Annotated in this window: 53 protein-coding genes, 3 tRNA genes and 5 pseudogenes (1 of these 61 cut by a window edge); 33 read left to right on the top strand and 28 right to left on the bottom strand. The window is 63.5% G+C overall.

Annotation, left to right across the window (positions count from 1 at the left end; genetic code table 11):
- From D6C00_RS00285 to D6C00_RS00275, 3 genes are all read right to left on the bottom strand, one after another.
- On the bottom strand, positions 1-2,134 hold the 5' portion of the coding sequence (locus tag D6C00_RS00285; RefSeq protein WP_125179786.1) for an acyl-CoA dehydrogenase. Its footprint begins 215 nt before the window's first position; the window shows 2,134 of its 2,349 coding nt (coding positions 1-2,134); it begins with the start codon at positions 2,132-2,134; its stop codon lies beyond the left edge, outside the window.
- 32 nt (positions 2,135-2,166) lie between these two features.
- Positions 2,167-3,090, bottom strand: a complete 924-nt coding sequence (locus D6C00_RS00280; protein ID WP_125179785.1) for a YiiX/YebB-like N1pC/P60 family cysteine hydrolase — start codon at positions 3,088-3,090, stop codon at positions 2,167-2,169.
- 179 nt (positions 3,091-3,269) lie between these two features.
- Positions 3,270-4,394 (bottom strand): aminotransferase class V-fold PLP-dependent enzyme, encoded by a 1,125-nt coding sequence (locus tag D6C00_RS00275; RefSeq protein ID WP_125179784.1) that lies wholly within the window; start codon positions 4,392-4,394, stop codon positions 3,270-3,272.
- A 224-nt stretch (positions 4,395-4,618) separates the two neighbouring features.
- On the opposite strand from D6C00_RS00275, the gene D6C00_RS00270 reads away from it, so the two are divergent.
- The 9 genes from D6C00_RS00270 to D6C00_RS00230 all read left to right on the top strand — a co-directional run bounded on the left by D6C00_RS00270 (position 4,619) and on the right by D6C00_RS00230 (position 12,722).
- A complete protein-coding gene (locus D6C00_RS00270) occupies positions 4,619-5,293 on the top strand; it encodes a response regulator transcription factor (protein WP_125179783.1) in 675 nt (224 codons plus the stop codon).
- The gene (locus D6C00_RS00265) at positions 5,293-6,588 is read left to right on the top strand and encodes a sensor histidine kinase (RefSeq protein ID WP_125179782.1); all 1,296 of its coding nucleotides are present in this window, start codon (positions 5,293-5,295) and stop codon (positions 6,586-6,588) included. The genes D6C00_RS00270 and D6C00_RS00265 overlap by 1 nt, the downstream gene beginning before the upstream one ends.
- A gap of 462 nt (positions 6,589-7,050) precedes the next feature.
- Positions 7,051-8,889: a SulP family inorganic anion transporter gene (locus D6C00_RS00260; RefSeq protein WP_125179781.1), complete on the top strand. Its 1,839-nt coding sequence runs from the start codon at positions 7,051-7,053 to the stop codon at positions 8,887-8,889.
- Positions 8,890-8,896: 7 nt separating this feature from the next.
- On the top strand, positions 8,897-9,376 hold the full coding sequence (locus D6C00_RS00255; protein WP_125179780.1) for a universal stress protein: 480 nt from the start codon (positions 8,897-8,899) through the stop codon (positions 9,374-9,376).
- A gap of 43 nt (positions 9,377-9,419) precedes the next feature.
- Entirely contained in the window at positions 9,420-10,835 is a 1,416-nt protein-coding gene (gene nhaD / locus D6C00_RS00250) for a sodium:proton antiporter NhaD (protein WP_177433188.1), read from the top strand.
- 586 nt (positions 10,836-11,421) lie between these two features.
- Entirely contained in the window at positions 11,422-11,637 is a 216-nt protein-coding gene (locus D6C00_RS00245; protein WP_125182297.1) for a glycine zipper 2TM domain-containing protein, read from the top strand.
- Positions 11,638-11,701: 64 nt separating this feature from the next.
- Complete coding sequence (locus D6C00_RS00240; protein ID WP_125179779.1) at positions 11,702-11,848, top strand: lmo0937 family membrane protein; 147 nt, start codon at positions 11,702-11,704, stop codon at positions 11,846-11,848.
- A 76-nt stretch (positions 11,849-11,924) separates the two neighbouring features.
- Entirely contained in the window at positions 11,925-12,485 is a 561-nt protein-coding gene (locus D6C00_RS00235) for a lipid-binding SYLF domain-containing protein (RefSeq protein WP_125179778.1), read from the top strand.
- Positions 12,486-12,575: 90 nt separating this feature from the next.
- Positions 12,576-12,722, top strand: coding sequence for a lmo0937 family membrane protein (locus D6C00_RS00230; RefSeq protein WP_125179777.1), 147 nt, complete (start codon positions 12,576-12,578; stop codon positions 12,720-12,722).
- A gap of 28 nt (positions 12,723-12,750) precedes the next feature.
- Here D6C00_RS00230 and D6C00_RS00225 read toward each other — a convergent pair whose 3' ends face one another.
- Both D6C00_RS00225 and D6C00_RS00220 read right to left on the bottom strand, forming a co-directional pair.
- The gene (locus D6C00_RS00225) at positions 12,751-13,287 is read right to left on the bottom strand and encodes a macro domain-containing protein (RefSeq protein WP_125179776.1); all 537 of its coding nucleotides are present in this window, start codon (positions 13,285-13,287) and stop codon (positions 12,751-12,753) included.
- A 57-nt stretch (positions 13,288-13,344) separates the two neighbouring features.
- Positions 13,345-14,094 carry an SDR family NAD(P)-dependent oxidoreductase gene (locus tag D6C00_RS00220; protein WP_125179775.1) on the bottom strand — a complete coding sequence of 250 codons (750 nt, stop codon included), beginning with the start codon at positions 14,092-14,094 and terminating at the stop codon, positions 13,345-13,347.
- Positions 14,095-14,277: 183 nt separating this feature from the next.
- Between D6C00_RS00220 and D6C00_RS00215 the strand changes: the two genes are divergently transcribed.
- The 8 genes and pseudogenes from D6C00_RS00215 to D6C00_RS15345 all read left to right on the top strand — a co-directional run bounded on the left by D6C00_RS00215 (position 14,278) and on the right by D6C00_RS15345 (position 19,689).
- A complete protein-coding gene (locus D6C00_RS00215) occupies positions 14,278-14,829 on the top strand; it encodes a cytochrome b (protein ID WP_125179774.1) in 552 nt (183 codons plus the stop codon).
- Between the two features lie 38 nt (positions 14,830-14,867).
- On the top strand, positions 14,868-15,449 hold the full coding sequence (locus tag D6C00_RS00210; protein WP_125179773.1) for a YceI family protein: 582 nt from the start codon (positions 14,868-14,870) through the stop codon (positions 15,447-15,449).
- A gap of 127 nt (positions 15,450-15,576) precedes the next feature.
- Positions 15,577-16,056, top strand: coding sequence for an ATP-dependent zinc protease family protein (locus tag D6C00_RS00205; RefSeq protein WP_125179772.1), 480 nt, complete (start codon positions 15,577-15,579; stop codon positions 16,054-16,056).
- Complete coding sequence (rimK, locus tag D6C00_RS00200; protein ID WP_125179771.1) at positions 16,053-16,958, top strand: 30S ribosomal protein S6--L-glutamate ligase; 906 nt, start codon at positions 16,053-16,055, stop codon at positions 16,956-16,958. The genes D6C00_RS00205 and rimK overlap by 4 nt, the downstream gene beginning before the upstream one ends.
- A gap of 17 nt (positions 16,959-16,975) precedes the next feature.
- A complete protein-coding gene (locus tag D6C00_RS00195) occupies positions 16,976-18,052 on the top strand; it encodes a succinylglutamate desuccinylase/aspartoacylase family protein (RefSeq protein ID WP_125179770.1) in 1,077 nt (358 codons plus the stop codon).
- Positions 18,053-18,060: 8 nt separating this feature from the next.
- Positions 18,061-18,792 (top strand): protein kinase domain-containing protein, encoded by a 732-nt coding sequence (locus tag D6C00_RS00190; RefSeq protein WP_125179769.1) that lies wholly within the window; start codon positions 18,061-18,063, stop codon positions 18,790-18,792.
- Between the two features lie 14 nt (positions 18,793-18,806).
- Positions 18,807-19,235, top strand: a pseudogene (locus tag D6C00_RS16650) (PP2C family protein-serine/threonine phosphatase); the annotation flags it as partial.
- Between the two features lie 40 nt (positions 19,236-19,275).
- Positions 19,276-19,689, top strand: coding sequence for a PP2C family protein-serine/threonine phosphatase (locus D6C00_RS15345; RefSeq protein WP_241546754.1), 414 nt, complete (start codon positions 19,276-19,278; stop codon positions 19,687-19,689).
- A 191-nt stretch (positions 19,690-19,880) separates the two neighbouring features.
- On the opposite strand, the gene sat is transcribed toward D6C00_RS15345, so the two are convergent.
- Positions 19,881-21,071, bottom strand: coding sequence for a sulfate adenylyltransferase (gene sat, locus D6C00_RS00180; protein WP_125179767.1), 1,191 nt, complete (start codon positions 21,069-21,071; stop codon positions 19,881-19,883).
- 215 nt (positions 21,072-21,286) lie between these two features.
- Positions 21,287-22,144 (bottom strand): class I SAM-dependent methyltransferase, encoded by an 858-nt coding sequence (locus D6C00_RS00175; RefSeq protein WP_241546753.1) that lies wholly within the window; start codon positions 22,142-22,144, stop codon positions 21,287-21,289.
- 125 nt (positions 22,145-22,269) lie between these two features.
- Between D6C00_RS00175 and D6C00_RS00170 the strand changes: the two genes are divergently transcribed.
- On the top strand, positions 22,270-23,523 hold the full coding sequence (locus tag D6C00_RS00170) for an MgtC/SapB family protein (RefSeq protein ID WP_125179766.1): 1,254 nt from the start codon (positions 22,270-22,272) through the stop codon (positions 23,521-23,523).
- Between the two features lie 161 nt (positions 23,524-23,684).
- On the opposite strand, the gene lpdA is transcribed toward D6C00_RS00170, so the two are convergent.
- Genes lpdA through D6C00_RS00155 form a run of 3 tightly spaced genes read right to left on the bottom strand, consistent with a single transcriptional unit; the run spans position 23,685 to position 29,266 of the window.
- A complete protein-coding gene (gene lpdA / locus D6C00_RS00165) occupies positions 23,685-25,124 on the bottom strand; it encodes a dihydrolipoyl dehydrogenase (RefSeq protein ID WP_125179765.1) in 1,440 nt (479 codons plus the stop codon).
- Between the two features lie 12 nt (positions 25,125-25,136).
- Positions 25,137-26,408 (bottom strand): 2-oxoglutarate dehydrogenase complex dihydrolipoyllysine-residue succinyltransferase, encoded by a 1,272-nt coding sequence (gene odhB / locus D6C00_RS00160; RefSeq protein WP_125179764.1) that lies wholly within the window; start codon positions 26,406-26,408, stop codon positions 25,137-25,139.
- 35 nt (positions 26,409-26,443) lie between these two features.
- Positions 26,444-29,266 carry a 2-oxoglutarate dehydrogenase E1 component gene (locus D6C00_RS00155; protein WP_125179763.1) on the bottom strand — a complete coding sequence of 941 codons (2,823 nt, stop codon included), beginning with the start codon at positions 29,264-29,266 and terminating at the stop codon, positions 26,444-26,446.
- 303 nt (positions 29,267-29,569) lie between these two features.
- On the opposite strand from D6C00_RS00155, the gene D6C00_RS00150 reads away from it, so the two are divergent.
- Positions 29,570-30,505, top strand: a complete 936-nt coding sequence (locus D6C00_RS00150) for a mechanosensitive ion channel family protein (protein WP_125179762.1) — start codon at positions 29,570-29,572, stop codon at positions 30,503-30,505.
- A gap of 77 nt (positions 30,506-30,582) precedes the next feature.
- Here D6C00_RS00150 and D6C00_RS00145 read toward each other — a convergent pair whose 3' ends face one another.
- Positions 30,583-31,017 carry a hypothetical protein gene (locus D6C00_RS00145; RefSeq protein WP_177433187.1) on the bottom strand — a complete coding sequence of 145 codons (435 nt, stop codon included), beginning with the start codon at positions 31,015-31,017 and terminating at the stop codon, positions 30,583-30,585.
- 294 nt (positions 31,018-31,311) lie between these two features.
- Here D6C00_RS00145 and nadA point away from each other — a divergent pair, with 294 nt between their 5' ends.
- The 3 genes from nadA to D6C00_RS00130 all read left to right on the top strand — a co-directional run bounded on the left by nadA (position 31,312) and on the right by D6C00_RS00130 (position 34,433).
- Positions 31,312-32,376, top strand: coding sequence for a quinolinate synthase NadA (gene nadA / locus D6C00_RS00140; RefSeq protein WP_125179761.1), 1,065 nt, complete (start codon positions 31,312-31,314; stop codon positions 32,374-32,376).
- 73 nt (positions 32,377-32,449) lie between these two features.
- On the top strand, positions 32,450-33,511 hold the full coding sequence (locus D6C00_RS00135; RefSeq protein WP_125179760.1) for an alpha/beta fold hydrolase: 1,062 nt from the start codon (positions 32,450-32,452) through the stop codon (positions 33,509-33,511).
- Between the two features lie 148 nt (positions 33,512-33,659).
- Positions 33,660-34,433: a methyltransferase family protein gene (locus D6C00_RS00130; RefSeq protein ID WP_158675227.1), complete on the top strand. Its 774-nt coding sequence runs from the start codon at positions 33,660-33,662 to the stop codon at positions 34,431-34,433.
- Here the strand turns inward: D6C00_RS00130 and D6C00_RS00125 are convergent.
- The 4 genes and pseudogenes from D6C00_RS00125 to D6C00_RS00110 all read right to left on the bottom strand — a co-directional run bounded on the left by D6C00_RS00125 (position 34,430) and on the right by D6C00_RS00110 (position 38,255).
- On the bottom strand, positions 34,430-35,194 hold the full coding sequence (locus D6C00_RS00125) for a slipin family protein (RefSeq protein WP_125179758.1): 765 nt from the start codon (positions 35,192-35,194) through the stop codon (positions 34,430-34,432). The genes D6C00_RS00130 and D6C00_RS00125 overlap by 4 nt on opposite strands.
- Before the next feature lie 31 nt (positions 35,195-35,225).
- Positions 35,226-36,617, bottom strand: a pseudogene (locus tag D6C00_RS16645) (NfeD family protein).
- A gap of 28 nt (positions 36,618-36,645) precedes the next feature.
- Positions 36,646-37,311, bottom strand: coding sequence for an FAD-binding oxidoreductase (locus D6C00_RS00115; RefSeq protein WP_125179757.1), 666 nt, complete (start codon positions 37,309-37,311; stop codon positions 36,646-36,648).
- Between the two features lie 272 nt (positions 37,312-37,583).
- Positions 37,584-38,255, bottom strand: a complete 672-nt coding sequence (locus D6C00_RS00110; RefSeq protein ID WP_125179756.1) for a VPLPA-CTERM sorting domain-containing protein — start codon at positions 38,253-38,255, stop codon at positions 37,584-37,586.
- A gap of 632 nt (positions 38,256-38,887) precedes the next feature.
- Between D6C00_RS00110 and D6C00_RS00105 the strand changes: the two genes are divergently transcribed.
- A complete protein-coding gene (locus tag D6C00_RS00105; protein WP_125179755.1) occupies positions 38,888-39,922 on the top strand; it encodes a class I fructose-bisphosphate aldolase in 1,035 nt (344 codons plus the stop codon).
- Positions 39,923-40,005: 83 nt separating this feature from the next.
- Here D6C00_RS00105 and D6C00_RS00100 read toward each other — a convergent pair whose 3' ends face one another.
- From D6C00_RS00100 to uvrY, 8 genes and pseudogenes are all read right to left on the bottom strand, one after another.
- Positions 40,006-40,521, bottom strand: a complete 516-nt coding sequence (locus D6C00_RS00100; RefSeq protein ID WP_125179754.1) for a DsrE family protein — start codon at positions 40,519-40,521, stop codon at positions 40,006-40,008.
- Positions 40,522-40,562: 41 nt separating this feature from the next.
- A tRNA-Leu gene (locus D6C00_RS00095) sits at positions 40,563-40,649 on the bottom strand.
- Positions 40,650-40,706: 57 nt separating this feature from the next.
- Positions 40,707-40,780, bottom strand: a tRNA-Cys gene (locus tag D6C00_RS00090).
- Between the two features lie 76 nt (positions 40,781-40,856).
- Positions 40,857-40,932 (bottom strand) — tRNA-Gly (locus tag D6C00_RS00085).
- Positions 40,933-40,992: 60 nt separating this feature from the next.
- Positions 40,993-41,583 (bottom strand): CDP-diacylglycerol--glycerol-3-phosphate 3-phosphatidyltransferase, encoded by a 591-nt coding sequence (gene pgsA / locus D6C00_RS00080; RefSeq protein ID WP_125179753.1) that lies wholly within the window; start codon positions 41,581-41,583, stop codon positions 40,993-40,995.
- Between the two features lie 247 nt (positions 41,584-41,830).
- A pseudogene (gene uvrC / locus D6C00_RS00075) lies at positions 41,831-43,665 on the bottom strand (excinuclease ABC subunit UvrC).
- A gap of 6 nt (positions 43,666-43,671) precedes the next feature.
- Positions 43,672-44,348: pseudogene (locus tag D6C00_RS00070) on the bottom strand (uracil-DNA glycosylase).
- A gap of 134 nt (positions 44,349-44,482) precedes the next feature.
- Positions 44,483-45,109, bottom strand: a pseudogene (gene uvrY / locus D6C00_RS00065) (UvrY/SirA/GacA family response regulator transcription factor); the annotation flags it as partial.
- Positions 45,110-45,472: 363 nt separating this feature from the next.
- Between uvrY and D6C00_RS00060 the strand changes: the two are divergent.
- The 6 genes from D6C00_RS00060 (at position 45,473) to D6C00_RS00035 (ending at position 49,619) form a co-directional block, all read left to right on the top strand.
- Positions 45,473-46,588 (top strand): hypothetical protein, encoded by a 1,116-nt coding sequence (locus tag D6C00_RS00060; protein WP_125179751.1) that lies wholly within the window; start codon positions 45,473-45,475, stop codon positions 46,586-46,588.
- 74 nt (positions 46,589-46,662) lie between these two features.
- A complete protein-coding gene (locus tag D6C00_RS00055; protein WP_125179750.1) occupies positions 46,663-46,947 on the top strand; it encodes a hypothetical protein in 285 nt (94 codons plus the stop codon).
- Positions 46,859-47,800, top strand: coding sequence for a hypothetical protein (locus D6C00_RS16435; RefSeq protein WP_158675226.1), 942 nt, complete (start codon positions 46,859-46,861; stop codon positions 47,798-47,800). The genes D6C00_RS00055 and D6C00_RS16435 overlap by 89 nt, the downstream gene beginning before the upstream one ends.
- A 132-nt stretch (positions 47,801-47,932) precedes the next feature.
- Positions 47,933-48,283, top strand: coding sequence for a hypothetical protein (locus D6C00_RS00045; protein WP_125179748.1), 351 nt, complete (start codon positions 47,933-47,935; stop codon positions 48,281-48,283).
- A gap of 11 nt (positions 48,284-48,294) precedes the next feature.
- A complete protein-coding gene (locus D6C00_RS00040) occupies positions 48,295-49,008 on the top strand; it encodes a C39 family peptidase (RefSeq protein WP_125179747.1) in 714 nt (237 codons plus the stop codon).
- A gap of 11 nt (positions 49,009-49,019) precedes the next feature.
- Positions 49,020-49,619 carry a hypothetical protein gene (locus D6C00_RS00035; protein WP_125179746.1) on the top strand — a complete coding sequence of 200 codons (600 nt, stop codon included), beginning with the start codon at positions 49,020-49,022 and terminating at the stop codon, positions 49,617-49,619.
- A 4-nt stretch (positions 49,620-49,623) separates the two neighbouring features.
- Here D6C00_RS00035 and D6C00_RS00030 read toward each other — a convergent pair whose 3' ends face one another.
- The 5 genes from D6C00_RS00030 to D6C00_RS00020 all read right to left on the bottom strand — a co-directional run bounded on the left by D6C00_RS00030 (position 49,624) and on the right by D6C00_RS00020 (position 53,154).
- Positions 49,624-50,367, bottom strand: a complete 744-nt coding sequence (locus tag D6C00_RS00030) for a transporter (protein ID WP_206609475.1) — start codon at positions 50,365-50,367, stop codon at positions 49,624-49,626.
- Positions 50,319-50,879 (bottom strand): hypothetical protein, encoded by a 561-nt coding sequence (locus D6C00_RS15680; RefSeq protein WP_206609474.1) that lies wholly within the window; start codon positions 50,877-50,879, stop codon positions 50,319-50,321. Before D6C00_RS15680 ends, D6C00_RS00030 begins: the two co-directional genes overlap by 49 nt.
- Positions 50,858-51,490 (bottom strand): sigma 54-interacting transcriptional regulator, encoded by a 633-nt coding sequence (locus tag D6C00_RS15860; RefSeq protein ID WP_241546750.1) that lies wholly within the window; start codon positions 51,488-51,490, stop codon positions 50,858-50,860. The genes D6C00_RS15680 and D6C00_RS15860 overlap by 22 nt, the downstream gene beginning before the upstream one ends.
- Positions 51,433-52,317, bottom strand: a complete 885-nt coding sequence (locus D6C00_RS15855; protein ID WP_241546749.1) for a sigma-54-dependent transcriptional regulator — start codon at positions 52,315-52,317, stop codon at positions 51,433-51,435. Before D6C00_RS15855 ends, D6C00_RS15860 begins: the two co-directional genes overlap by 58 nt.
- 450 nt (positions 52,318-52,767) lie before the next feature.
- Complete coding sequence (locus tag D6C00_RS00020; protein ID WP_125179745.1) at positions 52,768-53,154, bottom strand: hypothetical protein; 387 nt, start codon at positions 53,152-53,154, stop codon at positions 52,768-52,770.
- 233 nt (positions 53,155-53,387) lie between these two features.
- On the opposite strand from D6C00_RS00020, the gene D6C00_RS00015 reads away from it, so the two are divergent.
- The 4 genes from D6C00_RS00015 to D6C00_RS15675 all read left to right on the top strand — a co-directional run.
- On the top strand, positions 53,388-54,623 hold the full coding sequence (locus D6C00_RS00015; RefSeq protein ID WP_170165436.1) for a tyrosine-type recombinase/integrase: 1,236 nt from the start codon (positions 53,388-53,390) through the stop codon (positions 54,621-54,623).
- Positions 54,620-55,075: a hypothetical protein gene (locus tag D6C00_RS00010; protein WP_125179744.1), complete on the top strand. Its 456-nt coding sequence runs from the start codon at positions 54,620-54,622 to the stop codon at positions 55,073-55,075. The genes D6C00_RS00015 and D6C00_RS00010 overlap by 4 nt, the downstream gene beginning before the upstream one ends.
- A gap of 72 nt (positions 55,076-55,147) precedes the next feature.
- Entirely contained in the window at positions 55,148-55,330 is a 183-nt protein-coding gene (locus D6C00_RS00005; RefSeq protein WP_125179743.1) for a helix-turn-helix transcriptional regulator, read from the top strand.
- Between the two features lie 1,009 nt (positions 55,331-56,339).
- On the top strand, positions 56,340-56,530 hold a 191-nt coding region (locus tag D6C00_RS15675), incomplete at its 3' end, for a hypothetical protein (RefSeq protein WP_206609473.1).

Here is a 56,530-nt window from a genome sequence, read left to right as displayed (position 1 = left end):
CGCGAATACGCCACAGCACCGGCTCGGCCCGCACGCCCTTGGCCAGCGCATCCTCCAGCCGACCGAGGGCATCGCCCGTGCCGTCCGGGATGAACAGTCCCCGGGTGAGTCGGTCGCGGGCCGGACCGGGCTGCAGCAGCAGCTCCACCACCCGGTCGCACAGGGCATCCGGGGGCGGCGCGAAACTGCGACCCAGCGGGAACACCCAGAACCGCAGCAGCCGGCCCAGCCAGCGGTTGGGAAAGTTGTCGCACAGGGCCAGCAGTGCCTCCTGGGCGCGGTGGGCGCATTCCTGCCAGACCCATTCAACCAACGGCCGGTCTTCGATCGGGCAGCCCTGATCGTGAAAGCGCTTGAGCGCAGCACTGCCCAGATAGAGATGGCTGAGCACATCGCCCAGCCGGGCCGACAGGCGTTCGCGGCGCTTGAGGCTGCCGCCCAGGCTGAACATGGCCACATCCGCACACAGGGCAAAGGCCGTGCTCAGGCGGGTGAACCGGCGGTAAGCGGCCACCGGCTCACCGCCGGGGCGAAACCCGACCGGGATCAGCCTGGCACCGGTCAGACCATACCAGAAGGTGCGCACGGCGTTGCCAAGGCCCCAGCGCAGGTGCGCGGTCAGGGCGCGATCGAAGGTCCGCAGACCGGACTCCGGGTCCGGGTCCTGTACCGCCTGCAGCTCGCGCAGCACATAGGGGTGACTGCGCAATGCGCCCTGACCGAAGATGATCATGCTGCGGGTGAGGATGTTGGCGCCTTCCACCGTGATGCTGATGGGCACAGCCTGGTAGACCCGGCCCAGATAGTTGCGCGGGCCCAGGCAGATGCCGCTGCCGCCCTGGATGTCCATGGCATGATTGACCGTCTCGCGCATGCGTTCGGTCAGGTGGTACTTGACGATGGCCGAGACCACCGAGGGCGTCTCGCCATTGTCCAGTGCGCTGCAGGTGAGCTCGCGCGCGGCGTCCATCAGGTAGGCATTGCCGCCGATGCGCGCCAGCGCCTCCCGCACACCCTCGAAGCGGCCGATGGGCAGCTTGAACTGCTTGCGCACGGCGGCGTAGGCACCGGTGGCGCGCGAACAGAGCTTGCCGGCACCGGTGGCCAGCGCCGGCAGGGAGATGGAGCGGCCATCGGCCAGACATTGCATCAGCATGCGCCAGCCCTGGCCCAGGCCGTCGCGGCCACCGATGACCTTGTCCAATGGGATGAAGACATCGCGGCCGCGGTTGGGACCGTTCTGGAAGGCGACATTGAGTGGATAGTGGCGCTGCCCGATCTCGATGCCGGGCATGTCGGTGGGGATGAGCGCCAGGGTGATGCCGACGTCCGGTTCGCTGCCCAGCAGGCCGTCGGGGTCGTGGAGATGAAAGGCCAGTCCCAGCAGGGTGGCGACCGGTCCCAGGGTGATGTAGCGCTTGTCCCAGTTCAGCCGGATCCCCAGCACCCGCTCGCCTTCGTACTCACCGAAACAGACGATTCCCGTATCCGGAATGGACGCGGCATCCGAACCGGCCTCGGGGCCGGTCAGGGCGAAGCAGGGCACTTCTTCGCCGCGGGCGAGACGCGGCAGGTGATAGTCCTTCTGTTCAGGGGTGCCATAGTGCAGCAGCAGCTTGGCCGGACCCAGCGAGTTGGGCACCATGACGGTCACCGCCGCGGTCAGGCTGCGGCTGGCGAGCTTCATCACCACCTCGGAGTGGGCCCGGGCGCTGAAATCCAGCCCGCCGTAGCGGCGGGGAATGATCATGCCGAAGAAGCCCTGCTGCTTGATGAAGTCCCAGACCTCGGGTGAAAGATCAGCGTCCTCATGGGTGATGCGCCAGTCGTCGAGACGTCGGCACAGATCCTCGACCGGGCCGTCGAGGAAGGCCTGCTCCTCATTGCTCAACTGCGAAGCGGGGTAACGGTGCAGGGCATTCCAGTCGGGCCGGCCGCTGAACAGTTCGCCGTCCCAGCCCACGGTACCGGCCTCCAGTGCCTCGCGCTCGGTCTGCGACAGCGGCGGCAGTATCCGCTTGAAGGTTCGAAACAGGGGTCGGATCAGGACGCGGCGGCGCCAGTCCGCCACCCCTGCCAACAGTACCAGCGCGGCCAGAAAGAGCAGCAGGATCCACAGGATTGTCTCCGGCATAACATCTCTCCCGTGCGCAGGAGTACAGACAGTCAGCCGCGATGATCGGCGGCGTCCAGGGAAACTTCGTCATCCGTCCTCACCTGTGGTGCGGATGACGTTGCGCCCGGATACTGTTTTGTCTCGTCAAGATCGAGCAGTCTGACCAGGCGGTCACGTCCGTCCTGGCAGATATATTCCTCTTCCCAGGGGAGATCACGGTACAGGGCCCGGTCCTTCAGCCCCGGATAGGGATACTTGATGATCTCGAAATAGGGCGAGTAGTCGAAGTCGCGCGGCGTGTAGAGACGCGCATTACGCTTGTACAACCGCAGCGCGCCATCCTCGCGTTTCTGCACTACCGGAAGGACGGGAAAGCGCACATGATCGAAGGCCGCGGCCAGCATGGAGGAACAGACCGTACGGGTGGGGATGCCGGCATTGTGCCCGAACAGCGAGGAGCGCCACTGCCGCGGCAGAATACCGTAGGGGAACAGGAAGCGCGCCAGGTCCAGCAGCTGGCGGATATCATAATCGCAGCCCAGATGATTGACGGCATAACGGATGACTTCCTGGGCATCGCTGCGTGACAGGTCCGTGGGCCGGCAGATCCGCAGGTGATCATGGCGATACTTGTGCAGGGGATTGACGATGGTGCCCTGGCCCAGCAGGGCCTCGATCACCAGCTGGTCGTTGGGATCGCCGTCGAACAGGTAGGAGACATGCTCGCGCACGTTGGGATCGTCGATATCGGCCAGGCGACCGATGTAGAGCGCGGAATGGGTCCAGGGACTCTGGGTGATGTTCTTGATGACATTGCTGACGCGGGCCCGGCCCTCGACCAGCAGCACGTCGGCGGGGCGGATCTCGTAGCTGAGGCGTTCGAAGTCACACAGCGGCGTCTGCTCGGCGGACGACTCGGTCGTCAGCCAGCGGGTGATTCGTGTGGCGATCCAGGCCTTGAGTCCTCGCGCCATGCGCTGCTCCCGCCGTGTGTCCTGCCTCTCTGGTTTGACTCCCCGGACTACTGAAGGTTGCCTTACTTCAAGTATAGCGGCCTGGCGCGCCGAAACTGAGCGCCCGGGAATTCAATACGTAATTATAGTGTTATGTCCATCACATTGCTCAGCCCGGGCTGCAAATCTGCTGCAGCTCCTTACAGCAACTCCAGGAAGCGCCTGATGACGCTCAAGGGCGTGTAGGCATGCGGTGAGACCCGGATACCACCGGCACGCTGGGCGCACTGCACCCCGGCCGCGCGCAGACGCTGGAACAGGTCGTCCACAGGCTCCTGCAGCGGCCGGAAGGTGACAATGCCGGCCAGGCGTTCCGGCTGGGTACGGGTGATCAGCTCATAATGATCGAAGCGCGTCCGCACCCCCTCGACAATCCGCTGCGAACGATGCAGCACCGCCTCGCCGATCCGGTCCATGCCGATCTCTTCCAGCAGCGACAGACTGGCCTCCAGGGCGTATGTCCCCAGCATGTTGGGACTGCCGCATTCGAACCGGCGGGCATCGGCGGCCACCTGCCAGTCAGGATTGTCGAAATTGCCCGGATCGGCCAGCATGTGCCAGCCGTATTCCAGCGGCTGCAGTTTCTGCAGCAGTTCCCGCCGGCAGTAGAACAGCGCCAGTCCCTCCGGCGCCAGCATCCATTTATGCCCATCGGCGACCACGAAGTCCGCCCGCGCCTCGCGCACATCAAAGGGCAGGGCGCCGATCTGCTGAATGGCATCGACGCAGAACAGCACCTCGGCATCCTCGCAGTGCCGCCCGATACGCCGCAGATCCAGCCGCAGGCCGGTGCCGTACTGCACTGCGCTGAGCGCCACCAGGCGGGTGCGATCATCGACCCGATCGATCACCGCCTGTTCCGGATCCTCAACCGAGACATCGGCATAACGGACCTCCACGCCACGCGGCCTGAGCGATTCCCAGACCACCCGGTTGGAGGGAAACTCCTGGTTGGTGATCACGACATTGTCGCCGGAGTGCCAGTCCAGTCCGGCGGCGACGAAGGACAGGCCTTCCGAGGTGTTCTTCAGCAGCGCTATCTCATCCACACCACGCGCCCCGATCAGCCGCTGCAGCCGTTCGCGCAGCCGCTGTTCGGTCTGCTGCCATTGCAGATAATGGCGCGAGCCCTCGTGCAGATTTTCCTCGGCGAAGGCCCTGACAGCAGCTGCGGTACGCCTTGGCCACGGCGAAACAGCCGCATGGTTCAGATAGATCAGGTCCGAGGCGAGTTCGAACTCGTGCTCCAGCGCTTCGATTTGCATGATTTTTTCCGGCAGTCTCAGCAGAAGTGATCAGCTTGCCATGGCGTTTATCGGCTGGCAAACAACCGCACCCGGATTGCCGTCCGCCGGGGAGAGCAGCAGGGTGTGATATAGTCTGCATACGGCTCGTCATGCACAGTTTTGTTCGCCGGGAGCTGTAATACCAGCACCGCGGTAGAGGTGCAGGCGGGCCGGCTCATCACCATTATCACTGGCACAACTCAATGAAGCTTCTTGTTGTCGAGGACAACCCCGATCTGGTGGCGAATCTGACCGAGTTCCTGGAAGGGGGCGGCCATACGGTGGACATCGCCTACAACGGTTATACCGCCCTCGGCTTCGCCCTGGACAATGACTACGATGCCATCGTGCTCGACCTCATGCTGCCGGGGATCGACGGGCTGGAAGTCTGCAACAATCTCCGCGCCGCCAATCGGCGGACCCCCATTATCATGCTCACCGCCCGCGACAGCCTGGAGGACAAACTTGACGGCTTTGCCAGCGGGGCGGACGATTACCTGATCAAGCCGTTCTCGATGCTCGAGCTGCAGGCGCGGCTGCAGGCCCTGCTGCGACGCAATCCTCATGGCGAAGCGCGCGGCGAGCGCCTCGAGGTGGCTGATCTGACGCTCGATACGGCGAGCTGGCAGGTGACCCGGGCCGGCCGCACGCTCGAACTGCCGCCCATTCCACTCAAACTCTTGCATCTACTGATGGAACGCTCGCCGAACGTGGTCAGCCGCCGGGAGATGGAGCGCAGCATCTGGGGAGACTCGCCGCCGGACAGTGACGCGCTGCGCAGCCATCTCCACCAGCTGCGTACAATCATCGACCGGCCGTTTTCGCGACCGCTGCTGCATACCGTGCGCGGCTTCGGCTACCGGCTCGCGACCGAGTGATGATATACAGGCTCGGTCTACGTCTGCGCGTGATGGTCGGCTTCGCCCTGATCGGCGGCAGCGTCAGCCTCGCGCTCGGCAGTTGGGTCTACATCACGGTCCGGGATCTGGATCGTCGCCTGATCGACGAGGCGCTGACAGCAGAGATCGATGATTACCGTGCCCGACTCGAACGCAATCCCGATTCACTGCCACCCATGACCGCCACGGTCCGCGGCTATCTGGTCCGCGAGGACCGCACCGATAACCGGCCGTCGGAACTCCGCGGGCTGCCCGCAGGGCGCTCGGAGGTGAGCGTGGACGGGATTCCCTACTATGCCGCGGTGGTGCGGGAAGGGGAGATGCAGCTGATCATGCTGCACAACCGCAGTCAGGTGGAGCAGCGAGAACGCCAACTGTTGATAGTGCTGATCAGCGGCATCCTCGTCACCAGTCTGCTCGCCGCCGCCGGGGGCTGGTGGCTTGCCGGCCGGGTGATCGCCCCGGTACGGGAACTGGCCAGACGCGTGCGGGAACGCTCTCCGGACGACCTGCATTCCCCCTTCGCCGAGGGTCTGGCACACGACGAGGTCGCCGAACTGGCACATGCCTTCGAGCGCTATCTGGAGCGCCTGCGCGCCTTTGTTGAACGGGAACGGGCCTTTTCCGCCGACGCCAGCCATGAACTGCGCACGCCGCTGGCCGTGATCCAGGGCGCGGTCGAGATCCTGCAGGGGCGACCTGGACTCGACGACCGGGCCCGGCAGCAGCTGGAGCGGATCGCACGCACGGTGCACGGTATGAGCGATCTGACCTCAACGCTGCTGATGCTGGAGAGGGAAAAGCGCAACCACTCCGAGTGCCAGGTCGGGGAAGTGGTGCAGGAAGTCATCAAACAGCATCGCTATCTGCTGGCGCCGAAGCCGGTGACGCTGTCGGTGGATATCCGCCAGCCGTTCACGCTCGATGTCGAACGCCCCCTGCTCACCATTGCCATCGGCAATCTGCTGCGCAATGCCTTCTCCTATACCGAGTCCGGCAATGTCACCATCACCCTCGAGGGCGGAGTGCTCAGTGTCGCCGATACCGGCCCGGGCCTGCCGCCGCAGGACCTGGACTGCCTGTTCGAACACAGTGAGCGTTCACGACGCGCCACCCGCGGTGCCGGCATCGGCCTGCCGTTGGTCAAACGTATTGCCGACCGCGAGGGATGGTCGGTATCGGTTCAGAACCGCCCCGAGGGCGGGGCCCTGTTCCAGTTGATCCTCAAACCATCCGGAACGACCGCGACTGCACCGAATCCTGCTACCGCCTGATGAAAGCCGCAGGGCAGGGGAGCGGCCCGGACCGTCGCCTCACTGCATTTTCACCTATTCTTCACCCTGGCTTTACATTCCCTTGAACCCCTCCCTGTTAACGTACTCCCCGCATTGACCCGACCCGTGCCGGCTATGGTACGGCACCGGTGTTCGTCGCTTTCCATGTATCCCAACCCAGGGGAACTGTATGTCCATGCCTGGATTACTGCTCGGTGTGGCCGTTTGCGCGGCCCTTTGCGGAGGTGCTGCCTGCCGCAGCGCCCGGACACAGCACAAGGCGCGGCGCGAGTCTGCCGGCAGGACGGTGCCGGGCTGGGGCGCCGATGGTGGCGCGCTGCCGCACGCCGTGAGGACATCCGTCGCCGATGACGGGGGCGTCCCCGTGGCCGACGGCGGGGCCTTTCCGTTGCACCGGCACGGTCGTGGGCTGCAGTCTCGAAAATTCACACAGGAGCGTTCATGAACAGCGTCCCCGCCCGGACAGAGGCGCTACAGCAGCCATCCGCCGCCGGCAGCGCCCGAGCCTGCCCGCTGTGGCTGATCCGTCTGTTTCCCTTCCTCCGCTGGTGGCATCGGGTCAATCCCCAGACCCTGCGCGCCGATCTCATCGCCGGCCTGACCGGTGCGATTGTCGTGCTGCCGCAGGGCGTGGCGTTTGCCTCCATCGCCGGCATGCCGCCGGAATACGGTCTTTATGCCGGCATAGTGCCTGCCATCGTGGCGGCCCTGTGGGGCTCGTCCTGGCACCTGGTCTCGGGACCGACCACCGCCGCCTCCATCGTGGTGTTCTCCAGCCTGAGCGTATTCGCCGAACCGGCGACCGCCGAGTATGTCAGCCTGGCCCTGACACTGACCCTGATGGTCGGCGCGCTGCAGATCACCATGGGGGTTGCGCGTCTGGGTACGCTGATCAATTACATCTCCCACTCGGTCGTGGTCGGCTTCACCGCCGGCGCGGCATTGCTGATCGCCTCCAATCAGATCAAGCACTTTTTCGGCATCGACATGCCGCGGGGGCTGCATCTGCACGAGACACTCAACTATCTGGCGCTGCATTTGCAGGAGATCGATCCCTATGTGGTCGGGGTAGGGGCGGTGACGCTGCTGAGCGGACTGGTGGTCAAGCAGCGCTGGCCACGAATCCCCTATATGATCGCTGCCATGGTCATCGGCAGTCTCGCCGGCGTGGCCTTTTCCCGCTGGGGCAGTACCGCACCCGGACAGATCGCGACTGTCGGGGCGCTGCCCTCCGGCCTGCCGCCCCTGTCGGCTCCCCGATTCGATCTTGAGACCATCAAGGACCTGGCGCCGGCGGCACTGGCGGTGACACTGTTCGCGCTCACCGAGGCGGTGTCCATTGCACGTTCGCTGGCCGCCCGGGCCCATCAGCGCCTCGACGGTAATCAGGAGTTCATCGGCCAGGGACTGTCCAACATCGCCGGCAGTTTCTTCTCCGGCTACGTGGCGACCGGCTCCTTCAATCGCAGCGGACTGAACTTCCAGGCCGGCGCGAAAACACCGCTTGCCGCTGTCTTTGCCGGCACCCTGCTGGCGGGCGTTATCGTGCTGGTGGCTCCCCTGGCCGCCTATCTGCCGAACGCGGCCATGGCCGCCATCCTGTTCCTGGTGGCCTGGGGACTGATTGATTTCCATCATATCCGCCAGATCATCAGGACCAGCCGCCAGGAAACGGCCGTGTTGGCCGTGACCTTCTTTTCGACCCTGTTTCTGGAACTGGAATTCGCCATCCTCACCGGTGTGCTGTTGTCGCTCGCGCTCTATATCAACCGCACCTCGCGTCCGCGGCTGCTCCCACGGGTACCCAATCCGATGACGCCCAAGCGGAATTTCGTGACCGACAGTTCACTGCCGGAGTGTCCTCAGCTCAAGCTTGCCCGCCTGGATGGTTCGCTGTTCTTCGGCGCCGTGAATCATGTCGCAGAATCCCTGGCGCGCATCACGGACGAGACGCCGCAGCAGCGGCATGTCGCCATCTCCGCCACCGGGATCAACTTCATCGACCTCGCCGGCGCGGAGTTGCTGGCGCAGGAGGCCAGGCAGCGACGTGCAGCCGGTGGGGGACTGTATCTGATCCGTCTGAAACCGGAGGTGCGTTCAGTTCTCGAACGTGGGGGCTATCTCGATGAGATCGGCAGAGAGAACATCTTCCCCGGCAAGACCGCGACCATCAGCACGGTGGTCGACAAGCTCGATCCCGATATCTGCCGCAACTGCAGCAGGCGGATCTTCCGCGAATGCTCGGCGCGTCCCGGTGCCGATGACTCCAACCAGGGATAAATAATCGATGAAACAGCAATCCGTAATTACCTTCGTGGATCTCGACCGCAAGGCTGAAACAACCGTGCGTCGGGCTGCCAATCTGGCCCGACTCTGCCAGGCCCCTTTGCTGGTCGTCCATGTCGTGGACGAGTCCGAAGTCGAGGCCGGCTATTCCCCCTTCATCAGCCCGAGCCAGGCCAGCCGGGAAACGGCCCGTACAACAGGCGCCTGGCTACGCGGACTGTTGCAGCATGCTGGGGCAGGGCAGGCCGAGATCATCGTGGTCGAGGGTCGACTGCAGCCAGAGATCATTCGCCTGGCGGAGGAGCGTCATGCGGCCTACGTGGTCACCGGGCAGTCCCGCTGGGGCATACTGGGTAAACTTACCGGACTCGAACAGCGCCTGCAGTCCGTCAACCCGCACTGCCAGCTGTTCGCTGCAGGCACGGCACCGACGGGTATCCGCATGCCGACAATCGACATGCCGCTGCGGGGCGGGGCTTGATGCACTCCGACATTTCGACGGCGGTTCCATTTGAAGGCACCGTATGAAGCCGATAGCCTTCGTGTTCACCGGCGCGGCAATCATGTCCCCGGCACCGGTACTGGCGGCCACGGGTTCGGCCGTGCCTGATCTCACCACCCATCCCATCGGCTATGCCGCCATCGCCATCTTTGTGCTCGCCTACCTGCTGGTGATGGCGGAAGAGTTTACCGGTCTGCGCAAGTCCAAGCCGGTGATCCTGGCCGCCGGCGTGATCTGGGCGATGATCGCCTGGATCTATGCCGCGGACGGCATGACGCATCAGGTCGAGCAGGCGGTTCGGCACAATCTGCTCGAGTATGCCGAACTGATGCTGTTCCTGCTGGTGGCGATGACCTACGTCAACGCCATGCAGGAACGGCAGGTGTTCGATGCACTGCGTTCCTGGCTGCTCGGCAGAGGCCTTGGCCTGCGCAAACTGTTCTGGCTCACCGGCTGGCTGGCCTTCCTGATATCGCCGCTGGCGGACAATCTGACCACGGCGCTGCTGATGTGCGCCGTGGTGATGGCAGTCGGCGGCGACAACCCGCGCTTCATCTCGCTTGCCTGTATCAACATCGTGGTGGCCGCGAATGCCGGCGGCGCCTTCAGTCCCTTTGGCGATATCACCACCCTGATGGTCTGGCAGAAGGGCATTGTCGAATTCAATACCTTCTTCGCCCTGTTCGTGCCGGCGCTGGTAAACTTCATCGTCCCGGCCAGCCTGATGCACTTTGCGGTACCGAATGACCCACCCCGTATCGTCGATGACGGCGCCACCATGAAACGCGGGGCCAGGCGCATCATCGTCCTGTTCCTGCTGACCATCGTGACAGCCGTAAGCTTTCACAACCTGCTTGATATTCCGCCCGTGATCGGCATGCTGACGGGCCTGGCCTATCTGCAGTTCATGGGCTTCTATCTCCAGAAGACCGCACACCGGGACTACCCAGGCAGGGTCGACAATGAGGATCATGAAGGCCAGATGGGAGAGGTGGTGGCGTTCGATGTGTTCGAGAAGGTCGCCCGGGCCGAATGGGATACGTTGCTGTTCTTCTATGGCGTTGTGCTGTGTGTGGGCGGCCTGGGATTCCTCGGCTATCTCGCGCTGGCCTCGGAGGTCATGTACCTGCAGTGGGGTGCCACCGAGGCCAATATCGCCGTGGGCCTGCTGTCGGCGGTCGTGGACAACATCCCGGTCATGCTGGCAGTGCTGACCATGCAGCCCGACATGCCGACCGGCCAGTGGCTGCTGGTGACATTGACGGCCGGCGTCGGCGGCAGCCTGCTTTCAGTGGGCTCCGCAGCCGGCGTTGCGCTGATGGGACAGGCGCGTGGCTATTACACCTTCTTCAGCCACCTCAGATGGACCCCGGCAATCGCCCTCGGGTACGCTGCCAGCGTCGCCACGCACAGCTGGATCAACGCCGGCTATTACTGATAGCAGCAGGCCCACACGTAGCCATAGGACGATGCCACCCGGCACGGCCTCAGCATCGGACCACATACAGGCGCAGGGCGGCCAGCTCCTCGAACTTGAGATCGTGTTTGCTCGGATCCCGGATGGCCTCACCCCTTCCATTACTTCGCATAATGTATATTATGTTAAATCATGGAAATGCCTGAGATAAAGAATACCGGTCTCTGGCACCAGGCCCCCTATCGAGGGGTCGATAGGACGATACTCTGCTCAAGCGTGTCAGAAATAACTAGTCCATCCCTTGTTACGGGGACCTCGTCTGAGGAATCTCCTGGACGAAAATCCGCGTCAGTATCGATGGGGGTTTGCGTGCCCACCTTGAGCAGGAGCGCATCTCCTTGGATTTTTCCCGGTCGGGAATCTGTACAACCATTGCCGGCTGGCCAGGATGCATATGTGCGCCAGCAGACAGACGCTGATGAGCACCTTCCCATACTCTTGGACCATCGACCCAGGACTGATGTCCCGGCGAGGCAAAGGCCGGATCTGGCAGGTTCAAGACCAGGTACGCAGAACTGGACAAATACGAGTTATGGGACTAAATAACATGATAACAGGATATCGGTTTACGTACGGCGCGACTGCGGCAACACTTCTGCTTGTCCTGAGTGGGTGTGCCGGCATGTCGGACAGGGATAAGAACACAGCCATTGGTGCAGGGGTCGGTGCCGTGGGTGGCGCCGTAATTACCGGCGGCAGTGCTGTCGGGACCGTCGGCGGTGCCGCGGTTGGCGGCGTTATCGGCCATGAAATCGATGATTGAAGGTGTTTGCGTGAAAAGGGAAATGAGTACGAAGCTCGTATTCGAGCCATAAAGGAGAGATGGTGTGCTTGAGACTATTGTAATCATACTTGTCGTTCTCTGGCTGCTTGGCCTGGTTACCTCCTACACCATGGGGGGGTTGATTCACATTCTGTTGGTGATCGCGGTAGTGGTGCTTTTGGTGCGCGTCATTCAAGGAAGACGTCTATAGCGATTCGAAATGCATCCTCAGGATCATTACCGAACCGATTCAGTCACACGATTCATGGATAATTTAGGAGTACGAAATGTTTCCTGTACGCAGCAATATAACCTCTGTTCTGTTCGCACTGGCCGTAGTCGCTTCGGCGGGTTTTGCGAGCCAGGCGGCTGCGGCAACCGCCGAGGATCTGCACAAGGATTCCGAACAGGCGCTGAAAACGCTCTACCAGACCAGCGATGTCGCTGAGACACTCTCGAAAAAGGCCAAAGCCGTGCTTGTGTTCCCGAATATCGTGAAGGCGGGTCTCGTGTTCGGCGGCAGCTATGGCGAAGGCGTTATGATGAAAGGTGGCGAGATCGTAGACTACTATAATTCCGTCACCGGGACCTGGGGTCTGCAGATCGGAGCCCAATCCTACGCATATGCCGTATTTCTCATGACGGATGATGCCGTGCGCTATGTCGAAGAAACAAAAGGCTGGGAGCTGGGAGTGGGGCCAACCGTCGTTGTGGTTGACGAAGGGGTTGCGAAGAACCTTTCGACCAGCTCGTTGAAGGATGATGCCTATGCCTTCATCTTCAGTCAGCAGGGATTGATGGCTGGAGTGGCCATCGAGGGTACCAAGATATCTCGCATTGAGCGTTAAGCGAGGCCGATGACAGCGTCCCCTATCAGGGCGGCGCTGCCCCCATCCCTTGTACTGTTCAACCCGTCTGGCAGGCCAGGAAGCCATGTAATGCTGGTAACCATTGCGATTGTTCTATTGGCCCTGTGGGTGCTGGCGTTCTTTACAGCCAATACCATGGGCGGGCTTATTCATATTCTCCTGCTGTTTGCGGTCCTGGTGCTGCTGTTTCGTGTCTTCAGGGGTGACCGGGTATGAAGGCACCCGAGCAGCGAGGCTTCAGGGATTATCGGGCCACCTCCCCCAGCAGCCGGTCATAGATTTTCAGGTCTGGAGACTGGAACAGTACGCAGCGGATCCGCTTGACTGATTCCAGTCGGGGGATTTCGGCAACGAAGGTCGCCATCGCAATCCGGGTCGCCGACTCCAGCGGGAAACCGAACGCACCGGTGGATATGGCTGGAAAGGCGATTGCCCCGAGCCCGTTCTGCTCGGCAAGCCGCAAGGCGTTGCGGTAGCAGTCGGCCAGCAGTTTATCGGAGGGCTCATCCACACCGTAGACCGGCCCCAGGCAGTGGATGACATGCCGGTTGGGCAGATTGTGAGCGCCGGTGATCACGGCCTGGCCCGGCCGGATGGGCGCCAGCGGTCGGCACTCTTCGTCCAGCCCCGGCCCGGCGGCGTGGTGGATGGCGCCGGCCACGCCTCCGCCGGGGTGCAGCTCGGCGTTGGCGGCATTGACGATGGCGTCCATGTCCGGCTGGTTGGCGATGTCGCCCTGAATACACTCGATGCTGACGCCGTTGATGGTGCGTTGGGTCATGCTGGTCTCCTTTTGCCACCCCCTCCTCTGTCCTTTCATGCCCTATGGGTATCCCCATCAAGGGAGGGAGGAAGCAGGTGCTCGCATGAGTGCTGCGTATTCCTCCGGCGCGATGAGCTGGCGGATGTCGACGAAGCTGCCGCTGTCGAATTCCCTGAGCTTTCCAACCACGCCCAGCACCCGCTCGGCGGCCTCGCGGGGCCCGGGCATGGTTTGCGTACCGCGTGCTTCGCGGATGCGGCCCAGGGCGGGAAATTCCTCCGGGTCGGGTTCGACACAGAGATAGTCCATCATGGCGGTGTCGATCAGGCCCGGCGCGATGGCCGAGATATGGGTATTCGGAAACTCATGGGAATACAGCCGCAGCACCATGTTCAGCGCGGCCTTGGAGATCGCATAGCCGTTCCAGCCCTTGTTGCCCAGGACGGCCGCGCCCGAGGAAATGCCCACGATCTGGTCGATCGCAATACCCGCGTCCAGCAGCCAGTCCAGGATCACCTTGTTGGCCCAGACGTTGATGTCCATGCTGCGGCGCAATTCCTCAAGGGAGGTATCGTGCATGGGCCTGATCTCGCCGAGGATACCGGCGTTGAGGATGACCAGGTCCAGGCGTTCGACACCCGTGAGCAACTGATCGAGAGCCACCGGAACATTCCCGAAATCCCCGAGATCACACTGGACATCGTGAACGCCGTCCAGGCCGCAGCCGCGTCGGCTGCAACCGTAGACCTCCCAGCCCCGGCCCAGGGCCGCCTCACTGAAACCGCGGCCGAGACCGCTGCTGTTGCCGGTGATAAATAGCTTCAAGTTTTCATCCTCCGACCCTTAGACGTTGTTCAGCCGGTAAACAGCTCGATTTTCGCTGTCTGAAGCCCCGCTCCGCAAGGGATGATTGTTACATTAATGAGAACAATTTTTTCATAAAAAGATGATTAATTCATGATTTAACAAAAGTTATACTGCTGATCATTGAATCCGGGAGATAGCGACATGCTGCGCAACACCTCGACAGCCTATGGCTGGATCAGCATCCTGCTGCACTGGCTGGCAGCGGCCACGATCATCGGCCTGTTTGCGCTGGGACTGTGGATGACGGAACTGACCTATTACGATCCCTGGTACCGGGAGGCGCCGGCGATCCACAAGTCCATCGGGATCCTGCTGTTTCTGGTGGTGGCACTGCGTCTGGCCTGGCGCTGGATCAACCCGCGCCCTGCACCGCTGCCCAATCACAAACCCTGGGAGAAGCGGCTGGGACATGCAATGCACGGGTTGCTCTATGCCCTGCCCCTGCTGGTCATGCTCAGCGGTTATCTGATCTCCACCGCCGAGGGCCGACCCATCGAGGTCTTCAACTGGTTCAGCGTACCGGCCACGATCAGCGGTTACGAGAATCAGGAGGACATTGCCGGCGAGATCCATGAGATCCTGGCCTTCATCCTGATCGGCCTGGCCGGGCTGCACGCCCTGGCCGCGCTCAAGCACCATTTCATCGACCGCGACCGGACCCTGCGGCGCATGCTGCGGGTCCGGGCGGAATGAAGTACGGAAATTCCTTCATCAACAAAAGGAGACATACCATGCATACCAAACCCCTGACAGCCGCCCTCCTCGCCGGTGTGTTGAGCCTGCCCGGCCTGGCCGCGGCGGCGGACTATGTGATCGACACCAAGGATTCCCACGCCTTCATCCAGTTCCGCATCCCGCACCTGGGCTACAGCATGCTGCTCGGTCGCTTCAACGAGTTCGAGGGCAACTTCAGCTATGACGAGGACAACCCGGAGGACGCCAGTGCCGAGGTGGTGATCAAGACCGCCAGCATCGACTCCAACCATGCTGAGCGTGACAAGCATCTGCGCGGCGAGGACTTCCTGGAGGTGGACAAGTATCCCGAGGCACGCTTCGTCAGCACCGGCTTCACCGAAAACAGCGATGGCACGGCCATGCTGGAAGGCGAGTTGACCCTGCACGGCGTAACCCGCCCCGTCACCATCAAGGTGGAGCACATGGGCCACGGCCCGGACCCGTGGGGCGGTTACCGCCGCGGCTTCACCGGCACCACCACCCTGAAACTGGCCGATTTCAACATCGACTATGACCTGGGGCCGGCCTCGCGCGAGGTTGAGTTGTTCCTGTCGGTGGAAGGGATTCGCCAGGAGTAACCCGCTCCCCCTCACCCTGGCCCTTTTATTCCCATTGGGGACTCCCCCTGGGGGAGAGGGGATCCAGTATCGGGCCGGCGGTTACCGGCCCGATTTTTTTGTGTAGCGAATCAGGCATAATGCCCGGATGAATGACCCGAAAACCACAGTCGGCTGGCGCGAATGGGTGGCCCTGCCGGGGCTTGGCGTGGAACACCTCAAGGCCAAGATCGACACCGGCGCGCGTACCTCGGCCCTGCACACCTTCCTGATCGAACCCTTCGACGAGGGCGGCGTGCGCAAGGTCCGCATCGGCCTGCACCCGCACCAGCGGCGCAGCGACATCGAGCATTTCAGCGTGGCCGACGTCGTGGACGAACGCTGGGTCAGCGACTCGGGTGGTCATCGGGAAAAGCGCTACGTGATCCGCACCGAGCTGCGCCTGGGAGTACTGAGCTGGCCGATTGAAGTGACCTTGACCAACCGTGATAACATGCGCTTTCGCATGCTGCTGGGCCGCACCGCCATGGCCGGACGCCTCCTGGTCGATCCCGAGGCCTCCTATCTGGCGGGGGAAAAACCGTCTGCCGGAAGAACACAACACCATCACGCACAGGACATCGAATGAACATCGCCATTCTCTCCCGCCGCGTCTCGCTCTATTCCACCCGGCGCCTGGTCGAGGCCGCGAAGGAGCGCGGCCATGAGGTGCGGGTGATCGACACCCTGCGCTGCTACATGAACATCGCCTCGCACAAGCCGGAGGTACACTACAAGGGTGAGAATCTCAGCGGTTTCGATGCCGTCATTCCACGCATCGGCGCCTCCATCACCTTCTACGGCACTGCCGTGCTGCGCCAGTTCGAGATGATGGGGACCTTCCCGGTCAACGAATCCGTGGCCATCACCCGTGCCCGCGACAAGCTGCGTTCACTGCAGCTGCTGTCGCGCCGCGGCATCGGCCTGCCCATCACCGGTTTCGCTCACTCGCCCGATGATGTCGAGGACCTGATCAAGATGGTCGGCGGTGCGCCGCTGGTGATCAAGCTGCTGGAAGGCACCCAGGGCATCGGCGTTGTGCTGGCCGAGACCCGCCAGGCGGCGGAGAGCGTCATCGAGGCCTTCATGGGCCTGCGCACCAACATCATGGTGCAGGAATACATCCGCGAGGCCAGGGGCTCCGATATCCGCTGCTTTGTCATCGGTGACAAGGTGGTAGCGTCCATGAAGCGTCAGGCAAAGGAAGGCGAGTTCCGCTCCAATCTGCACCGCGGCGGCTCGGCCACCCTGATCAAAATCACCCCCGAGGAACGCTCCACCGCGGTACGGGCGGCCAAGATCATGGGCCTGAACGTGGCCGGTGTGGACATCCTGCGCTCCAACCACGGCCCGGTGGTCATGGAGGTCAACTCCTCACCCGGCCTGGAAGGCATCGAGAGTGCGACCGGCAAGGACATCGCGGGCATGATCATTCAGTTCATCGAAAAGAACGGAAAATTCGGCAAGACCGGCACCAAGGGCAAAGGGTAGAGGCCAGGTAAGCTCAGATGCAGGCAGAGCCACTCTATATCAACGGCCAGAACATCGCGCCCGGCACCCGTACCACGCTGGAGTTGCCCATCACCCGGCTCTACACTCACACCCCGATCACCATGCCGGTGCAGATAGTGCGCGGTAACAGGGGCGGCCCGCACCTGTTCGTCAGTGCCGCCATTCACGGCGATGAACTCAACGGGGTGGAGATCATCCGCCGGGTCCTGCGCTCGGCCGCGCTGAGGCGCCTGCGCGGCACCCTGATCGCCGTGCCCATCGTCAATGTGCAGGGTTTTCTTGCCCATTCGCGCGAACTGCCCGACCAGCGCGATCTCAACCGGGTGTTTCCCGGTTCGGACAAGGGTTCGCTGGCCGCGCGCCTGGCGCATACCTTCATGGAAGAGATCGTCGGCAATTCCACCCACGGCATCGACCTGCATACGGGTGCGCGGCACCGTTTCAACCTGCCCCACATCCGCGCCAACATGCACCTGCCCGACACCGAGGCCATGGCCAAGGCCTTCGGCACACCGGTCGTACTCAACGCCGACATCCGCGACGGCTCACTGCGCCAGGCCGCCACCGAGGCGAAAATACCCACCCTGCTCTATGAGGCCGGTGAAGCATTGCGTTTCGACGAGGTCTCCATCCGCGCCGGCATGCGCGGTGTGATCAATGTCATGCGCTTTCTCGGGATGCTGCCGCCGTCGAGCCGGAAGAAAAAGCGTCCCCACGCCGAGCCGGTGATCGCCGAATCCAGCGCCTGGGTACGCGCCCCCGGAAGCGGCATATTGCGTCCACTGATCGGCCTGGGTGCCCGGGTGCGCAAGGGCGACGTACTGGGCATCGTCTCGGATCCCTTCGGCAGCCAGGAGCGCGAGATTAGATCCACCTATGCCGGTATCGTCATCGGCCGCACTCACCTGCCCATGGCCTACGAGGGCGAGGCGCTGTTCCACATCGCCCGCTTCGAGACGGTCGAGGACGTCGCCGCCCAGGTCGAGGCCTTCCAGGCCACCTACCAGATGGAGGAATCCCATCCCGGTACGGCGACCTTCAACGACGACCCCGAACCCTCGCCGAACGAGTGAACGACGCAATGGCCGCACGCAGGCAGAAAGCGATCAGGAGCTTCAACTTCAAGCCGGGCCGCGTACTGGCCGGCAAGTACGAGGTGATCGCCGCGCTCGGTTCCGGCTGGGAGGGCGAGGTCTATCTGGTCGAGGAAAAGGACACCGGCATCGAGCGCGCGGCCAAGTTCTTCTACCCGCAGCGCAATCCGAACAATCGCAGTCTGCTTTTCTATGCCAAGAAGCTGCACAAGCTGCGCAACTGCCCGATCCTGATCCAGTACCACACTCAGGACACGGTCACCGTCCAGCGCCAGCCGGTCAAATTCATCGTCTCGGATTATGTGGAAGGCGACCTGCTGTCCAACTTCATTGAGGAACAGCCGGGGCAGAAGCTGGACTATTTCCAGGGACTGCATCTGCTCTACACCCTGGCCCAGGGAATCGAGAGCATCCACCACATGGGCGAGTACCACGGCGACCTGCATACCGATAATGTCATCGTGCAGCGCGCGGGCCTTGCCTTCGAGGTCAAGCTGGTGGACATGTATCACTGGGGAGCGCCCACGGCGCAGAATATCCGCCAGGATGTGTTCGATCTGGTCCGTATACTTTATGATGTACTGGGTGGGCAGCGTCACTATGCCCGCCAGCCACAACCGGTCAAATCAGTCATCAACGGCCTGAAACGCACTTTGATATTGAAAAAATTCAAAACTGCGGGACAATTGCGAGAATATCTGGAAAACCTGTCCTGGTAACCAAAACCAACAAGATGAAAAAAAGGATCGACCTGCATCAGCCACTGCTGATTGAACAACAGAACGAGGAACGTTTCTTTCACATCACTGCGAATTCGCTGGAAGTCATCGCCTACAGCGCGGTATCACCGGAAAAGGAGACGCCGAACGAGGACTGCCTGGCCATCATTCCGCTGGATGGAAAGGAGTGCATTCTGGCGATCGCCGACGGCGCGGGTGGATCCCGTCAGGGCGGTGATGCCTCCCGGCTTGCCGTTGCCGCCCTCGAGCAGGTGCTACGCAACAAGGCACCGGAGCAGGACATTCGCACCTGCGTGCTCAACGCCTACGAACTGGCCAACGCCCGCATCATGGAACTCGGCGTCGGGGCCAGCACCACCCTGACCGTGATCGAGTACGCCGACGGCCGCATCCGCCCCTATCACGCCGGCGACACCATGATCATGCACGTCGGGCCTGCGCGGCCGCATCAAATACCAGACCGTGCCCCACTCCCCCACCGGCTATGCCGTCGAGGCCGGCCTGCTGGAAGAGGATGCCGCCCTGCATCACGAAGACCGCCACCTGGTGACCAACATCCTCGGCCACGAGGATCTGCGGGTGGAGATCGGCTCCTTCGTCGACATGGCGCGTCACGACACCATCGTGATCGGCAGCGATGGCCTGTATGACAACCTCTACAAGGAGGAGATCATCGAGCGCATCCGCAAGGGCCCCCTGCGCCGGGCCGCGCAGCGGCTCGCCGCCGACGTGCGCGAGCGCATGCTCACCGAAAAGCGCCGTCAGCCCAGCAAGGCAGACGATCTGAGCTTCATGCTGGTCCGGCGGAAGCCACCAGCAACACCTCAACGCAAAGGTGCGAAGGCGAAGAACACACAAAGCAAAGACCTTGGTTAAACCGTGTCATCCCCGCGTAGGCGGGGATCCAGAGACCGCGGCGGGTTATGGATTCCCGCCTACGCGGGAATGACGCAACTTTCAGTGTTGCGGCCAATATTACAAAGCCCTGTTTCCGTCCCCCTCCCTTGTAATGCACACAAATAAAAAGCCGCCCGGGGGCGGCTTTCATGTTTCAGGGCAGACAACCCTCAGGCGTTCTGGCTCTGATAGTAGTCCATCAGGATCTTGGCCACCTCGGGGCGGGAGAACTCCTTGGGCGGCGCTTCGCCATTGCCCAGCATCTCGCGCACCTTGGTGCCGGAGAGCAGGACGAAGTCCTCCTTGGAGTGATCCGGCGCCTCGCACATCATCACCACCTTGTTGAGCTTCTTCGAGTAGGCGGTGTGGTCGGCCTTGAAGATCTCGATGTCCAGCGCGCCTTCCGGTACTTCTTCGTCGAAGATGGTCTGGGCATCGAAGGGACCGTAGTAGTCGCCCACACCGGCGTGGTCGCGGCCGATGATGAAGTGGGTCGCACCCATGTTCTGGCGGAAATAGGCGTGCAGCACGGCCTCGCGCGGACCGGCATAGAGCATGTCGAAGCCGTAGCCGGTGATCATGGCGCTGTTGGGCGGGAAGTACAGCTCCACCATCTTGCGGATGGCGGCATCGCGCACCGGTGCCGGGATGTCACCGGGCTTGAGCTTGCCCAGCAGCATGTGGATCACCAGACCATCGCAGCCCAGCCGCTCCATGGCCATGCGGCACAGTTCCTCGTGGGCGCGATGCATGGGGTTACGGGTCTGGAAGGCGACGATCTTCTTCCAGCCGCGTTCCTGGATCTCGTTGCGGATCTCGACCGCGGTGCGGAAGGTATCCGGGAAGTCCATCTGGAAGTAGCTGAAGTTCAGCACCTGGATCGGACCTGAGATGGCATAGCGGCCCTGGGAGTTGAAGGCGGCGACACCGGGATGCTCCGTGTCGGTGGTGCGGTAGACCTTCTCGGTCATCAGCTTCATCTGTTCGTCACTGACTTCCTCGATGGCCTCCACATCCTGCACGGCAATGATCGGCTGGCCCTCGACGTTGGGGTCACGCAACGCAATGCGTTTGGCATCCTTGATGGCGGAGACGTCCTCGACCAGGTTGAGGATGGGCACCGGAAAGAACTGACCCGAAGTGGTCTTCATGGACTCGGCGCAGCCAACCGCGTCGGCGACGTTCATGAAGCCCGTCAGCGGGGTGAAATAGCCGCCACCCATCATCACTGCGTTGCCGGCTGCCGCCGAACTGATCACGATGGACGGCAGGCTTTCCGCCTCGTGCATCAGGGCGTCGTGCTTGTCCGAATCGTAGACGAACAGCGGCTTGAGGGTGTCGGATCCTATCGGCTTGATCATTGTCGTCTCTCCTGGGGCTTTCTGTTCCCGCATGCACGGGTAATCAATTTGAAATCAGATGCTTATATCTTCCCCGCGGGGGTTTTATTCATTCCTGCAATCATACCATGGATGGTTCCGGCTGCAGGCGGACGGGCGGGAAATTCCCCCGGTTTATGCCATTAAATTTTTTCTGTCAGCATAAATGCTTTGAATGGTGGCGGTCGGTTCGTGAATTATTTTTCCGCCGAGAGAAAGGCGATCCAGCCGGGATCGGCCTCGCCCTGGGTGGCGGGCTGGAAGTTGCCGTCACCCTCGTTGGTCTCTTCATCGGTGCCTTCCCAGTACACGGTCACGCGCTTGAAGCCGGCCTCCGTCAACAGCTCCTGCAGCTCCGGCAGGGTCCACAGACGCCAGTGGTAGGTAAAGGCCCTGTCCATCCGGGAACCATCGGGAAAGCTGAAATGGATGTGGCAGGTCATCGCCCCGGTGATGGGATCGTAGAAATCCTGATCCCAGACATAGGTGAAATCGTCGTGCTCGGTCTCTTCCTCCAGTTCCTGGAAGGCCTCGTAGCCGCCAAAGGCATCCATGATCAGGACACCGTCATCGGTCATGGCCTCGCGCACCCGCTCGAAATAACCGCGCAGTGCCTCCCGGGTCTTGAAGCCCTGGTAACTGAAATTCATCGCAATGATCAGATCCGGTGCCTGATCGGTCCTGACCTCCAGTACGTCGGCCTCTATCAGCTGTACCCGTTCGCACTGCTCCGGATTCAGCTGTGACAGATTGTGCTCGCGCGCCCAGGTCAGGACCTCGGTGTCCAGGTCAACGCCGAAGGCCCGGTTGTGGGGATCGCGGCGGACCCATTCGCAGCACATCTGCGCCGTGCCGCAGAAATCCTCACGCAGCAGCCGGGGCTGTCGCCCGCGCAGACGCTCGAATGTGCTACTGATGAACTCGTACTCGAACTCGGTATCCTGGACGGATTCCTGGTACAGGATGTGACGGTCGGCCTGGCTGGCCAGGCTGGGCTTGTTGGACCTGCCGCCCTTGCCCTTCTTGTGTTTCTTGCTGGATTTGGATGCCTTCATGGCCGTGCTTTATGCCACAGCCCCGTGCCAAGGTAAAGTTTTTGTAGTGCCTGTCATGGTCCCGGGCAGTGAATCCCGACCCGGGTAATGCGACAATTGCCGCAGGCAACCTCGAGCAATGTCCGATGGCCGAGACGAACACTTTGCTGAACCTGCTCCTGGCGCTGGCCCTGGGCCTGCTGATCGGTGCCGAACGTGGCTGGGAACGGCGCGGCGCCGAGGAAGGCACACGCCTGGCCGGCATCCGCACCTTCGGGCTGATCGGGCTGCTGGGGGCGCTGTGGGCAGTGCTGGCAGCCGAACTCGGCGAAATACTGCTGGGTTTCGCCTTTGCCGCCTTTGCCGGGCTGGTCATCATCAGTCACGGCCGCCAGGTACGGTCCGAGAAGGACTATGGCATCACCACCCTGATCGCTGCCCTGCTCACCTTCGTCATCGGAGCCCTGGCCGTGCGCGGCCATCAGACCGAAGCGGCCAGCGCAGCCGTGGTGACGGCCTTTCTGCTCAGCATCAAGCCGCTACTGCACGGCTGGATCCGCCGGATCGAGGAACGTGAACTCCTGGCGACACTCAAACTGCTGCTGATCTCGGTCGTGCTGCTGCCGGTGCTGCCGAATCAGGGTTACGGCCCCTGGTCGGCGCTCAACCCCTACGAACTCTGGTGGTTGGTGGTACTGATCGCCGGGATCTCCTTTTTCGGCTACATCGCCATGCGACTGTTCGGCGCCGGCAAGGGCACCCTGCTGACCGGCTTCTTCGGCGGTATCACCTCGTCGACAGCCACCACCCTGCACTTCTCCCGGCTGGCCGGCCAGGGCATGCAATCGGCGGTGCTGGCCGCGGGCATCCTGATCGCCTCGGCCACCATGTTTCCGCGCATGCTGCTGGAAATCGCCATCCTCAACCGGTCCCTGGTGCTACCCATGCTGGCACCGCTGCTGGGTATGCTGGTCGTGGCACTCATCGGCGTCGTCTGGCTGTGGCGGCTGGCGGTGAGGAAATCGGACAAGACGGTGGAAGCGCCGCTGAGCAATCCCTTCCAGCTGCTCCCGGCGCTCAAGTTCGGCCTGCTGCTGGCGTTGGTGATGCTGGCCACCGCTGCGCTGCATGCCTGGTTCGGTCAACAGGGTCTGTATCTGGCCGCTGCCGTCAGCGGCGTGGCCGATGTGGATGCCATCACTCTCTCCATTGCCCGCATGCCGGGGATCGAGAACAACCTGGACGCAGCCCGGGGCGCCCTGACCCTGGCGGCGATCATCAATACGCTGTTCAAGGGACTGCTGGCCGCGGTCATCGGCGGTGCCGCCCTGGCCCGCTATGTACTGCCGCCGATGCTGGCGGTAGGGCTGGCCGGGGGGCTGGTTATCCTGCTGCTGTGATACCAGTCGGTGCTGGGAATGGCACTTACTTAAACCAGGTAACGCCCGTCATTGCGAGGAACGGAGTGACGCGGCAATCTCCAACCGGTTGATTCCGCGGCATGAGATTGCCGCGCTACGCTCGCAATGACGGCTAAGTAAGTGTCATTCGTCTGTGATGGCTATTTCCGCCGCCGCGGCCGGGCGACATGGATGGCACGATCGTGCACGGCCAGGGCGGCCTCGTGGAAGGATTCCGACAGGGTGGGATGGGCGAAGACGGTCAGCATGACGTCTTCGGCGCTGGCCTGCATCTCCAGGGCCAGCACGGCCTGAGCGACCAGCTCCGAGGCGTGCGGTCCGATAATATGCGCGCCCAGCAGCCGGTCGGTGTCGGCATCGGCCAGCAGCTTGATGAAACCCTCGGTCTGGCCGGCGGCACGTGCCCGCCCGCTGGCGGTGAAGGGAAACATGCCCGTGCGATATTCGATACCTTCGGTCTTGAGCAGCTGTTCGGTCTTACCCACCCAGGCGATCTCCGGCTGGGTATAGATCACCGAGGGCACGGCGTCGTAGTTCATGGAGGCATGATGCCCGGCGATCAGCTCGGCGACCATCACGCCCTCCTCCGAACCCTTGTGCGCCAGCATCGGGCCACGCACGGCATCGCCGATGGCATAGACCGTGGGCAGGTTGGTGCGACACTGCTCATCCACATGTATGAAGCCCCATTCATCCAGCAGCAGCTGGCTTTCGTCGCTGGCCAGTCCACGGGTGTTCGGACGGCGGCCGACCGCCACGATCAGCCGGTCGACCTGCTCCTGTTCCCTGCCCTTCGCATCCTCGTATTCGATATGTACCTTGTTGCGCTTGATCTCGCACTCGGTGACACGTGCGCCCAGGCGGATATCCAGACCCTGCTTACGGAACTGGCGCAAGGCCTCCTTGCCGAGCTGGTCATCAGTCATGGCCAGGAACTGTTCCTGGGCCTCGAGCAGAATCACCTTGCTGCCCAGGCGCTGCCACACACTGCCCAACTCCAGCCCGATCACGCCGGCGCCGATCACCCCGAGGCGCCCGGGGACGCTGTCGAATTCCAGCGCGCCGGTGGAATCGACGATCAGGTCGTCGGTCAGCGGGATGTGATCGATCTCCACCGGTGAGGAGCCGGGGGCCAGGATGACATGCCCGGCCTCGAGTTCCCGCGCATTGCCCTTGGCCGGAGTGACCTCGACCCGTGTGCCCGACAGCAGTCGGCCGCGGCCGCTCACCCAGGTGATGCCGTTGGACTTGAACAGCTGTTCGATGCCCTGGGTAAGCTCGCTGACCACCTTGTCCTTGCGCGCCATCATGGCGGCCAGATCCAGTTCCACACCCTTGCACTGCACGCCGTGCGTGGCCAGCTCGTGCTGCGCCCTGGCGTAGAGCTCGGAGGATTCCAGCAGCGCCTTGGACGGAATACAGCCGACGTTGAGACAGGTGCCGCCCAGCGCCGGTCTGCCCTGCGGATTGATCCACTCATCCACGCAGGCCGTGGCGAGCCCCAGCTGGGAGCAGCGGATCGCCGCCACGTAGCCGGCAGGTCCCCCGCCGATCACCACCACATCGTATTTATCCGTCATCGCTCCCCCTCGTCAGACGTCCAGCAGCAGGCGCGCCGGGTCTTCGATCATGTCCTTGATGGTGACCAGGAACTGCACTGCTTCCCGGCCGTCGACCAGACGATGATCATAGCTCAGCGCCAGGTACATCATCGGCCGGATGACAATCTCGCCATTCTCTGCCACAGGACGTTCCTGGATCTTGTGCATGCCGAGGATGCCGCTCTGGGGCGGATTGATGATGGGTGTGGACAGCATGGAGCCGAATACACCGCCATTGGTGATGGTGAAGGTGCCGCCGGTGATCTCGTCCAGCTCCAGACGCCCCTCCTTCGCCCGCCGGGCAAAATCCAGGATGCGGTTCTCGATTCCGGCCAGATCAAGGTTGTCGGCATCGCGCAGAATGGGTACCACCAGGCCGCGCGGTGAGCTGACGGCAATACCGATGTCGAAATAGCCGTGGTAGACGATGTCGTTGCCGTCGATGGAGGCATTGACCTCGGGGAAGCGGCGCAGCGCCTCGACTGCGGCCTTGACGAAGAAGGACATGAAGCCGAGCTTGACGCCATGGCGCTTCTCGAAGGCCTCGCGATAACGCTGGCGCAGCTGCATCACCGGCTGCATGTTCACCTCGTTGAAGGTCGTCAGGATGGCGGCATCATGCTGTGCCGCCAGCAGGCGCTCGGCCACCCGGGCGCGCAGGCGCGTCATGGGAACGCGTTTCTCCTCCCGTTCGCCGGGTGCGGTGGGCGCGGGGGTCTGTGTGGGAGCCTGTGGCGTCCGGGAAGGCTGTTCCGCCGCGCGTGGCGCCGCCGCCGGGACGTCGGGAGCCAGTTCGGCAACAGCGGCCGTTGCCCCGCCCTGCTTCTGCGCCAGATGACGCTCCACGTCCTCCTTGAGGATGCGTCCGCCCTTGCCAGAACCGCTCACCTGCGAAACTTCCAGCCCTTCCGCTTCCAGCAGTCGCCGGGCCGAGGGCGAGACGGGCGGTTCCGTCCCGCCCTGCGCCTCATTCGCGCCCGCGGCGGTTGCAGACGGGGCGGATTCGGTGGAAGCCCCGGCGGTCGCGCCGTCATTGAGCCGGCCGATCACCTGACCGGAAGTGACCACCTCGCCATCGCCCTGCTCGATCCCCTCCAGGACGCCGGCGGCCGGCGCCGGCACCTCGAAGACCACCTTGTCGGTCTCGATCTCCACCAGGGTCTCGTCACGCGCGACTGTCTCACCGGGCTGCTTGTTCCAGCGCAGGATGGTGCCGTCGGCGACCGATTCGGGGAATGTGGGGACTTTGATTTCGACTGACATAGGGGCGTGTTCCTGTTATTGGTTGTTCAATGGCTTCAACCCGACGCTTCCAGCCCCAGCGCCTCGGCCACCAGCCGATGCTGCTGCTGCACATGCAGCCAGTTGTAGCCGACCGCGGGGGCGGCGGAAAAGGGCCGGCCGACGTACTCCAGCGGAGAGTCACAGGGCAGCGCGGCGTACAGGTGATGCTGGGTTGAGTACCAGGCACCCTGGTTCCTGGGCTCTTCCTGACACCAGATATAGGTCTCCACGTTGGGATACTGTTCCAGGGTCTGTCGCAGGATGGTCTCCGGGAAGGGATACAGGCGCTCGAGCCGGATGATGGCGACATCGTCCAGGCCCACCTCCCGGCGCTTTTCCAGCAGCTCATAGTAGACCTTGCCGCTGCACAGAATCACCCGGTTGACGGCCCCGGGATCGAGTTCGTCGACTTCCGGGATGACGGCGTGGAAGTTGCCTGCGGTCAGATCCTCCAGCCGGCTGACCGCCAGCCGGTGACGCAGCAGGCTTTTCGGCGTCATCACCACCAGCGGCTTGCGGCAGGTGTTGAGCATCTGCTGGCGTAGCAGGTGAAAGATCTGCGCCGGCGTGGTCGGCACGCAGACTTGCATGTTCTGCTCGGCGCACAGCTGCAGGTAGCGCTCCAGCCGCGCCGAGGAATGCTCCGGCCCCTGTCCCTCGTAACCGTGGGGCAGGAACATCACCAGGCCGCACAGGCGGTTCCATTTCTGCTCGCCGGCGCTGATGAACTGGTCGATCACCACCTGGGCATTATTGGCGAAATCACCGAACTGCGCCTCCCAGATCACCAGGGTGCCCGGGTCGGTGGTGGCATAGCCGTATTCGAAGGCCAGTACGGCCTCTTCGGACAGCAGCGAATTGATGACCAGGAAGTTGGCCTGGTCGGGTGCGATGTTACGCAGCGGCACATAGGGCGTGCCGTCGACCTGGTTGCTGAGTACGGCGTGGCGATGAAAGAAGGTGCCGCGGCCGCTGTCCTGGCCCGACAGCCGCACCGGATAGCCCTCGGTGACCAGCGAGGCATAGGCCATGGTCTCGGCATAGCCCCAGTCGATGGCCAGCGCACCGGCGGTCATCTTGCGCCGGTTCTCCATGATCTTGCCCACATTGGGATGGATCTCGAAGCCTTCCGGCAGGCTGGAAAGTCCCTGCCAAAGACGCTTGAGACGGGCAGCGTCGATAGCGGTATGGACGTCCGCGGTGCAGGACCGGCCGATATAGGGTTTCCAGTCGACGGCATGCGGATACGGTGACTGCTCGGCGGGAATCAGCTCCTTCACCACGCTGCGTCCGGCATCCAGGGCATCGCGGTATTCCTCCAGCAGACGCTCGGGCGTCTGCGCATCGATCAGTCCTGCCTCAACCAGCAGCTGCGCATAGAGACTGCGTGCCGAGGGTTTCTGTTTGATCGAATGGTACATCAGCGGCTGGGTGGCGGTGGGTTCGTCGGCCTCGCTGTGGCCATGACGGCGGTAGCAGACCAGATCGATGACCACGTCCTTATGATAGGTCATGCGGTAGTCCAGCGCGATCTGGGTGACGAACAACACGGCTTCGGGGTCATCGCCATTGACGTGCAGGATGGGGGCATTGACCATCTTGGCGATGTCAGTGCAGTACTGGGTGGAGCGGGCGTCGCGCTGGTACGAGGTGGTGAAACCGATCTGGTTGTTGATCACCAGATGCACCGTGCCCTTGGTGGAATAGCCGCGCGACTGGGACATGTTGAAGGTTTCCATCACCACGCCCTGGCCGGCGAAGGCGGCATCGCCGTGGATCAGCACCGGCACCACACTGGCGCCCTCGGTGTCATTGCGCCGGTCCTGGCGCGCGCGCACCGAGCCCTCGACCACCGGGTCGGCGATCTCCAGGTGCGAGGGGTTGAACGCCAGGTTGATATGGACCGGTCCGCCCTGGGTCTGAATGTCCGAGGAGAAGCCCAGATGGTACTTCACGTCCCCGGAACCGCTGCTCTCACGCCCCGCCTTGCCCTCGAATTCCTGGAACAGCTCCGCCGGCGTCTTGCCCATGATATTGACCAGCACGTTCAGCCGGCCGCGGTGGGCCATGCCGATGACCAGTTCCTTCACGCCATGCACCCCGCCGCGCTGGATAAGCTCGTCGAGGATGGGGATCAGGCTGTCGCCGCCTTCCAGGGAGAAGCGTTTCTGCCCGACATAACGGTTGTGCAGGTAGCGTTCCAGCCCCTCGGCGGCGGTCAGCCGGTCGAGAATCCGCAGGCGGGTTTCCTCGGCAAAGCGCGGCGGGCCGGCGCAGGATTCCAGCCGCTGCTGCAGCCAGCGCTTCTCGCCGGTCTCGGTGATGTGCATGTACTCGACGCCGATATGCCCGGCATAGGTGCAGTCGAGCAGATCCAGAATCTCGCTCAGGCTGGTCCGCTCCACCCCCGCCAGCGAACCGGTATCGAAGACCAGATCCAGATCGGCATCGGTCAGGCCATGATGGGCCGGTTTGAGCTCCGGGATATCGGGACGTTCGCGCAGTCCCAGCGGATCGATATCCGCGATCTGGTGGGCCCGGAAACGGTAGGCGTTGATCAGCTGCAGCACCCGGATCTGTTTCTCTTCGTGCGAAGCGGTCGCCGTTGGCGCCGGTCCGCTGCGGCCAGCCGGTCGTCGGGTCAGCGTCCGGAACTGTTCTCGTATCGCGGTATGCGAGTCCTCGCGCCGCGCCGGATCAACCGTCGGCAGCATATCGAAGAAGGTACGCCAGTGCTCCTCGACCTGTGCCGGATCCTCGAGATAGCGGTCGTAGAGTTCGTCGAGGTAGGCGGCATTGTGACCGGTGAGCTGGGAATCAGCCCACAGTTGCTGCATGCTTTTCAATTTGACTCTGTCTTCCATGGAGTGCGGGTCTGACCGTGGTTTCCAAACAGGAGGCAATTCCTGCGCCAATCTGCCTGATTTTAGTGTTGGACATCAATGCGCTGGAATCTACTCCTAGATACAGTGACCGGACAGCGTATTCAAGGGGGAAATGCGCGCGGGTTTGCGTCAAAGTGACTTGTTTTTGACGAAAATTCGTCATAAATCCGCGGCCGGTGGTCCGGCGACGGCTTGCCCGGTCTGCGCCCCTTCCCTATCTTGAAGCTACCCAACGAGCCACCAAAGGCACGATCCATGGACCTGCTGAACCTGTTTCTGGAAAACTTCGACTGGCATGTGCTGCTGTTCACCAGTCTGCGGATTCTCCTCATCCTGATACTGATGTGGGGGGTTATGCTGCTGGCCCGGCTCGGCCTGCGCCGGCTGGAACAGCGTCTGCTGTGGCGCGGAGAGGGCGGCGACGAGAGTCTGACCGAGGCGGCCAAGCGCGCCGACACCCTGATCCGGCTGCTGCGTCAGGGCATCCGCATCGTGATCTGGGTCGTCGCCCTGTTGATCATCCTCCGCGAACTGGGCGTGGACATCGCCCCCATTCTGGCCAGCGCCGGCATCCTTGGCCTGGCGGTCGGCTTCGGCGCCCAGAACCTGGTCCGTGACGTCATCGCCGGCTTCTTCATCATTCTGGAAAATCAGGTGCGGCTGGGCGACGTGGCCATCATCAACGGCACCGGCGGCCTGGTCGAGGCGATCAATTTCCGTACCCTGGTGCTGCGTGATCTCTCCGGCACGGTACACGTCTTCCCCAACGGTACCATCACCACCCTGTCCAACATGACCCGGGAGTGGTCGGGCTATGTGTTCGACATCGGTGTGGCCTACAAGGAGGATGTGGACACGGTGATCGACATCATCAAGGCGGTCGGTGAGGAACTGGCCGCGGACGAACATTTCGGACCCCTGATCGTCGAGCCGATCGAGGTATTCGGCCTGGACGACTTCGCCGATTCGGCCGTGGTCATCAAGGGGCGGCTCAAGACCCGGCCGATCCAGCAGTGGGCGGTCGGCCGGGAATTCCGCCGCCGGCTGAAATACGCCTTCGATGCACGCGGCATCGAGATACCCTTCCCGCACCGCACGCTCTACGTCAACGACACCGACCGGGAGATCCTCCAGGCCCTGGCCCACGCCAGCCGAGCGCAGGACGAAGAGCAACCCCGTAGGTCGGATTAGCCCGCAGGGCGTAATCCGACATCCTGCTAGGGTGTCGGGTTACGCTGCGCTAACCCGACCTACAACTCTGAATCGAATCAACCGTACCAGGGCATGCACTCGGCCTCGGCCGGCAGGCGCGAGGCCCGCCGCCGCGCGGTCTCCCAGCCCTGCTCCAGTCCCTGCCGCCAGTCACGTACGAATTCTTCAATGGACTCGGCAAAATCCGGATCCGGCTCGGCCCGGTTGATGCTGCAGTAAACCGTGATCCGTCCGTCGCTGCCGCTGTTCTCCGCGGTCAGGGTCCACTGCAGGGCGTTCGGACAGCCCGGCAGAGTGAAACGGATACCGTCCCGGATCACCTCCCGGTGCACCCGGAACCGGCCCCACAGGCAGCTGATCTCGCCACGCTCGCCGCTGTGCTCCAGTACCTCCGAAATGGCCGCGCACCACTGCGGCAGGGTCTCGATACGGATGAATCGCTGCAGCTCCGGTCCGCTGAGCCGGGCCCGGGCCTGGGCAAAGGCTTCCACTGAGTCACCTCTCTATAGTATTTTATATCAATAAGTTACAAATTAAAATATTAACCAGTTTCAAGAGATTTTTGCAGCTCCTGGTCACCGCTCAGTCCGACAATAACACACCGTTGCGGCCGCATAACCGGGTCAAAGGCTTCGCCGGGTGTTCATTCCGCGGAGTGGCCATGCAATCTTTTTTCCTTCCCCATGGGGATAGCGGCCTACCCCATGAGGCTGACTTCAGGGCCCACAGGGGCAGGTGCTAGTATTACATGTGGCAGGCGGTTTCCTGCGAGTTGGAGTCGATTCATGGGCAGTGCCAACGACATCCCGGTAGAACTGGTCGAGGAAATCCGCGGCAAGGCCCTGCACGCGCCGCGCCCGCGTGCTCTGACGCCCGAGCAGCGCGATGCCCTGATCCAACGCATCAGGGATCTGCTGAAGGCGAACAACGCCGTGCTCATCACGCATTATTATGTCGATGAGCAGTTGCAGATTCTGACCGACGCCACCGGCGGCTATGTCGGCGATTCACTCGGCATGGCCGACTACGGCAACCGGCACGAGGCCACCACCCTGGTGGTGATCGGGGTACGCTTCATGGGCGAGACCGCCAAGATCCTCAATCCCGAGAAACGCGTCCTGATGCCGGATCTGGGGGCGGAATGCTCGCTCGACCTGAGCTGCCCCATCGAAGCCTTCAGCGCCTTCTGCGACCAGCACCCGGATCGCACCGTGGTCGTCTACACCAACACCAGCGCCGAGGTGAAGGCCCGCGCCGACTGGGTGGTGACCTCCTCCAACGCCGTGGACATCGTCGCCCACCTGCACGCGAACGGCGAGAAGATCATCTTCGCCCCCGACCGGCATCTGGGCCGCTATGTGCAGCAGAAGACCGGCGCCGATATCCTCAACTGGCAGGGCTTCTGCGTCGTGCATGACGAGTTCAAGGCCAGCGAGCTCAGGCGCCTGATGGCCGAGTACCCCGAGGCCGAGCTGATCGCTCATCCGGAATCCCCGGCCGAGGTGCTGGACATGGCCAGTGTGGTCGGCTCCACCACCCAGCTGATCCGGGCGGCGAAGGAATCCAGGGCCGACACCCTGATCGTGGCGACCGACATGGGCATCTTCCACAAGATGCACGAGGCCGCGCCGGACAAGCAGCTGCTGGCCGTGCCCACCGGCGGCGAAAGCGCGACCTGCGTCAGCTGCGCCCACTGCCCCTGGATGGCCATGAACAGCCTGGACAATCTCGCCGCCGTGCTCGAAGACGGCAGCGGCCACGAGATCCATATCGACGAGACGGTGCGCCGCAAGGCACTCGTGCCCATCGAGCGTATGCTGGAATTCTCCCGGGCCCAGGGCAAGGTCTGAGACCCTCACTCCCGCGCTATCCCTGATTGCGCCGCCCCGTGGCCTTCGGCCGCCGATGGGTTACACTCGCCTCATGCGCCAGCGCATACAGTTCTGCACCAGCAGAGACGGCTGCCGGCTCGCCTATGCCCGGGCCGGCACCGGGCCGCCGCTGGTGCGCGCCGGCAACTGGCTGACTCACCTGGACCTGGACTGGCACAGCCCGGTCTGGCAGCACTGGCTCGAGGCCCTCACCCGCCGGCACACCCTGATCCGCTACGATCTGCGCGGCTCCGGCCTGTCCGGCAGCGAGGTGGGCGATGCCTCGCTGGCGACCTGGGTCGACGACCTGGATGCCGTGGTCAATGACCGGGAACTGGAGCGCTTTCCCCTGCTCGGCCTGTGCCAGGGCGGAGTCATCGCCCTGGCCTATGCCGCACGTCATCCGGAACGGGTCAGCCGGCTGGTACTCTATGACACCTATACCTGCGGCGCCCTGGTTGACGATGGCGATCCCGGCGCTGCACGCGAGGCGGAACTGCTCACCGAAATGATAGAAATCGGCTGGGGCCGCGAGACCGCGGCCTTCCGCGAGCTGTTCGCCAGCCTGCTGATGCCCGACGCGCCGGCCGAATCCGTGCGCTGGCTGGGCGAGCTGCAGCGACGCACGGTCTCTCCCGCCAACGCCGCCCGGCTGTGGCGGGCATTTCACCGCCTGGATGTCCGCAGCCTCGCCACCCAGGTCCGCGTCCCCACCCTGGTGGTGCATGTACGCGGCGACTGCGTGGTGCCGTACGCGGAAGGCGAACGCCTGGCCGGGCTTATCCCGGGCGCTGAATTCGTCGTGCTCGACAGCCGCAATCACATCCTGCGCCATGACGAACCTGCCTGGCAGCGCTTCATCGATGAACTGCATGCCTTCCTGGCTCGGGATCATCCCGCCACCGGCAAGCGGGACGGTTTCAGCAATCTGACCCCACGCGAGCGCGAGGTACTGGAGCATGTCGCCCGCGGACTGAGCAACGACGAGATCGCCACCGCTCTGGGGTTGCGTCCCAAGACCGTGCGCAACCATGTCTCGCGTCTGTTCGACAAACTGGAGGTCAACAGCCGGGCCCGGGCCGTTGCACGCGCCCGCGACGCCGGTTTCGGCTGATCCGGGACAGCCGCCCCGGTCGCGGTCTCCCGTCCCGGTTTTTCGTCCTCTCCCCCGGGACACCGGCCTCATGCGAACTGCGGCGGTCATGACTATGCTTGCTCCCGACTGCCCGGCGAGGCAGGTAGAAACGGGGGAGGACAAGACCATGACTGATACAGAATCCGCAAGCCTGTCAGCACAGGATACGCGCCTGGCCACTCGCGCCGGCATTTTCCTCTACAGCCTCATTGCCTATGCCGCGGGCATGGCCGCCATCGCCTGGCTGGTCGCCAGCCTGGCGGGACTGGTCCCGTTAGGCACGGCGCCGCTGGAACTGCACAGTACTGCCGGCGCGCTGGCGCTGAACACCATTCTGGTGCTGCTGTTCGGTCTGCAGCACAGTGTCATGGCGCGCCGTCACTTCAAGGCCTGGTGGACGCGCGTCGTGCCGCCGCCGGCCGAACGCAGCACCTATGTACTGGCGTCGGCACTGGCGCTGGGACTGGTCATCTGGCTGTGGCAGCCGCTCGATGCCATGATCTGGTCAGTCAGCGACCCGACGGCACGCAGCGTCCTTTGGGGGTTGTTCGCCTTCGGCTGGCTGTACCTGGTGGCCGCCACCTATGTCACCAACCACTATGATCTGTTCGGGCTGCGCCAGGCCTGGCTGCATCTTCGGGGCAGGGAGTACACGCCGGTGCCGTTCGTACGCAAGTGGATGTACCGCTACAGCCGCCACCCCATGATGCTGGGGATACTGATCGGGATCTGGGCCACCCCGGAGATGTCGGCCGGCCACCTGGCACTGGCCCTGGGGCTGAGCGGCTACATCGCCATCGGCGTGACCCTTGAGGAACGCGAACTCGCCGGGCACTTCGGGGAACCCTACCGGCGCTACCGCCGCGAGGTGGGTGCCCTGCTGCCCCGGGTGCGGGCCTAGCTCTGCTGCGGTTTTTTGCCGAGGGCGTCCAGCATCGGTGTGATCAGATCCATCGGCACCGGGAAGACGATGGTCGAATTCTGCTCGCCGGCGATGTCGTTGAGCGTCTGCAGGTAGCGCAGCTGGATCGAGCCCGGCTCGCTGGCCAGCACCTTGTAGGCCTGGGCCAGCTTCTCCGAGGCCTGCAGCTCGCCCTCGGCGTGGATCACCTTGGCGCGGCGCACGCGTTCGGCCTCGGCCTGCTTGGCGATGGAGCGGATCATGCTCTCGTCGAGATCCACGTGTTTGATCTCCACATTGGCCACCTTGATGCCCCAGGCATCGGTCTGGGAATCGAGCAGCTCCTGGATGTCGTTGTTGAGCTTGTCGCGCTCGGCCAGCATCTCGTCCAGATCGTGCTTGCCCAGCACCGAGCGCAGCGTGGTCTGGGCCAGCTGGCTGGTGGCGGAATAGTAATCCTCGACCTGAATGATGGCGCGCTCGGCATCGATGACACGGAAATAGATGACGGCGTTGACCTTGACCGAGACATTGTCCTGGGAAATGACATCCTGGCTGGGCACGTCCATGACAATGGTGCGCAGATCCACCCGCACCATCTGCTGGATGAAGGGAATGACAATGACCAGGCCCGGCCCCTTGACCTTCCAGAACCGGCCGAGCATGAAGATCACGCCCCGCTCGTATTCGCGCAGGATACGGAACATGGAAAACAGCAGCGCCAGGATCAGCGCGGCGATGGTGACGGTCGTAATGGCCATACTAGGACTCCTTCAGCGTGATAACGCCATGTTAAGAGGTGCAATACCGTCCATGGGTCAATCCTCCTCGTGGTTCGATTTCCAGCAGCAGTTCGTCCATGCCGGTGACACGCACCCGCTGCCCCCGGTGTACCGGACGGTGAGTCAGGGCGTGCCAGTTCTCGCCATGGACATGCACCCAGCCCGGTCGCTGAAATCCCTTTGCGCGCCCATGCGCGCCGATCTCTCTCCTGGCCCTACCACCGCCCCGGTTACCGCGCCTTCGACCACCCCCCATGATCCCACACGAAAGATGAAAAGGCCGCGGCTGGTCCGCCTGCACCGATCGCGGATCAGGCCGCGAAATACCGTAGCCGGGGGCATCGGTGTCGATCAGCATGATGGAGCCGATGACGAAGGCGATCAGCCCGCCGATGCCCAGCGCCCCGAAACTGGGCACGAAGGCCTCAGCCGACATGAAGATGATGCCGAGGATGATCAGGCCCAGGCCGGCATAATTCACCGGCAGTACCTGGAGGGCGAACAGGGCCAGGATCAGCGAGATTGCGCCGACCACGCCGGGGACAATGAAGCCCGGGTTGTAGAACTCCAGCAGCAGACCGTAGAAGCCGAGCAGAATCAGAATGTAGGCGATGTTTGGATCGGCGATCACCGCCAGCAGCCGGGTACGCCAGTCGGGTTCGATGGTCTCGACCTGCATGCCCCTCGGTCGCCAGCTCGAGCGTGCGGCCCTGGACCTCGACCGCATAGCCGTCGAGTTGGGCCAGCAGGCTGCTCAGGTCGGAAGCCACCAGATCGATGACATCCTGCTCCAGCGCCTCCTCCGCCGCCAGGCTGGCGGCCTCGCGCACCGCCTGCTCGGCCGCAGTTCGGCATTGCGGCCCGCGCAGTGGGCCAGCGGAGGCGGATATAGGCCACAGGCATCATTGACCGCCTTGCGCTGTTTGGCATCGCCCGACGCCGCCGGCGTTTCCTCCCCTTCCTGTGAATCGCCCGGATCGGGCTGGCCCGGCGGTTTCGGCATACCGCCGCCGTCATCGATCAGGTTCACCGGCGTGGCCGCGCCCAGGTTGGTCCCGGGCGCCATGGCGGCGATGTGGCTGGCGTACAGGATGTAAGTTCCGGCGCTGGCCGCCCGCGCCCCGCGCGGTGCCACATAGCTGGCCACCGGCACCGGGGAATTGAGGATGGCCTTGATGATGGAACGCATGGAGGTATCCAGCCCGCCCGGGGTGTCCAGGCGCAGGATCACCAGATCGGCGCCTTCGGTCTCGGCGCTGGCCAGGCCGCGTTCGATGAAGTCCGCGGTCACCGGCCCGATGCCGCCCTCGATGTCGAGCAGCACGGCGGCGGTGTCCTGGGCCTGCACCGCCGTCGTCACTGCCAGCAGCGCCGCCGCCAGCCACAACCGTATCGGTGTCATTGGTACGTCCTGTCGGCGTTCATCGGGGTCATTGCTCGAACACGACCGCGTCCGGATCGGCGCCGAGTTCGGTCAGCGCCTGATTGACGGCCTCGGTAAAGCCCGGCGGCCCGCAGACATAGAAGTTCTGTCCGAAATCGCTGATCCGTTCTTGCAGCAGTTCCCTGTCGATACGGCGGTCGGCATAACCCGGCGCGCTGTCCTGGGTGCAGGTAAACCAGGCTCGGTCACCGAAATAATGGCGCAGTTCGCGTTCGCAGATGACGTCGGCCGGTGTCTTGTTGGAAAACAGCAGCTGGCTGGCACCCAGTTCGCCGCGTCCGGCCAGGTCGCGCACGATCGCCAGGAAGGGTGTGACACCGGCGCCGGCAGCGATGAAAACGCCCGGGCCCTTGTACTGGATGGTGCCGAAGGGCTCCGACAACAACAGCTTCACGCCGGGCGACTGGGTATGCAGCTGCCGGGTCATGCCCGCATGCTCGGGATAGGTCTTGATGGTGAACTCCAGTACCCGGTCGCCCGTGACACTGGTCGGCGTGAAGGGCCTCCCCTCCTTCCGCCATCCGGGTTCGTCGATCCTGAGTTCCACACCCTGACCCGGCTGATACTCCAACCCCCTGGGCCATTCGAGCACATAACGTTTCACATCGTGAGTGACAAATCCGGTCATCAGCAATGTCGCGGAATAATCCATGGGATGGCGCTCTCCGTCTGCATGCATCAAGGCTGCATACTAGAAACTGTAGCGGTATTTACACAAGCCGCAACCGGGGAGGTCGTGAAAAATTCCTGAAATCAGATAATTGGATGGTGACAGGGAGGCGGGTTTTCCAAGCCGGCTCAGGCGGGAGATGCTCCGGGTTGCCGGCAGTCTCCGGGGCAGGGCTGCGGTCCCGTGTAACGCAGAAGGTGCCGACGCCGCGGTTGCCGCGGTGCCGGCACCGGTTTTAGCTGCTTATGGTTTTGTTATACGTCGGACCGGGTACTGTTTGATTTGCGGCGTGCCACGCCAACCATTCCGAGCAGGCCGCTGCCGAACAGCCAGGCCGCGGCCGGCAACGGCACGGCCTCGGGCGGTGCGACCTCGTCACCATTGCCCTGCTGCAGTTCGCCACCACCGAAAAAGCCGCTTTCGTGATCACCCTCGATGCCGGCCACATGCGCTGCGAAGGTGCTGCCTATCAGCTCTGCACTGGTACCGGCCAGTGAAAAATTGAGTTCATCGGTACGATTGTCTCCCGTGCCCTTCAAACGGACATCGAAGCGGCCGAACTCGGACATGTTCTTGTCCGTCTGCACAGACCATCCCCCGGGCAGATCGGAGAACTGCAACGGCTCATAAGCCAACTCCACGCCGTCCCCGGTGGTGCTGGTGGTCATGGCAGGCTCGACATTGAAACCGAATTCCTGAATGCCCGGATTGTCTCCGCTCAGGTTGAGGCCATCGAGGGTCTTGACCGAGAAGTCGAATGTCCCCTCGGCCTCTGCCCGCTCCGTGATGTCCACGCCCAGGTAGGGCGAGCCATCAGGCAGGACATTGGACTCGTTCAGTACATAGGATGTTGTGGAAGCGCCTGCATAGGATGCAAACAGGGCCGCCGTCACTCCCAATGTAAGCTTGCTGACATGTAGCTTCATTTCTGGACTCCTCTCAGTCTGTGACCAGACAGTTACGGCACCGGATCGTGCCTGTCCCGGGCAACGCAAGGGACATGCCAGCACATCGAGCCAGACAGCAGCGAGGAATCAATAACATACGAGCAAATACGCCCGTACCGAGGCGCTCATGCGTAGCCGTACAGCAACGTCGAAAACAGGTGACCCGGGCATGGCGCCCGCGATCCACGATTCCGGCGGCAAAGCATGAATAAGGCCATGAGATATTGAACCGGAAGGGGACACATGGGAACGGAACTAACTAACCGCTGTAAGGATTGTCGCTTCCATGCAACGACAAGTTGTAAATATGATTCAGGTACCTAAGGCAGTCCCCTTGATTCCTGTCTGCATTCGACGACGGGTTTTTCCGGGACGCCAGGCACCTCCATTTGGTACAGCCCTGTATCGGCATTCGATATGTTGAATTTATGACTTTCATCACAATGCATAAGCAAATCTTTTTTGTTCAACACGGCATCAACGACTATTTTTTGATCATGACAATTCGGATCCGGCAACCGACCGGGTCCAGTGTGGTCCAGTGCCCGGCTGGCAGCCTGTCCCCGGAAACCATTACCAACCATTCCAAACATCAGACAGGAGGTGTCTCGATGAACAATCCCTCGTTACGTGAAACCGCCCGCTCCATGGTCGCGCCCGGCAAAGGCATCCTGGCGATGGATGAAAGCACCCCCACCTGCGGCAAGCGGCTGGAGGCCGTGGGGGTGGAGAACACCGAGGAAAACCGCATCGCCTACCGCAGCCTGCTGCTGGGCACACCGGGACTCGGCGACTACATCAGCGGCGCCATCCTCTATGACGAGACACTGCGCCAGCAGAGTACCGAAGGTGCAAGCTTTCCTGATCTGATGAAGCAGCAGGGCATCATGCCCGGCATCAAGGTCGACACCGGGGCCAAGGAGCTGGCGCTGCACGCCGGCGAGAAGGTGACCGAAGGCCTGGACGGGCTGCGCGAGCGGCTGCAGGAATACAAGACCTTCGGCGCCCGCTTCTGCAAGTGGCGCGCGGTGATCACCATCGGTGAGTTCAAGCCCAGCATCGCCTGCCTGCAGGCCAACGCCCATGCCCTGGCCCGCTATGCAGCCCTGTGTCAGGAAGCCGGGCTGGTCCCTATCGTCGAGCCCGAGGTACTGATCAACGGGGCCCATACCATCGAAACCTGCTTTGATGTCACTGTCGAGACCCAGCGCCGGGTATTCGATCAGCTCTATCGCCAGGACGTGGATTTCGCCGGCATGGTGCTCAAACCCAGCATGGTGATCTCCGGAACAGACTGCCCCCAGCGTGCGAACGTGGATGAAGTGGCCGCGCAGACCCTGCGTTGCCTGGAGCAGACCGTGCCTGCCGCCGTGCCGGGCATCGCCTTCCTCTCCGGCGGCCAGGGCGACGAGGAAGCCACCCGGCATCTGAACGCCATGAACCTGATGGCACGCGAACGTTCCCTGCCCTGGCGGCTGACGTTTTCCTATGCCCGGGCACTGCAGAACCCGGCGCTCAAGCTGTGGAAGGGCGAGCCGGCCAATGTAGACAAGGCGCGCCAGGCTCTGCTGGCACGCGCCAGGCTGAATGCACTGGCAAGCAGCGGCGAGTACAACGAGGAACTGGAGCAGCAGGTGGCGGCCTGATCAAGCGGCCGCGAAACCGCTCCTCCGCGCAAAAGAAAACCCGCCTCACCGGCGGGTTCGTTCATCGGATCATCGGTGGCGGATCAATCGTACACCGGGATCAGTGCATAGCCGTTGTTCTGGTAACCCATCAGGCTGATGAAGCCACTGCGTACCGGCTCGATCCCCGGCAGCAGGGTGTCGTTGTCCACGTTGAAGGCGGTGGTCGCACCATTGCAGGCCTCCATTCGCACCCCCATTTCCTGCAGGGTGGCGATACGCTTCGCGATGCTCTCCAGCGCCGGGCCGTAGTCCGCCTGCGTCTCCAATGTCGGTTCGGTGTTGATGAATTTCACCGAATGGGAGATGAAGACCATCACCAAGTCCGACTCCACGCCTTCCTTCTCGAGGTTCTCGATATTGGTGATAATGGCCCCGAGGTAGAAATCCAGCGCGTTGGCACTCGATTTCCGCACATCGTAGACGGCCCTGATCTGCTCGAGATCACCGATTGCCGTACGGTTGTCCAATTCCGCCGCGGCCATGGAGACGACCGGAAGCAGGCCACCGATGAACACGAGAATAGTAACGATGAGACTGCGGCGCATCGGTTGGATCATGGCCTGGCTCCTTGGATGACTGGTAACGGTGGGTGTGTGATTGGTGCCCGGGGCCGGACTTGAACCGGCACGGGGTTGCCCCCGAGGGATTTTAAGTCCCTTGCGTCTACCAATTTCGCCACCCGGGCAGAGATGTGACGCTTGGTATTTTACAGATAGTGAAAGGATTCAGAAGGGAAGGAAAATGGAGGCTGGGCCCGGAGTCGAACCGAGGTACACGGATTTGCAGTCCGCTGCATAGCCACTCTGCCACCCAGCCGGGGTGTGGTCATGGTGCCTTAAAGCGAAAAAACCCCGGTCGCCTGGACCACGACCGGGGTTTCCCCGATGGAAATTGGAGCGGGAAACGAGACTCGAACTCGCGACCCCAACCTTGGCAAGGTTGTGCTCTACCAACTGAGCTATTCCCGCCCGAGAAGGTGCGTATTCTATCCTATCGCGCCCGGCTGTCAAGCCGCTAAGGAGTTGAATTCAGGACGAACTGTCTGTTTCCGATTTCACCAGCAACGGCCAGGCCGCGCGCAGGTAGAGAATCATCGACCACAGGGTCAGGATGGCGGCGATATACAGGCAGATCACGCCGACAATGGCCGTGGGGAAACCGGCGATCGGCTCCCGGTACAGCAGCAGCAGGATGGCGATCATCTGGGCCGTGGTCTTGATCTTGCCGATCACGGAGACCGCCACCCGGGCCCGCTCGCCGATCTCGGCCATCCACTCGCGCAGCGCCGAGATGGTGATCTCGCGGCCGATGATAACGGCCGCCGGTATGGCCATGAGCACGCCGGGCATCCCGACCACCGGCACCCGCTCGATCAGCAGCACCAGGGCCACGGCCACCATCAACTTGTCGGCTACCGGATCCAGAAAGGCGCCGAAGGCCGAGGTCTCGCCCCAGCGCCGGGCCAGATAGCCATCCAGCCAGTCGGTGATGGCGGCGATGCCGAAGATGGCGGTCACTGCCACATGGGCCCAGCCGAACGGCAGATAGAAGACCAGCACGAAGACGGGAATCAGGGCCAGGCGCAGCAGGGTGAGCAGATTTGGCAGATTATAATTCATAATATCAATATGATATAAGTCTTTATTCAAGTATACTCATGATTGAAAACACTGCTGTCATCCCGGCGCAGGCCGGGATCCAGGCGCCGCTACGGTCTCTGGATTACTCGCTTCGCTCGCCCTTCGGGCCGCCCTTGCGGGCGTTCAACGCGCAAGCGCTTTTGTCCGGCCTGCGCCGGAATGACGGTTACCGGCCGGAATCGGTCCGTTTCGTATCTAACCCGATTTGCCGCCGCCTGTCGAAGCCTCAATCCTCGCCGCCGTGAAAAGCAGCATAGATCTGCCTGGCCAGGTCACGGCTGATGCCCTTGACCCGGGCCAGGTCCTCGACCCCGGCACGTTCCACTTCGCGCAGGCCGCCGAACTGCCTGAGCAACTGCTGGCGCCGCTTGGGCCCGATGCCCGGAATCCCCTCCAGCGGCGAGGCGGTGCGGGCCTTGCCGCGACGGTGACGGTGGCCGGTGATGGCGAATCGGTGAGCCTCGTCGCGCACCTGCTGGATCAGGTGAAAGGCGCGCGAGTCGGCCGGCGGATGCAATTCACCCCGGTTCGGCACGATCAGGGTCTCCAGCCCGGGCCGGCGCTCCGGGCCCTTCGCCACGCCGACGATCAGGACATCCTGCACCTGCAGTTCCTCCAGCACTTTTACCGCCACACCGACCTGGCCCTTGCCGCCGTCGATCAGCAGGATGTCCGGAAGCTTGCCCTCCCCCTCCTGCAGTCGCAGGTAGCGTCGCTGCAGGGCCTGGGTCATGGCGGCGTAGTCGTCACCCGGTTCGATGCCTTCGATGTTGAAGCGCCGGTAATCGGACTTGAGCGGGCCCTCGGCGTTGAACACCACGCAGGATGCCACGGTGGCCTCGCCGCCGGTGTGACTGATGTCGAAGCATTCGATGCGTTCCGGCGGCTCGTCCAGCCCCAGCAGCTGCTGCAGATCCTCCATGCGCTGCTGCATGCCGCTGCGGCTGGCCAGGCGCGCCACCAGCGCGTGCTCGGCATTGCGCTCGGCCATCGCCAGCCAGCGCGCGCGCTCACCGCGCACCCGGTGGCGCAGCTCGACCCGGTGGCCGGCCCGCTCGGCCAGTACGGTTTCGATCAGCTCCCGGTCCTCGGGTTCGGCGTTGAGCAGGATGGCCTGCGGCACTTCGTGCTCGAGATAATACTGCACCAGGAAGGCGTGCAGGATCTCTTCCAGCCCGGCCTGGTCCGGCGCACGGGGGAAAGAACACCTTGTTGCCCAGGTTGCGTCCGGCGCGGATGTAGAACACCTGCACGCACACCAGCCCGCCCTGCTGCACAACGGCGACGATATCCAGATCGCCGCGCTCGCCGCTGACGTACTGGCGCTCCTGCACCCGGCGCAGGCTGGCGATCTGGTCGCGGTAGCGCGCTGCCTGCTCGAATTCCAGTGCCGCGGCGGCGGCTTCCATGCGCTGCGCCAGCTCGTCGATCAACTCGGTGTTTCTGCCCTCCAGAAACCGGATGGTCAGGTTCACGTCCTCGGCATAGTCCTCGGGGCTGATGTAGCCCACACAGGGGGCGGTGCAGCGCTTTATCTGGTACTGCAGGCAGGGCCGGGTGCGGTTGCTGAAGAGCTGTCCTCGCACTGGCGCACCCGGAACACCTTCTGCAGCAGGTGCAGGCTCTCGCGCACCGCCGAGGCATTGGGATAGGGGCCAAAGTAACGGCCCCTGCCGCGCTTCGCGCCGCGATGCACGCTGATGCGCGGATAGTCCTGGTCGGTGGAAATATAGATGTAAGGGTAACTCTTGTCATCGCGCAGCAGCACGTTGTAGCGCGGCTGGTGTTCCTTGATCAGGGTGTGCTCGAGGATCAGCGCCTCGCTTTCGGTGTGGGTGACGGTGACCTGGATATCGGCCACCTGCCCCATCAGCGCCACGGTCTTGATGGGCAGGCCGGACCTGCGGAAATAGCTGGCCAGGCGGCGCTTGAGATTGCGTGCCTTGCCGACATAGAGCACCTCGTCCTTCGCATCCAGCATCCGGTCACACCCGGCCGGGGCGTGAGGGTGCGCAGGAAGCCCTGCGCATCGAAATCGCGGCGGGTGCTGTCCTCGCTCATGGTGGATCAGGCCGGCAGCAGGGCACGGGCACGGGCGACGACGGACTGGAACATGGTCTCGGTCAGGCGCCGGGTCTGGGTGTTGTAGCGGATGCAGTGATAGGAATACAGCAGCAGGCGGCAGTCAGCTCCAGCCGCAACCCAGCAGCTGGCGTCCGCCCTCCAGGCCCCGTGCTGGCCGCGTGGGCGAAACGGTACTGGCTGAGCTTGCAGCCGAAGGCGCGTAGCACCGCATCGTGGGCGATCTTCCCCAGCGCCAGGATCACAGCTCCGGCGGGCAGATCCTGCAGCTCGGCGGCCAGATAGCCGTTGCAGGCGCGGATCTCGGCCGTCTGCGGCTTGTTCTGCGGCGGCAGGCATTTGACCGCATTGGTGATGCGGCAGTCATGCAGCTCCAGACCGTCGTCACGGGCGCGGGATTCCGGCCGGTTGGAAAAACCCTGGTCATACAGGGTCCGGTACAGCAGGATGCCGGCATAGTCCCCGGTGAAGGGCCGGCCGGTGGCATTGGCCCCGTGCATGCCGGGGGCCAGGCCGACGATCAGCAGGCGCGCGGCCGGATCACCGAACGGGGCGACGGGGGCGGCGTGGTAGTCCGGATACCCGGACTTCACGCCGTCGAGAAACTGTGCCAGTCGCGGGCAGGCCCGGCAGTCGCTGTGGAAATGGTTCTGGGTCGTCATGGAAATCGGCTGATCACGGACAAGTGGCGGACAGCCGGATTATCCCAGAAAACGGCCCGGGCGTCAGATGCCGCCCCTGCGGTAGTGTTAACAGGCCCTAGTACCCCGGCCGGGCACCGGCCGATCCGATCTCGGATCACGCCGTGATTGACCGCCAGGCGCATCAGCTCGATGTCGTTGTCCACGCCGAGCTTTTCATACAGACGATAGCGGTAGGTGTTGACCGTCTTGGGACTGAGGCACAGACGGTCGGAAATCTCCTGGATGCCGCGGCCCTGGGTGACCATCATCATCACCTGGATCTCGCGCTGGGAAAGCTTTTCGAACGGCGAGCGTCCGCCGTTGTTGAGCCGGGACAGCGCGATCTGCTGGGCCACCTCGGCACACAGGTAACGCTCACCCTGCATTACGCTGTCGATGGCGTGGGTGATCTCCTCCACGGCGCAGGATTTGGTGAGATAGCCCAGGGCCCCGGCCTCGAGCATGCGCGAGGGGAAAGGCTCGTCGGTGTGTACGGTCACCACGATCACCCGGATCTGCGGATGGATCTGGATCAGCTTGCGCAGGGTCTCCAGCCCGCCGATGCCCGGCATATTCACATCCAGAATGACCATGTCCGGCATGGCCGTGCGCACGATCTCGATGGCCTCTTCCCCGGTGCTCGCCTCTCCGATCACCCGCACATTGGGGTCATCCTCGAGGATGCGGCGAATCCCTGCCCGCACCAGGTCATGATCATCCACCAGCAACAACGAAACCATATCCCTCTCCCTGTGACTGATTGTTGTTAGCCTGAAACACAAAACACACCTACAGAATATTGATTATGCGGATTTCCGATGCCGATGCAACGATCCCCGGGCAGCACGGCTGTTGCATGCGCCTGACAACCGGCGTTCGCAGCCGAATCCGTTTACGGATCATGCACCTGAACACGAATCGCCGGCTCCGGCCGCGGGTACTGTTGCGAAGCTGTTACAACCGCAACCTGCCAGCCGTCCTCCGCAGACATCACAACGACTACGCACCAGCGGCAAAACAAAGGGTTAGGCACCAGCACCCCGCGTGGCACAAGGCTTGCTCCGGACTCCCGGCGACAACTTCCAACAGGAAAGGAGTAAGCCATGAACAAAGCATTCAAACCGGCATTGATCACCGCATCCGCCGTTGCCCTGGCATTGAGCTATGCGGCCGGCGTGCAGGCCAACCCCAAGAACAAGTTCGGCAATGACAACGATGCCCAGGTCACCTCCTCGGCCACCGCCACTGCCAACGGCGCTGACGGCGGCGATTCCTATGGCGGTGACGGCGGCTTTGGCGGCGACGCCACCGCCGACTCCGCCACCGGCGGTGCTGGCGGGGCCGGCGGTGCTGCCGATGCGGCCGGCGCTGGCGGCATGGGGGGCACGGCGGAAGCCTACAGCGAGGCCTTCAATACGGACGTGGAAGTGATCTCCTACCAGACCATGACCTCCACTGTCACCGGGGCCCCTGTCCGCATCCTGGGCGGGACCGGCGGCCACGGCGGTGACGGCAGCGAGGGCGCGCTCGGCGTGGGTGCCTCGGTCGGTCTGGCCGGCGGCGGCGGCGATGGTGACGACGGCGGTGACGGCGGTCTGGGCATCGGCGCCTCAGTTGGTCTGGCCGGCAGCGCGGCCGACGGCGGCGACGGCGATGATGGTGGTGACGGCGGCCATGGCGGCAGCGGCAACGCGGATTCCTGGGCCGAAACCGGTTCCACCGATTCAGGCGGCAACAGCGCCGATGGCGGTGATGCCAGCAGTTCAGAGAGCGAGGCCACCAATACAGCCGGCAACGGCGGCACCTCCGGCGGCAACAGCACCACCGGCGGCACGGCCACGGCGGGTGCAGCCAGCGGCGCCGGCGGCGGCGGCGGGGCCGGCGGCACCGGCGGCACCGGCGGTGACGGCGGCACTGGCGGCAGTGCCACGGCTGGCGCGGCTAGTGGCAGCGGCGGGGCCGGCGGCACCGGAGGCAGCGGCGGTGATGGCGGTGTTGCCACGGCCGGGGCCGCAACCGGCACCGGGGGTGCCGGCGGCGCCGGTGGTACCGGCGGTGACGGCACCGGCGGCGCCCTGACCACCGGCTCGGTGGCTGTCAACACCGGCGCGGGCACCTTCGGCGGCATTGCCAACATCAATGTCTCCTCCGGCCTGTACAACTCCACGATTGGTGGCGTGTCGGTGGCGGCCCATTCCGACGTGAACATAGGCAACTGATACCAGCACCGGGCAGGGGGCGGTCCGGCATATGGCCGGACCTGCTCACGGCCTGACACACCAGGAGATCCATTATGTATCCGACAATCAAACCGGTGTTGGTGAGCGCCTCCGCCCTGGCCCTGGTCATGGCCTGGGGCGGCGTGCATGCCAACCCCAAGAACGTATTATCCGAAAACAGCAGCGCCTCGGCGGATTCCAGCGCCGCGGCCACCGCCAACGGCGGCCAGGGCGGTGATTCGGTCGGCGGTGACGGCGGCGACGGCGGCAATGCCGATTGCCGGGGAAAACGGCGAGACCAGCGCCACGCTCCAGGGTGGCGACGGCGGGATCGGCGGCAGTGCCAGCACAGCGGGTGAAGGCGGCATGGGCGGTACAGCCCAGGCCTACAGCGAGTCCTTTAACGACAGTGTGGAAGTGATCTCGTACCAGACCCTGAACTCGGAAGTCACCGGCGCGCCCGTCCGCATCCTCGGCGGCACCGGCGGTGACGGCGGTCACGGCTCGGATGGCGGCGCCGGGATCGGGGTCTCGGCCGCGCTGGCCGGCGGCGGCGGCGATGGTGACGACGGCGGCGACGGTGGCGCCGGAGCCGGCGTCTCCCTGGGACTGTCCGCCAGCGGCGCCGAGGGCGGCGACGGCGATGATGGTGGCCATGCCGGCGACGGCGGCTATGGCGAGGGCTACTCCTCGGCCTCCAGCGCCGATGCGACCTCGGACGGCAACAATGCCAATGGCGGCAATGCCGGAGACGGCAGCGACAACACCGCCGGGGCCGGCGGCGATGCCGGCAGCAACACCACGACCGGCGGCACTGCCACCTCGGCGGATGCCACGGGTACCGGCGGTGACGGCGGTACCGGCGGTGCCGGGGGCAACGGTGGGGCCGGCGGTACCGGCGGCACGGCCAGTGCCGGGGATGCCGATGGCACCGGCGGCGCCGGAGGTGGCGGTGGCAGTGGTGGTATCGGCGGCACGGCCATGGCGGGTGACGCCAGCGGCACCGGCGGTGCCGGGGGCAACGGCGGGGCCGGCGGTGCCGGTCACGGCGGCGCCCTGACCACCGGTTCGGTGGCGGTGGACACCGGTGCGGGCACCTTCGGCGGCATTGCCAACATCAATGTCTCCTCGGGCCTGTACAACTCCACCCTGGGCGGCGTGTCCGTGGCGGCCCATTCGGGTGTGAGCATCGGCAACAGTACCGGGCCCTGAGCTGCAACCGTAGTTCGAGGAACGCACGGGGGCCTGGAAGGCGTGGCCCCCGTGTGCTGCTACCGCAACGCAAGGGATCAGAGGGATAATCCCATGGGCCATCGCCAGAGACACAAATACAGCACAACAGTAATGGCACCCGTGTGGGCCGCCCTGGCATTCGGCGCCGGCGTCATCCAGGCCGACGAGACTGCCGTGGTGGTGGAACCGGACCGGTTCGAGGAACTGGCACCCGTGGACAGTGCGGGCCTGGACGCCCTGCGGGGGCGGGCGGGTGACAGCCACATTTCGCTGACCAGCCAGCAGGACCTCAAGGCCACGGTCAACGGCAGCCTGATCGAGGCCGGAACCATGACCAGCGGCTCAGTGACCATCGCCGAGCGGGCCCTGGACAATTTCGGCGGCATCGGCCTGTTCAACATCGTCACCGGCAGCAACAACGCCGTGGACGCGGCGATCGGCGTCAACTTCAACCTGCAGTAGGCACGTCACCGATGGCCGTGCTCTCATCCAGGCAGGCCCGGCTGCTGCCGGCATTGATCCTGTGCACTGCTCTCGGCGCAGGCAGCGCCGCTGGCGGGCAGGTGCGCCTGCACACTTTCCCCGGGGCCGTCTCTCTCAAGGTCGACAGCCAGAGCGAGGCGCGCTGGCGCACGGTCATCCGTCAGCAATACGATTTCAGCTGCGGCTCGGCGGCCGTGGCCACCCTGCTCACCTATCACTACGCCACCCCGGTGGGCGAAGACCGGGTATTCCAGGAAATGTACGCCGCCGGTGATCAGGACAGGATCCGCGCGGAGGGCTTTTCCATGCTGGACATGAAGCGCTTCCTGGACCGCCGCGGTCTGCAGACGGACGGGTTTCGCATGGACCTGGACAAGCTCGCCGCGCTGGGAGTGCCGGGCATCGTGCTGGTCAACACCCGCGGCTACCGCCATTTCGTGGTGGTGCGCGGCGTGCAGTCGGACCGGGTGCTGCTGGCCGATCCCGCCGCCGGCAATGTGGCCATCCTGCGCACCGAGTTCGAGGCCATCTGGAACGGCGTGGTGCTGGCCGCCCGCGGCCGGCTGGAAACCGCCCGCAGTCACTTCAACCTGGACCGCGACTGGCACAGCTGGCCGCGCGCACCCATCCAGGCCCCCGCGCGGCAGGCGGGTATGAGTCCGCTGCTGCTCAATCTGCCCGGCCGACTCGAACTGGGCCGCTAGGGATGCCTGCCATGCCCGATCGCACGCCGGGATTCCTGCTCAACCACCGATACCTGTCCGCGTCGGTCCTGGCCCTTGTGCTCGGGGCGGGCGCGAGTCAGGCGGCGGAGCCCTTTCCCGCCCAGGTGCTCGAGGATGCCCAGCTGGCCGCACTGCGCGGCGGCTTTTCGCTGCGCGGTCTGGAGATGGAATTCGGCGCTTCCCTGCGCAGCTTCCAGGACGGACGTCTGCTCATGGAAACCCTGGTCAATGTCACCGACCAGGGTACCCGCACCACCCGGACCATCCCGCATGCGGTCGACGCGCTCGCCGCCGGCCCGGGTGCGGCCGCACCGGCCGGCACTGCCGATCCCAGCGGCATCGATCTCGGCGGTCTGGGAGACGCCGGGCGAGTGACCGTCAGCGACGCCCGCGGTATCACCGCCGCCGTGCACCAGGTGACCCGTCAACGCATCCTGAGCGTGCTGGTCAGCCGCGCCACCGACACGGCCCTGCGCCAGGGGCCGGGTGGATATCACCGTCAGGAACTTCAGCCAGTTCCAGCAGACGGTGCGCGAGGCCCTGATCAACAGCCACCTCGGCCGCAGCGCGGCCGGCCTGCAGTAATCTGACCGCCTAAAAAGAATACGGCAGGCGCAGGGTCATGACCATGTCCGGCGCATCGGCGGTCACGCCCAGCTCCAGGTTGAGGTTCACTGCGGCGCGATCGGTCAGCTGGAATCCATAGCCCAGGAGCATGGCGCCCACATCGAGGCTGGACGTGGACAGTTTCACGCCGTTGATCTCGGTATCGGTTTCCTGGATGAAGTCGTGCTTGTAGCCGAGGGTGAAGGAGGCCCGTGGGTTGATGGAATACCCCATGCCGAAACTCAGGCGGACCGCATCACCGGGGTCAACTTCGCCCAGGGTCTGCTCGCCGAAGGTCTTGTCGACATCGTCCTTGATATGCCAGAGATAGCCCAGATTGGCGAAGAAGACCGCCGGGTCGGAGGGATACAGCAGGGTCAGGCTCGGCTCGAGGGCATGGAAGCCTGATCCGGTGGCCAGTTCCGTCTCGATGCCGTCACCATTGCGGCTGACATCGAAGGGACCGCGCCCGGTCGTGGTCTTGTAACGCAGGTTGCCGACATAGTACATGTTTGCCGGCCGGCGCCAGCCGAGCTGATAGTGCAGGGCCAGTTCCAGATCCCCTACCCCGTCGCCGTCCAGTGTGCGGCTGAAGGCCTCACCGTCCACATCCGGGATGGTCGCCACCCGCCGGTCCTTGCGATAGACGTAGGGCAGCTTCGCCTCCAGCTCCAGACGGTCGGTCAGGCCGTAGCGGCCGGTAAGCGAGGCCGCGAGATAGTCCCGGTCCACGTCCACCGCTTCCAGCAGGCCGATCTGGAACGCCTCCAGGATTCCACCCCGATGAAGGTCAGGCGGTTGATCTGGGAGTTGGAAAACTGCAGGGCCGGTTCCAGGACCAGCTGACCCCGGGGGGTGAGCACGCCGCCCAGTTCCGGGATCGCGCGCACCTCGGGGGCAGCCGGCTCGCGCGGCGGTGGTGCCGTGCCCACGGGGCCTGACGGCGCTGCCGCCGTGTTCTGCGCCACCGCCGCGGAACCGGTGGCGCGCCAGTCGTCGAGCCCGGCCGCCGGGGTGACCTGCCGGTTCAACTGGTCGAGGGCCTGGCGCTGCTGCCGCAGACGCTGTTGCTGTTCGGCAATGGTATCGGCCTGGCGCTGGAGCTGGTGTTGCTGCTGTTCCAGCAGCCGTTCCAGACGCTCCAGGCGCTGTGCCAGGGACGGCTCTTCCGCCGGCGCGGACAGGGCCGGGCCCAGCACCAGCAGGGCGAGGCCCGCGAGACTCAGCCGCGTCCCGGCGTGCACGAGCGGGGTTCTCGCTCCAGGACCGCCTCGCCGTTCAACCGGTGTTCGCGGCTGGATACCCGGGCGGCAGGGATGCTTGCGCCGGACTCGGGCAGGATCCGGTGCTTTTCCATCAGCCGGTACAGGGTCACCCGGGAAATACCCAGGGAACGGGCCGCCTGGGAAAAGTTGTTGCGGGCCAGGCGCAGGCTGGCGCGGATGGCCTGGCTGTCGGCTTCGGCCCTTACCTGTTGCAGCGACGGCATCCGCCGCCGGCCGTTGCGCTGGTCCAGTCCCAGGTCCCGGGGTGTGATCAGGCGCCCCTCGGCCATCACCATCGCCCGCCGGACCCGATTGATGAGTTCGCGCACGTTGCCGGGCCAGTCGTGGCGGAGCAGACATTGGAGTGCCTGTTCGCTGAAGCCTTTCACCTGCACACCGCGCTCGCGCCCGAAACGCTCGAACTGCTGCCAGGCCAGGGGCTCGATATCCTCGATGCGCTCGCGCAGAGACGGCAACGGAAGCCGCAGCACATTGAGCCGGTAGTACAGGTCCTCGCGAAACCGGCCCTGGCTCACTGCCTGCTCCAGGTCCTGGTGCGTTGCCGCCAGGACGCGCACATCAATCGGCACCGGCTGACTGCCACCCACCCGGTCGATCGTGCCTTCCTGCAGGAAGCCTGCAGCAGGCTGGTCTGCAGCTCCAGGGGCAGGTCCCCGATCTCGTCCAGAAAGACAGTCCCGCCCGCCGCCGCCTCGATGCGACCGGTCTTGCGTCGCACAGCGCCGGTAAAGGCCCCCTTCTCATGCCCGAACAGCTCCGTCTGTACCAGGTTGACGGGCAGAGAGGCGCAGTTGACGGGCACCAGCGGCCCATCAGCACGGCGCGAGCGCTGATGGATGGCCTGAGCGGTGAGTTCCTTGCCGGAACCGGATTCGCCGGTTATCAGCACCGGGGCTTCGGCCTGGGCGATCTTGTCCAGTTGGCGGAACAGCTGGCGCATGCCCGGGCTGTTCGCCACCATGCCGGCCGGTATGCTGCCGGGCGGCAGTTCTTCGGCCCGGCAGCGGGCGCGGATGGCAGCCAGCCCCGCAGCGTGCCCGAGGCTGTCGATCAACCGGGCGGCGTCCAGTGGCAGGGTATGAAAATCAAAGACGCCGCCGGCCAGGAGCCGGCACAGCGACGCCGACTCGGCATAATCCGGCTCCACCAGAGCAAGCCATTCCGTGGTTGCCTGGCTGTCCAACAGCAGCTGTTCGAAATCACGGCAGCTGCGGGTATCGCCCGGATTGAGACAGGCCAGTCCCACGGGATAGCGCCGGCTGGCGAGCAGATGGCGGGCATCCTCCAGGCGTTCGGTCGGCGTCACCCGCCAGCCGGCCTGCCGAAGCTGTGCCGGCAGCTGAATCCCGCTGCGGACCGAATTCCAGAACAACAGATAACGGGGTTCCCTGTCCAAACGCCACCCCCTTGATGACAGGACCATCGAAGCAAACCGTCCGGAACCGGAGGATCCACCTTGCATAAAATGGTGCAGCCGGACATACAAGGATCCATAACACATGACTGGCTGCCACGCGCCACGCCCGGTCCTGCGTCCGGGCTCACCGTCTATCACCGCAATGCAGAGCCATCCCGGCGGACTGCGGCGGCCTTACCTGCCTGCCATTTGATGAAGAAATCAGCTGTTCACTGACACGCCTTGGAAGCATAGACAGGACTGTTGAGCTGTCAAGCCGACCCAATACGCACGCCGCTGTCCAAACAGGCCTGTACGCCAAGGCTTACAAAGCCGTTCCGCCCGCACAGATAGCGGGTATACATGCATCTAACATTTTTTGTGCCCGCAGAGACCCGACCAACCGCTCAGCTGTTGCGGGCCCCGGGACTGAAGCCGGCATGATGGCTGCTAATGGGATTTTGAGGGATCGAAGAACTCGATCTTCATTTCATTCATGAAGGGACGGTCGAAAATCAGATCCAGGTGCAAACCGACAGGCTTGTGTTCGGCACTGACCTGCTGTAACTCCGGTACCCGCAGCGCCAGATAGGCACAGGTGGCGGCGGCCATGGCCTCGTTGCCTTCCCGGACGGCCTGAACCAGCTGCAACGCCACGAACTGGGCCCGTTGCAGTGCATTGGGCGCATCCAGATGGCCGGTGGGAAGCTCGATGCCCTGATCCATCTTTGCATCCATGCGATCAAGCGCGGACTGCTGATGCCCGGGCAGGGATTTGGAACGGTCGTATTCGAGCTGTGGCTGACCGTCGATCACCACGACCATTTTTTCTGACATAACGAAACAGGGAACAAGGGATGATGATAATGGCGGAGGGGGTGTCGGCCTCTCCGGTGTCTCAGTGTGTCGCAATATATCGCATCTCCCCTATTTTTACAGCATTTCGTGAAATTCTCTTGTCTTGGCTTGTCTCACGCCGTAATATCAAATTGCATATTTTTTGAGGGGTAGCCTGTGGGGCACCCGAAATCGTACGCCACCGGGTAGGTGGTGGGGTAGGAGACGCCAACATGCCACGAAAGGCCCGAGAGCTGTCCGCCATTCAAGTGAAGCAACTGGCCCGCCCTGGCCTGCGCCCGGTCGGAGGCGTGGCCGGCTTGTGCCTACAGATTACACCATCAGGGGCGCGTAGCTGGGTCCTGCGGGCAACGGTCGGCAGCAAGCGCCGGGACATCGGCCTGGGGGGCTACCCTGATGTAACCCTGGCCCAAGCCCGCGAGAAGGCCCGAGAGATGCGAGAGCAGATCCGGGAGGGCGTTGACCCGGTATTGCAGCGCAAGGCTGCCAGGGATGCCCTGATAGCCGCACAGTCCAAGGTCATCACCTTCGACGAAGCCGCCCGGCGATTCATCAAGGCCAAGGTCCAGGAGTTCCGCAACCCCAAGCATACCGCCCAATGGGAGACCACCCTGCAAGCCTACGCCAGCCCCGTGATAGGCCGCCTCCCCGTCGATGCCGTCACCCTGCCCCATATCGTGCAGATCCCCGAACCGATCTGGACGGAGAAAACCGAAACCGCTACCCGCCTGCGTGGCCGTATTGAGTCGGTCCTGTCATGGGCCACCGTCTCTGGGTTCCGGTCGGGAGACAACCCCGCCCGCTGGCGTGGAAATCTTGACGCCATCCTGCCCAAGCCCGGCAAGCTGAAGAAGGTCGCCCACCACAAGGCAGTTCCGGTCAGCAGCGGGCCCGCCTTCATGGCCGCCCTGCGGGAGCGTGAGGGGGTCGGCTCTCGGGCGCTGGAGTTCCTGATACTCACTGCCGGCCGCTCTGGCGAGGTGCGCGGGGCAACATGGGAGGAAATCGACATGGAGGCCCGGACGTGGACCGTACCGGCCGAACGCATGAAGGCGCAGCGGGAACATGTTGTGCCGCTCTGCCCTGATGCCGTGAAGCTGCTAAAGGCCCTGCCCGTTCACGAAGATTGCCCCTATGTGTTCCCCTCCCCCCGTGGCAAGCAGCTCAGTGACGCCACCCTATCCAAGGTCATGAAGCTGATGGGCGTGGAAGGCACACCGCACGGGTTCCGCTCCACCTTCCGCGACTGGTGCGCCGAGCATACGAACTATCCGCGAGAGGTTGCAGAGAAGGCCCTGGCGCATACGATCCCCAGCGCCGTCGAAGCCGCGTACAGGCGCGGTAATCTGATGACGAAGCGCACGCGGCTGATGCAGGAATGGGCACGATTTCTCAACAAGCCCACTGCTAAAGGTGAGGTGGTATCACTGCGGGGTAAAACTGCATGAATTATGAGATACCCAAAGAACTGATAACAGCTCTGCGTAGCCTGAAAAGAAAGCACGGCGCAACCGTATTTAATGCAGCCATTGAAGCTTTGGCTTATGGTGAACTGTCATTAACCGAGGGCAAGCGTGGCCGGCCAAAGGTGCCAGATGCTGCCAGGCTTCTATTCTCTTATGCCGAGGTTCAGGCCCGGATGGATATTGATGAAATGACGAAAGAAGAAGCAGCGAAGGACATCGAAGCTAACCCCTCGACCTTCATCAGCCTCGAAGAGGGTGCAGGTGGAACATTGGCACCACGCAACCCAACGTTCAGATGTGCTAAAACAATCTTGAAGCTCTATCACGAAGCACTGAAGTACAGAAAGGAATACCCCGAATCAAATACCGAAGCGTTTGATACCATGCTTGACCAAGCCAGAAAAATGCGGCTGCTGTTACAGCAGAGAAAATAAATCTCCCCCCAATTTTTTTACTTTCCCCCGCGTCCTAATGTGTCTCTGTGATTATCATGGAGGCAAGACGCAATGCACTACATCTCAGACCGAAAGCTTGCGGAGCGATTGGAAGTAAGCCGCGCCACGCTGTGGCGCTGGACGGCGGCCGGCAACTTTCCTCAACCGATTAAGCTGTCCCCCGGCTGCACACGCTGGCGACTTGAGGATGTGGAAAGCTGGGAGGCTGACCGCCTGAAGGGTACAGCCGCATGAAAAGCCCGACCCCCAGCCAGATCCGCCAGGCCCTGGAGAACACCCGTCAGCGCCCCCGAAACCGCACCGACGAAGCCCGCCGCGCCCTGCATCAGAGGCCAAAGCCTGCTGAGCGCGAAGCGTTAGAGCGGCGATTGAGGGGGGCACCATGACCCCGGAAGATTGCCCGAAATGGGAGGGATGTTCCGCCCCGATCTGCCCGCTCGACCCCGAATGGCGGAAACGCAGTCACTTGGATGGAGAGCGTGCCTGTTTTTACCTATCGGAATACGGAAAACCGGCCGCGAGGGCTACGCTCAGGCGGGTCCTGACGGACGAACACTATCAAGCCGTTTCGGGAATGTGTCAGGAAGTATTAACCCGGCCAGGACCCCTCAAAAAGCAACTGAATCGGTCCGCCTCGAATCCTCCCCAGGCTCGGCGGACGCCAGGAGCCCGGATGGCGAGTAAGGTACCGGGGCGAGGCCACGGGTCGCCGTGAGTAGGGGCGATTCGTCATGCTCCCATCCCGTCTCCAGCACCCGGCGTGACGACGCTGCACCCTGCCTGCCGCTGGACTGGTGGCCCTGTCGCGGCAAGGGGGGTATGACGGGAAGAAACACACGGCGATCTTGCACTGCCAATGCAGACAGCACGCGTTTGGCATATCGTCACTGACACGCTGAGCCGGGGCCTCAAGGAATTGCGAATGCGTGGCCTGATAATCCAGACCTACCCAGGCTCTTATCACCCGCCCGAGGTGGCCCGGTATGCCATCACTGGAAAGGCCCGACCGACGCCACTGAATGGCGCGCGAAAGCCGCGCCCAAGAACGAACTACCGGGCGGGTGGACGATGCCGCCTGACTAAATCCCGCCCTCGCTCATCTATCCGGCGGATACGACCATCGTATTCAGGGCACGACCGAAAATGCCATTTTTGCCCCTCCTGAATACGACCATCGTATTCATTTCAGCCCTTCCCGGATACGACCATCGTAGACCTTCTAGAATCTCACGGGGTCGCTGTTGTGAGCGGTGTAAAAGGGAATTATGAACCTGAAATAGCGGGCGGGCCGATTTTGGGTGACTTGAATGCCGATGCCCTGGTTGAGCTGTGCGACCGTGGCCTGCTGACCTGCACCCGTGGTCGGCCTGGTGAGGCTGGCGCAACTTACGCCGTTGCCTGGCTTCCGTTGGATGATCCCGAATCATATAGCGA

This window comes from Thiohalobacter thiocyanaticus, from assembly GCF_003932505.1.
GTDB classification, from domain to species: domain Bacteria; phylum Pseudomonadota; class Gammaproteobacteria; order Thiohalobacterales; family Thiohalobacteraceae; genus Thiohalobacter; species Thiohalobacter thiocyanaticus.
Note: the sequence above shows the minus strand (reverse complement) of the source record. Positions and strands in the feature narration are given on the sequence as shown.

Coding starts and splice junctions, on each gene's coding strand:
- D6C00_RS00190 (WP_125179769.1), top strand. CDS start 18,061: ATGGCCGCACGCAGGCAGAAAGCGATCAGGAGCTTCAACTTCAAGCCG.
- D6C00_RS00005 (WP_125179743.1), top strand. CDS start 55,148: ATGCACTACATCTCAGACCGAAAGCTTGCGGAGCGATTGGAAGTAAGC.
- D6C00_RS00035 (WP_125179746.1), top strand. CDS start 49,020: ATGCCCGATCGCACGCCGGGATTCCTGCTCAACCACCGATACCTGTCC.
- D6C00_RS00045 (WP_125179748.1), top strand. CDS start 47,933: ATGGCACCCGTGTGGGCCGCCCTGGCATTCGGCGCCGGCGTCATCCAG.
- D6C00_RS00055 (WP_125179750.1), top strand. CDS start 46,663: ATGTATCCGACAATCAAACCGGTGTTGGTGAGCGCCTCCGCCCTGGCC.
- D6C00_RS00255 (WP_125179780.1), top strand. CDS start 8,897: ATGAAACAGCAATCCGTAATTACCTTCGTGGATCTCGACCGCAAGGCT.
- rimK (WP_125179771.1), top strand. CDS start 16,053: ATGAACATCGCCATTCTCTCCCGCCGCGTCTCGCTCTATTCCACCCGG.
- D6C00_RS00205 (WP_125179772.1), top strand. CDS start 15,577: ATGAATGACCCGAAAACCACAGTCGGCTGGCGCGAATGGGTGGCCCTG.
- D6C00_RS00105 (WP_125179755.1), top strand. CDS start 38,888: ATGAACAATCCCTCGTTACGTGAAACCGCCCGCTCCATGGTCGCGCCC.
- D6C00_RS00225 (WP_125179776.1), bottom strand. CDS start 13,287: ATGACCCAACGCACCATCAACGGCGTCAGCATCGAGTGTATTCAGGGC.
- D6C00_RS00125 (WP_125179758.1), bottom strand. CDS start 35,194: ATGGCCATTACGACCGTCACCATCGCCGCGCTGATCCTGGCGCTGCTG.
- nhaD (WP_177433188.1), top strand. CDS start 9,420: ATGAAGCCGATAGCCTTCGTGTTCACCGGCGCGGCAATCATGTCCCCG.
- D6C00_RS00270 (WP_125179783.1), top strand. CDS start 4,619: ATGAAGCTTCTTGTTGTCGAGGACAACCCCGATCTGGTGGCGAATCTG.
- D6C00_RS00260 (WP_125179781.1), top strand. CDS start 7,051: ATGAACAGCGTCCCCGCCCGGACAGAGGCGCTACAGCAGCCATCCGCC.
- D6C00_RS00210 (WP_125179773.1), top strand. CDS start 14,868: ATGCATACCAAACCCCTGACAGCCGCCCTCCTCGCCGGTGTGTTGAGC.
- lpdA (WP_125179765.1), bottom strand. CDS start 25,124: ATGACGGATAAATACGATGTGGTGGTGATCGGCGGGGGACCTGCCGGC.
- D6C00_RS00280 (WP_125179785.1), bottom strand. CDS start 3,090: ATGGCGCGAGGACTCAAGGCCTGGATCGCCACACGAATCACCCGCTGG.
- D6C00_RS00275 (WP_125179784.1), bottom strand. CDS start 4,394: ATGCAAATCGAAGCGCTGGAGCACGAGTTCGAACTCGCCTCGGACCTG.
- D6C00_RS00170 (WP_125179766.1), top strand. CDS start 22,270: ATGGCCGAGACGAACACTTTGCTGAACCTGCTCCTGGCGCTGGCCCTG.
- D6C00_RS00060 (WP_125179751.1), top strand. CDS start 45,473: ATGAACAAAGCATTCAAACCGGCATTGATCACCGCATCCGCCGTTGCC.
- D6C00_RS00100 (WP_125179754.1), bottom strand. CDS start 40,521: ATGATCCAACCGATGCGCCGCAGTCTCATCGTTACTATTCTCGTGTTC.
- D6C00_RS00110 (WP_125179756.1), bottom strand. CDS start 38,255: ATGAAGCTACATGTCAGCAAGCTTACATTGGGAGTGACGGCGGCCCTG.
- sat (WP_125179767.1), bottom strand. CDS start 21,071: ATGATCAAGCCGATAGGATCCGACACCCTCAAGCCGCTGTTCGTCTAC.
- D6C00_RS00115 (WP_125179757.1), bottom strand. CDS start 37,311: ATGGATTATTCCGCGACATTGCTGATGACCGGATTTGTCACTCACGAT.
- D6C00_RS00235 (WP_125179778.1), top strand. CDS start 11,925: ATGTTTCCTGTACGCAGCAATATAACCTCTGTTCTGTTCGCACTGGCC.
- D6C00_RS00015 (WP_170165436.1), top strand. CDS start 53,388: ATGCCACGAAAGGCCCGAGAGCTGTCCGCCATTCAAGTGAAGCAACTG.
- D6C00_RS00215 (WP_125179774.1), top strand. CDS start 14,278: ATGCTGCGCAACACCTCGACAGCCTATGGCTGGATCAGCATCCTGCTG.
- D6C00_RS16435 (WP_158675226.1), top strand. CDS start 46,859: ATGCCGATTGCCGGGGAAAACGGCGAGACCAGCGCCACGCTCCAGGGT.
- D6C00_RS00175 (WP_241546753.1), bottom strand. CDS start 22,144: ATGAAGGCATCCAAATCCAGCAAGAAACACAAGAAGGGCAAGGGCGGC.
- D6C00_RS00155 (WP_125179763.1), bottom strand. CDS start 29,266: ATGCAGCAACTGTGGGCTGATTCCCAGCTCACCGGTCACAATGCCGCC.
- D6C00_RS00130 (WP_158675227.1), top strand. CDS start 33,660: ATGACTGATACAGAATCCGCAAGCCTGTCAGCACAGGATACGCGCCTG.
- D6C00_RS00020 (WP_125179745.1), bottom strand. CDS start 53,154: ATGTCAGAAAAAATGGTCGTGGTGATCGACGGTCAGCCACAGCTCGAA.
- D6C00_RS00135 (WP_125179760.1), top strand. CDS start 32,450: ATGCGCCAGCGCATACAGTTCTGCACCAGCAGAGACGGCTGCCGGCTC.
- D6C00_RS00265 (WP_125179782.1), top strand. CDS start 5,293: ATGATATACAGGCTCGGTCTACGTCTGCGCGTGATGGTCGGCTTCGCC.
- D6C00_RS00040 (WP_125179747.1), top strand. CDS start 48,295: ATGGCCGTGCTCTCATCCAGGCAGGCCCGGCTGCTGCCGGCATTGATC.
- pgsA (WP_125179753.1), bottom strand. CDS start 41,583: ATGAATTATAATCTGCCAAATCTGCTCACCCTGCTGCGCCTGGCCCTG.
- D6C00_RS00245 (WP_125182297.1), top strand. CDS start 11,422: ATGATAACAGGATATCGGTTTACGTACGGCGCGACTGCGGCAACACTT.
- nadA (WP_125179761.1), top strand. CDS start 31,312: ATGGGCAGTGCCAACGACATCCCGGTAGAACTGGTCGAGGAAATCCGC.
- D6C00_RS00195 (WP_125179770.1), top strand. CDS start 16,976: ATGCAGGCAGAGCCACTCTATATCAACGGCCAGAACATCGCGCCCGGC.
- D6C00_RS00150 (WP_125179762.1), top strand. CDS start 29,570: ATGGACCTGCTGAACCTGTTTCTGGAAAACTTCGACTGGCATGTGCTG.
- D6C00_RS00230 (WP_125179777.1), top strand. CDS start 12,576: ATGCTGGTAACCATTGCGATTGTTCTATTGGCCCTGTGGGTGCTGGCG.
- D6C00_RS00010 (WP_125179744.1), top strand. CDS start 54,620: ATGAATTATGAGATACCCAAAGAACTGATAACAGCTCTGCGTAGCCTG.
- odhB (WP_125179764.1), bottom strand. CDS start 26,408: ATGTCAGTCGAAATCAAAGTCCCCACATTCCCCGAATCGGTCGCCGAC.